The following is a 56,174-nucleotide window of genomic DNA, read 5'->3' on the forward strand; positions in this document are numbered from 1 at the left end:
AGCAGGATCAGGATCGAGGTCACCAGTATGTTCCAGGTGAAGATCGGTAGCCGGAACATCGTCATTCCCGGTGCGCGCAGGCACACCACGGTGGTGACCATGTTGACCCCGCCCAGGATGGTGCCCAGGCCCGCGATGAGCAGACCCACGATCCACAGGTCGGATCCGATACCGGGGGAGTAGACGGCGCTGCTCAACGGGGTATACGCGGTCCAGCCGAAGTCTGCGGCACCGCCGGGGCTGATGAACCCTGCGGTGGTGACCAGTGCACCGAACAGGTACAGCCAGTAGCTGAAGGCATTGAGCCGGGGGAAGGCGACATCGGGTGCGCCGATCTGCAGCGGCAGGATGTAGTTGCCGAAGCCGAAGACGATCGGGGTGGCGTAGAGCAGCAGCATGATCGTGCCGTGCATGGTGAAGAGCTGGTTGTACTGCTCGTTGGAGAGGAACTGCATTCCCGGGACCGCGAGCTCGGAGCGCATGATCAACGCCATCAGGCCACCGACGAGAAAGAACCCGAACGAGGTCACCAGGTACATCAGTCCGATGACCTTCGGATCGGTGGTGGTGACCATGGTGCGCAGGAATGATCCCTTGCGGGCCCCGCGGGGTGGATAGGGGCGGACCGCCGGCGCAGCCGGAGGAGATGTCAGCGCCGTCATGGAACCACCTTCGTGTCGCACGCGAATTACAGGACGCGTCCGTCAGCTTAGCCTAAATACTATGCAGCATAGTATTTAGGGGTGGTTCAAGTCAGCAGAACCGCGCACGCTGCGGCGGAGACCGCACTGAGGGTGAGGATTGCCATGGCGGCCGGCACCACGAGCGGCAGCACGGCGGCGGCAGCGTACGCGCCTGCCCCGGTTCGGCTCGGCGTGTGCGCGCTCGTGTCGAGGTGATGCAACCGCTCGGCGGTCGATTCCCCGATCAGGCCCAACGCCCACAGTGGACGCGCCGAATGCGCCTGCGAGACCGTCGACAAGGCCGAACGCACGGTGTCGGCGCTGGTGACCGCGGCCGCGGACCGGTCCGCGGCGACCTCGACCAGAACCCGCACCGCTGCAGGTGCTGCGGCGAACAGAGGAACGCGAGGAAGTGCTTTAGCCAGGATCTCGCAGATGTTGACGATGCGGTGGTGGTGCCCGCGCAAGTGGGCACGTTCGTGTGCGATCACTGCCCGCTGTTGATCGGGATCGAGATGGGCGAGCAGGCCTTCGGTGGCCACGACGTAACCCGGGCGACCGTCGATGCTGTAGGCCAGCGGGAGCGGGTGGTCGAGCCACATGATCGGTTCGGGTCCGGGGTCCGTGCGCGCCACGACGGCGATGACATCGCGGTGATAGTCGCGGACTTTGGACCGGGCTCGAAGCTGACGGCGAGTCGAGCGCAGGACGCGCGCCGACGCCGATACCGCGAGGACGACCGATGCTCCGGCGACCGCTTCGCCGATCCACGGCTGGGCCGCGTGTTGCAGCGATCCCAGGCAGCGGACGGCAAGTTCGACCATGCCCTCGGCGGGCGCATGGCCGGGCCAGAGCAACACGGTCACCGCGGATCCCACGAGGAACAGCACCCCGGCGATGCTGCCGATCCATGCGGTCAAGGCGAGAGTGGGGCTCACGGTGCGGGTGAGTGAGGTCAGCGGCTGCGGCAGGGCGACGGCCGCGATGATCGCCGCGAGGAGCAACACCAGCGCGACGATCACCGGTTCACGTCCGGCAGGTTCCCCCGCAGGGCGTCGAGTTCGTCGTCGGTGACGGTTTTCGCGAAATGCATCAGCACGGCGGCCGAGTCGGTGCTGGTGTCGAGGATTTCGCGCAGCGCTTGCGAGGTGGCCTCCGCGCGCGACTGCACCGGGGAGTAGAGGTACGCGCGTGACTGCTTGGTCCGCTCGACCCACCCTTTCTCGTGGAGATGGGTCACGACGGTCAGGATCGTGGTGTAGGCGGGGTTTCTGCCGGCCATGCGCTCGCGCAGGTCGTGGACCGACTGCGGTCGATCACATTCCCAGAGCACGTTCATCACCTCCGCTTCGAGATCACCGAGCCTTTTCATCGCCAGTTCTTCTTTCCTCGTCGTGTCAGGTGATATCGACTCCGCGTGCCGACAGCCACGCCGCCGGGTCGGACTTGGCACCGTCGGGTTGCCACACTTCGTAATGCAGGTGGGGTCCGGTGGATTGGCCTCGGTTGCCTACCGTAGCAATGAGCTCGCCGGCTTTCACGCGTTGACCGGCGGTGACGAGCGCCTGGTCTATGTGGCCGTACACCCCGATCGTGCCGTCGTCCTGACGAATACGAACCCACAGGCCGAACCCTTGCGCCGGCCCTGCTTCGATGACCTCACCGTCGGTCACCGATACGATCGGCGTCCCGATCGTATTGGCGATGTCGAGTCCGTAATGCGTTGTCCCCCAACGTGGCCCAGAACTGGAGGTCAATGTTCCCGACACCGGCACCACCGAGAGCGGGCGCCGCGCCTCGGCATCGCGTGCAGCGCGCTCCGCCGCCCGAACTCCCCCCTCGGCGAGTTGCTCGGTCATGCGCTGCGCGACCCGACCGACGTCGAGATCGGGCAACTGCAACACCTGCGGGGGTGAGGCAACGACCGGGCTCGGCGGCAGGACGCCGGCGGGAGGTCGATCGATACTCGCAGCGCTGAGTGCCACACTGTCCTGCGACCCGGTATTCGGAGACGTCGCTGCCGCGGAAAGAAAGGCACCGACCGCGACCGACGCAGCGATGGCGCGGCCACCCGGCTTCGGCACCCGGCGGCGATGAAGTCCGCGGCGAGCACTTCGAAGTCCGCGGCGAGCACTTCGCGACACGGGCTGGACTACATCGCGGTCACCCTCGCCGTGCGTCGTCTCGTCCGGACCGGCCACGTGCGCCGCCCACATCGACGCGGTAGTGTCCGCGCCCGCGGTGTCCCAGGCGGCGCTGACCGCGTGAGCAGGTCCATCCGGTGCGGGCGTCTGCGCCGAGGGCGTGCGCTCGTCCTCCGACCGGTTATCGGAGTACCCGGCATCGGCGGGCGACTCGGTCACGAAACGCGAGGGTGCGAACTCGGCCCGTCGATGACGGGGGCGATCGGTGAGCGCCAGCGTCCTGGTGCCGACGGGCATCGAGATCACGCCGCCGCGCGCCGGCGCTGCGCAGTCGTCGTCGATCGGATCGGGTGTGCGGTGTCGGGCCAAGATCACAATCCTTGGTGGCTACGAGGCCGAGGCCTCGCTCGAGATAACGAAATGGTGACGGTCAGGCCACAGGTTACTACTATCAAGCATAGTTTTTCCATCCCACTCGACCCGGATTCACCCATAACGCTGGTCACGGTCCTCGGAGGACATCCCGCGGGCAACGGCGACCCTGACCGAGAACGGATTCCTCGGGTATCAGGGGTGGTCCCGCCGAGAGGACAGGCCACCGAGCATGGTGTTGTACGCCTCGAGTTCGGTATCACCTTGATCGTCGACTCGGCGATCTCGTTGCCGTGCCGCGCTCTCGTCGGCCGTCGACCACCGGACCGCGGCGAGAACCGCGGCAGCGAGCAACGGCAACTCGCCGATACCCCACGCCAGAGTGCCGCCGCGCCGCTGGTCGGCCAGCAGGTCTGCGTTCCAGTCCAGACGCAGTCCGCTGTAGAAGCTCGCTCCGAGCGCGGTCTCGAGATCGATCGTCACGACGAGGAAGAATGCGAACCCGGCCAACGCGGTGATACTCGCGAGCAACTTCGTCAGTCCCGCGATCGGTCTCGGTACCGGGTCTTCGCCGACCGTGCCCCAGAACATCACCATCCCGACGGTCAGGAACCAGCCCTTCATCACCATGTGTGCCACATGCGAGTCGGCGACGGTGTCGAACACTCCGCCGGGGTAGAGCAGGTAGAAGCTGCTCAGGAACACCGTGGTGCTGACCCACGGGTGGATCGCGATCCGGGCTGCTCGGCTGTGCCATGCAGCCCGGAGCCATTCGCGCGAACCCGGTACCTCGGCTGCCGGCGCGGTCGGCAGGACCGAGGCGACCAAGGTGGCCGGTCGGCCGAGGACCAACAGCAGCGGCACGGCGATGGCGACCGCGGTCAGTCCCGCCATGTGCACGCTGAACATCGCCGGGCTGTAGAGCCCGACCCCGGACGAGGTCGCCACGAGCAGCACCGCAGTGCCCGTCAACCAGCTCGCTGTCCACCGCCTCCGCCATGGCAGGCCTGCTCGCCGGCGGCGCCGCACGGCCACCAGGTAGAGGACGGCCGCGATCACCGCCGCGGAGCCGAACACCAGGTCGAAACGCCACTCGAACGCCAACCGCGCAGCGGTGGGCGGGCCGTCCAACACGTAGCCCAAGGCCTCTTCGTGCGCCTGAGGTAGCGAGGCGTCCTGCGGCGGGGGCGGGGGAGTGCGGCCGAGTGCGACCGCCAGGCCCACTGTGGTGACGAGAACGAGGGTCTCGATCATCGACAACGTGATCAGGGATCTGCGGTTCTCGGGATCGTGAGCCAGAGCGCCGACCGTTCGTCGTCGCTGTATCCACCCGAGGGTCCCCACGATCGCCAGGGCTGCGATCTTCGCCAGTATCAGAGCGCCGTACGTCGAATCCCACAGCGACGTCACGGGTACTCGCACGGCAGCGTTGACCACTCCGGAGACCGCCATGATCACGAACGCAACCAGAGCGAGCGTCGAGTAGCGGCGGGTCGCGACGGCAAGGTGTCCACCCCCGCGCAGCGTATGAGCGAGAAGTGCGAGGAGTCCGCCCACCCACAGTGCGGCAGCGAGGATGTGCAGAATCAACGAGTTCGTCGCGATGTCGTGATTGCCGCCGGTCGAGGAGTGGCCGGTGACCGCGCGCGGGATCAACGCGAGCATCGACAGGGCGAACAAGGCGGGGGTCCACCGATGCCGCAACACCGCCGCGCATGCTGCGGCGGTGATCGCCGCGACCGCAGAGGTGATGGCCCATGCAGTGGAGGCTTCGACATCGCCGATCGCACCGAGGAACTGCACCGGTTGCGCCGCAACGGATCCGACAGGTTGACCCGACGCGTCCGAGAGCGTCAGCGGCACCAACGCCGCCGCGCACGCCGCCCACACTGCGGAGGCCTTCGCCGCGGTGCGGACGGCTACGTACCCGTCGATGTCGAGCACACCCGACCTCTGAGGCGGAACGAGAAATGCCGCGAGGAGCAGCGACCCCGCCGCCACGACGGCAGCCACCTCGCCGATCGCGGTCAGTGCCGGGATCCCGAACGTGGTGACCGGGCCGGGATCGGGCAGACCCAACAGGACGAGCGCTTGGGACGTCGACATCGCGGCGAGCAGTGCAGCGACCACCGCGGCAATCACCGCGCACAGCAACATCACCTGCGATCCGGAGCGTCGATCCACTGCGCCGCGGGTCGAGCGGGCCGCTTCGGTGGCCATGGTGTCCGCCTCTTCCCGGTGGATCGTGTTTCCGGCATGGGCGCGAGGCAGTCCGACCTGCGCCGACAATGAACTACTACGAATGATAGTTGTACGGGTCCGGGCAGCCGCCGCCGGACGATCCTTCAACACTTGCACATATGCGCATATCGCAATATGTTGTCGTTCTACGGACCGGACACGACGAAGGAGCAACGATGGGGCACGGACACGGCCATGGGATCGAGCCGGGTTCACCGGCCAGCGCGTCCGGAAAACACCTGGGCCGACTGTGGATCGCTGTCGGCCTGGGGGCGGTCACCCTCGTGACGCAGGTCGTGGTCGGCCTGTCCACCTCGTCGCTGGCCCTGCTCTCCGATTCCGCACACGTGTTCACCGACGTGTTCGGGATACTGATGGCGATCGTGGCGATCACACTCGCGCAGCGACAATCGACCAAGGCTGCCCGCACGTTCGGGCTCTACCGAGCCGAGGTGTTCGCCGCATTGTTCAATGCACTTCTGCTGTTCGGTGTGGCCGGTTGGATTCTTTACGAAGCAGCGCAACGCATCTCGAATCCGCCCGAGGTCCCCGGCGTCCCGGTGATGGCGGTGGCCACCCTCGGGCTCGTGATGAACCTCATCGCGTTCGTCCTGCTGCGCAGCGGTGCCAAGGACAGCCTCAACGTTCGGGGTGCGTATCTCGAGGTGATGGCGGACATGCTCGGCTCGATCGGCGTACTCGTCAGCGGGCTGGTCACCGTTCTGTTCGGATGGCGGTACGCCGATCCGGTCATCGCGGTCGCCATCGGAGTGTTCGTCCTGCCGCGCGCGTTCAACCTGGGCCGTCACGCCGTGCGGATACTGCTGCAGCACGCCCCGTCGGGCATCGACGTGGCAGCGGTCGAGAAGTCGTTGGCCGCCGTCGAGGGTGTCGAGGACGTGCACGACCTGCACATCTGGACCCTGACGTCCGGGATGGAGGTCGCGTCGGCGCATTTGACCGTGACCCCGGGTACCGCCTCACCGCCGGTGCTCGCTGCCGCTCAACAGGTCCTTCTCGATCAGTACAGTCTCGAACACGCCACGCTGCAGGTCGAACCTCGACGTGGTGAGGGTCGATGTCGGGAAGTGGCGTGGTGACAGGGAGCAGTCGAGGTCTTCGAAGTGGGTGAGGCGGGGTCGTGCGAACCCGCCGGCTCGGGTCACGCGGGGTCGTGAGATGGATCTGCGCGGCGCGGTCGGTGGTCCACAGGGACGTCCGTAGGGAGCACTGCACCGGCGACACGGCGAAGGAGCCGCAGACGGTGAGGTCCACGGTCAGGTGTGCGCGGCCGCCGAATCGGAACCGGGCTGCCTCTCGGCTGTATCCCGCACGAACACCGACGCACCGATCAGCACTACGACACCGCTGGTGATGTAGACATCGGCGAGGTTGAACGTCGGCCACCATCCAGTGTGGAAGTAGTCCGTGACCGCACCATCGACAAGCCGGTCGAGAACGTTGGACAGGGCACCGGCGAGGATCAGTGCCAGCGCTGCCGTTGTCCACTGCTCCCCGTGCCGAGCGCTGTGCCATCCGTAGGCCGCGACCCCGGCGGTGATCGTCGCCGTGACCGACACGATCACCCATAGAGGCAGCGAATCGCCCAGGCTGAAGGCCATTCCGCGGTTGAAGGCGAGTCGCAGTTCGATGACCGGTAGTGCGATCGGAGAGCCGGGCAACGCTTGTTGCGCCCAGTAGTCGACGGTCAGCGCGGTAGCGACCAATGTCAGCACGAGAGTCACTGTGTAAGCACGCACTCGCGTGGGAGACGTGGTGGGGGAGCGGTTCACGGATCCTCGTTCTCGGGTGTACCTCGGACGGGTGTTGCGCGTCGACGGCATGGGATCGGTCTCCACCGCAGAGTTGCCATAGCTTTAAATACTATGCAACATAGTAATTGATGAACGGCAGAGACTGCTCCGGTACCGGCTGCACGCGCGTGCCGTCATGAGGGCGGCTCCCGACATCGAACCCGGACCTCGACCTCTCGTCTACGACCCGAGCCGGGCGCGGTGGGTGACCGGCAGCAACGGAGTCCGCGCCTGGATCCGGCTCTTCGCCGCCGCGTGGTCCGGGCTGATGTTGTACGCCACGTTCCCTCCCATCGATCTGTGGTTTCTCGCTCCGGTAGCAATTGCAATGCTGCTGTTGGCTGTGCGTGGGCGAGGGACGCGTGCGGGGGCCGGCTTCGTCGCCGGCTCGGCGTTCTTCGTGCCTCTGCTGCCGTGGGTGGGGGAGTACGTCGGATCGGTGCCGTGGCTGGCGCTGGCCGTCGTTCAAGCCCTCTTCGTGGCGATGTTCGGCGCGGTAGCGGATCGGATGTCCCGACTGCCGTGGGCGCCGGTCTGGGTGGCGAGCGCCTGGGTGGCGATCGAAGCTGCGCGCTCACGTGTCCCGTTCGGCGGATTCCCCTGGGGCCGCATCGCATTCGGTCAATCCGACGGTCCGCTGCTGCCTCTGGCTGCGTTGATCGGCGCGCCGGGGTTGTCGTTCGTCGTGGTGCTGATCGGGTCCGCTCTGGCCGGTGCCATCGCTTCCGATCGCATCACCCGCAGAACTGCAGCAGCGTCGTGCATCGGTGCGGCCACTGCTGTAGGGGCGCTCACGGTGGTAGCTCCACTGTTCGCTCCGCCGCCGCAGGACACGGTCACCGTCGCCTTGGTGCAAGGCAACGTCCCGCGGCTCGGTCTCGACTTCAACGCCCAACGACGAGCAGTGCTCGACAATCACGTTCAGCGCACCATCGAGCTCGCCGACGACATCGACTCCGGCCGCGTGCGCGCACCCGATCTGGTCGTCTGGCCGGAGAACTCCTCCGACATCGATCCCCTGCGCAACCCCGATGCCGCCGCACGAATCGACGCCGCAGCCCGCGCCGTCGGAGTCCCCGTACTCGTCGGCACAGTACTGCGCCGAGACGATGGCACCACGAGCAACACCTCGATCGTGTGGGATCCTGTCACCGGCCCAGGGCAGATGCACGACAAACGTCGACTGGTGCCGTTCGGCGAATACCTGCCGATGCGCACGATCGTCACCGCACTCTCTCCCTACGCCGCCCAAGCAGGACGCTTCGTTCCGGGTCAGGGCAACGGCGTCCTCGACCTCGCCGGAGTGCCCGTCGCGGTGGCCACCTGCTACGAGGTCGCCTTCGATGCATTGCTCACCGACTCCGTTCGCGCCGGTGCCCAGCTGATCGCAGTGCCGACCAACAACGCCACCTTCGGACGCACGAACATGACCTACCAACAACTCGCCATGTCGCGGGTACGAGCGGTCGAACACGGGCGCAGCGTCGTCGTTTCGGCCACCAGCGGCGTCAGCGCCGTCATCGATGCACGCGGGGAGGTCGTCGAGCGCACGGAGCTGTTCACCCCCGCAGCTGTCGTCACCGAGGTGTCACTGAGCACCACGCTCACCCCGGCGACGATCACCGGCAGCGTTCCGGAATGGATTGCCGCCACCGGCGCTGTTGCGGCACTGGCGTTCTCGCTGCTGCGCCGACCACGCTCCACCACACCGAACCCATCAACTACTATGTCGCGTAGTATTTAGATGGTGGTCGGTGACGGGCGTGCGGAGATGACGATCGAGGAACACCCCGGTGTGCACTCGCCGGGACTGGTGCGCAGAACGGTGGCGATGCTGCGCAACCGGTGGCGACAACTGACGTCGATGCGTACAGCGCTGGTGCTGCTGTTTTTCCTCGCCGCCGCAGCAATCCCCGGCGCATTGCTGCCGCAGCGCAATCTCAATACCCAGGCCGTCGATGCCTACATCGCCGCGCGCCCGGCTCTCGGGCCGGTGATGGACACACTGGAATTGTTCGACGTGTTCGCAAGTTCCTGGTTCACCGCGATCTACGTCCTGCTGTTCGTGTCTCTGATCGGCTGTCTGACTCCCCGGTTGATCGAGCACGGCAAAGCTCTTCGCGCACAACCTGTTCGAGTACCCCGAAATCTCACTCGACTACCGTTGCATCATTCGGGCACCCTCGCCGGTGACCCCGAGAAGGTGCTTGCCGACATCGCGCCGCACTTGAAAGGGTGGCGTACCGTCGTTCGACCCGAGCCCGATGGGGCACTGACTCTCTCGGCCGAGAAGGGCTATACCCGCGAGGCCGGGAACTTGCTCTTCCACTTCTCGCTGATCGGTCTGCTCGCCGCTATCGCCATCGGCAAACTGTTCGGCTACGAAGGCTCGGTCATCGTCATCGCCGACAACGGACCCGGTTTCTGCAACACCTCTCCCGCCGTCTACGACTCCTTCCGCGCCGGCAACAGCACCGACGGCACCGGACTCGAGCCGTTCTGTATCCGGGTCAAGGACTTCACCGCCGATTATCTCGAGAACGGTCAGGCCGAGATGTTCACCTCGAACATCTCCTACCAGAGCGCCGACGACATCGCCGCCGACACCTGGCGCGATTATCAGCTCAAAGTCAACGAACCCCTCCGGCTCGGCGACGAACGCATCTACCTCACCGGACACGGCTATGCCCCCGAGTTCACCGTCACCTTCCCCGACGGCCAGACCCGCACCGAAGCCCTGCAGTTCCGCCCCGACGACGCCACCACGTTCCTCAGCAGCGGCGCGCTGCGATTCGACCCACCCGGGGGGACCTACCCCACCGCCGACGAACGCCGCCGCGGGCAGATCGCCATCGAAGGACTCTTCGCGCCCACCGCGCAATTCAACGGAAATCTGCTCTCCTCCCGCTTCCCGGAATTGGTCGATCCCGCTGTGGCAGTGGACATCTACAAGGGCGACACCGGTCTCGACACCGGCATCCCGCAGTCGATCTTCTCCCTGGACCAGGAGATGATCAACCAGGGCCGGCTGGTCAAGCAGGACCGGGTCAACCTGCGGCCCGGAGAATCGACAACCCTCTCCGACGGCACTCTCGTCCGGTTCGACGGTGCCAAGGAATTCGCGAACCTGCAGGTCGGATACGACCCCGCGCAGCGGTGGGTCCTCGTGTTCGCCATCACGATGATGACCGGACTACTGATCTCCCTGGTGATCACACGCCGCCGCGTCTGGTTCCGGGCCCACCTTGGCGAACACGGCCTCTCGCGAGTGGACATGGGCGGCCTGGCTCGCACCGATCACGCCGGCTGGGGACCCGAATTCCAGACCCTCCGGTCACAGATCTGGCCGCAGATAGCCCCGAGCGACTCCGAGACCCACGACAGAGAAACGGTGTAGCACCATGCCGATCGACGACACCCTCGCCCGTTGGAGCGACATCAGCTTCGAGACCGCCTTCGTGGTCTATCTCCTCGCCGCAATCGCATTCCTCGGTCAGCTCGCGACGACCCGTAGCGCGGCGCTGCACAATATGGAGCGACTGCGCACGCGGGTGATCGCAGCGACATCGACGACGCCCGGACGCATTCCCGACGCACCCCGGCGGGTTCCGTCCGAACGTCTGGGCCGTACCGGAGCCGGGCTGGTGATGGTGGCGCTGACGTTGCATGTCGGGTCGATCGTTCTTCGCGGGATCGCCGCCGGCAGGCCGCCGTGGGGCAACATGTACGAATTCGTCTCGGTCACCTGCGCGGCCGGTGTACTGGCTGCACTGGTGGTGCTGCGCTCCAAGCAGCTGCGCACCCTGTGGTTGTTCGTCCTGGTACCGACGTTGATCCTCCTGTTCGTCGCCGGCACCGTGCTGTACGCCGACGCAGCACCGGTGGTACCGGCACTGCAGTCGTACTGGCTGCCGGTGCACGTCTCGATCGTCTCGCTCGGCAGCGGGGTGTTCTTGATCTCCGGGGTTGCAAGCGCGCTGTTCCTGATCCGCATGAAGCATCCCGAGGCCTCGGGGAGCAGAATGAGCCGAATCGTCGCCCGTCTGCCCTCCGCGCAGACACTGGACATCCTGGCGTACAAGACCACGATCTTCGCATTTCCACTCTTCGGCGTCGGCGTCATCCTCGGCGCCATTTGGGCCGAAGCCGCATGGGGCCGATTCTGGGGCTGGGACCCGAAAGAAACGGTCTCCTTCATCACCTGGATCGTCTACGCCTCCTACCTGCACGCCCGCGCCACCAGCGGATGGCGCAACACCCGCGCAGCATGGATCAACATCGCCGGATTCGTGGCGATGCTGTTCAACCTGTTCATCATCAACATGGTCGTCTCAGGCCTACACTCCTACGCAGGCCTGAACTGATGACTCCCGCTACGTGCCCCCCAGCGCGTCCGCAAGGTCCCGCGGAATGGGCATCGGCGACATCAGTCCCGCCTCGACCCGGCCGGTGTTACCGGCCGGGTATCGCCCCGACCACGATCCTGGAGCAGCGACCACGATCCGAATCAACTGGCCCCAGGATTCGCGCCGATCGTGTTCTGTCACCGCAGCTTTCAACATCGCGCCGTGGTTGCGAGTATGCAACCACGGATAGGGCTGCGAGAGGATGTGTGCTCGTTCGAGGTGGTACCAGCGCACCTCTGTTGTCGATGCCCCAGCGGCTGCGGTCATGTCGATCCCGTAGAGCCTGCGTGCAGTTCGATCACCGCGCACAGGTCTCTACCTCTTTCCGCGGAAGAGTTCGCCGTACGCGGGAGTCGATGTGCAGCAGGTACATCCATCCGAGCACCCGGAGCTGCCATCGTCTGCTCCGATCGCCGACGGTGACGGTGCGGTGGTGGAGGCCAGTAGGTTCCCAGATGCGAGAGGTGAGATGTTCCTCGGCGTCGGAGCCGGAGCACAGCAGGCATCCTCGAAGGCCGCTGCGGGCGCGATCGTGACGTTGAGGGCACCGGACGCCGCGGGCGGGGGCACGAAACCGTCCAAGGGCGTGGTGCGGGCGGCGCGAATCGCATTGGCAATGACCAGGACTTCGGCGAGTTCGTGGACGAGCACCACAGTGGCCAAGCCCAGGACACCGGTAGCAGCCAGTGGGACGAGCACGCCGATGATGGCAATCGACAAGGCGATGTTCTCGATCATGATGCGCCGGGCGCGTCGAGCGTGGGCCAGCACCTGCGGTAGATGCCGGAGGTCTTCCCCCATGAGGGCAACATCGGCGGTCTCGATGGCAACGTCGGTTCCCATCGCGCCCATGGCGATACCGACATCTGCGGTCGCCAAGGCGGGAGCGTCGTTGATGCCGTCGCCGACCATCGCAATCTTGCGTCCGGCCGCGATGTCGGTCAGCAGGGCCGCTTTGTCCTCGGGCAGTAGTTCGGCGTGGACGGCGGTGATGCCCGCCTGGGTCGCCAGAGCCTGCGCAGTGAGCGCGTTGTCGCCGGTGAGCATCGCAGTGTCGATACCGAGCGCGGTGAGTTGCCGGACAGCCTCGGCGGCCTCGGGCCGCAGTTCGTCGCGGACGGCGATCGCAGCGATCAGAACTCCGGCGCGTTCGACGAGAACGACTGTGGCACCGCCGCTCTGCAGACGAGCGACGTCGGCGCGGAACTCCTCGGAGCTGGGGTGTGTGTCGAACCAGCTCGGTTTCCCGAGCCTGATCGCGGCTCCGTCGAGGGTGCCGGTCAGGCCGTGCCCGGCGATGGCAGTGACATCATCGGCTGCCGCGACGGTCGATACGGAGGCCAGTACGGCGCGGGCGAGTGGATGCTCGCTGCGCGCTTCGAGCGCAGCAGCAACGGCCAGCGCGGCGTCGCGGCTGATTCCCGCAGCGGTGACGACGTCGACGACCTCCGGTCGTCCTGCAGTGAGGGTGCCGGTCTTGTCCAAGGCGACGACGCGAATGCAGCCCAGCTCTTCCACTGCTGCACCGCCTTTGATCAATGCCCCGTTGCGGCTCGCAGCCCCGATCGCCGCCACCACCGACAGCGGCACCGAGATGGCCAACGCGCACGGTGATGCCGCGACCAGGACCACCAGTGCGCGTTCGAGCCACAACATGGGGTCACCGAGCACCGCACCGACGCCGGCGACGAGTACGGCGAGAATCATGATCGAGGGCACGAGCGGACGTGCGATACGGTCCGCCAGCCGTTGGCCGGCCCCTTTGCGGTCCTGGGCCTGTTCGACGATGCGGACGATGCGAGCAAGCGAACTCTCCGATGCCGGCGCGGTGACGGTGACCTCGATGGCCCCGCCGCCGTTGATGGCACCGGCATGCACCTCGTCACCGACACCGGCTTCGATGGGCACGGACTCGCCGGTGATCGCAGACACGTCCAGATTCGTCGAACCGCGAGCGATGGTGCCGTCCGTGGCAGCTCGCTCACCCGGCCGCAGCACCATGATGTCCCCGATCACGACATCGTCGGGGGACAGGGCCTGCTCGGTTCCACCGCGCAGGACAGATACCGTCGGCGGCACCAACGACAGGAGTGCGCGCAGTCCGCGGCGGGTCTTGGTGACCGCGTATTCCTCGAGCCCCTCGGCGACGGAGAACAAGATACCGAGCATCGCGGCCTCGGGGATCTGGCCCAATGCGATGGCACCGAGGAGCGCGATCGTCATCAGCGTGCCGACACCGATGCGTCCGTGTCGCAGATTTCTCACCGTCGCGGGAACGAAGGTGACGGCGGCGATCGCGGCAGCGATCAGAGCGCCGACGGTCGCAACCGCATCGGCACCCGTTCGACCGAGCAACCACGATGCGCCCAGGACGATCGCGGCGGCCGAGGCGAGTTGCAGCTCGCGGACCTGCCACAACCTCGGGAGTGCATCGGTCGGAGCCAGACCTCCCGTGCCCGCACCGTCAGCAGTGGATTCGGTGGTCGGCGCTGCCGGGGTAGGTCCGCAGCACGCGTCAGCCATGATCGACCCCGGTGACTTCAGCGGTGGCCGAGGCGGTGGGCAGTACCTCGGCCAGTGTCGCGAGCAGTCGGGTGCCGCGGTCGGTGAGCGAATACATGACCAACTTTCCGTCTCTGTTCGATGTGACCGCGTCCGCGGCTTTGAGTTTGCGGAGATGGTGGGAGACCAGCTTCTGGCTCTGTCCCACGATCCACGCGATGTCGCAGCCACACATCTGCCCGCCGGCGTTCAACGCGAGCGCGATGGTCAGTCGGGTGGGGTCGCCGAATGCTCGGGCAGCGTCGGCGACCGGTTCGATATCGCCGAGCGCGGGCAGAGTAGCGCGAACCCTCTCGGCGTGAGGGAGGTCCATACACAACAGATCGCACGAGTCCAGAGGTTCCAAGGCCATGCGCACAATCTAACAATCATGCGATCGTTAAGGAAGGCCTCTCGGTCAACGTTCGTACGATTGTTAGTGTCATAACGAGTCGAAACGCCCATATCGGACCCATTGATCAGTCCGAACGAATCGAGAAGGTAGTTGTATGAGCCGAGCGTTGAAGATTTCCTTGTCCCTGGTGATCGTGTTCGCCGCCGCGTTGGCTGTATTTCTGGTGATGGATCGATCGGGGTCTCCGGATGCTGCCGCCGCCGAGCAGGCCGCGACCGACCCTGCCTCGATTGCGGTGCGCGAGAACAGTCATCGGTTGAACTCGGTGCCCGACGGCCGGGTCACGTTCGTGGAGTTCCTCGACTTCGAGTGCGAGGCCTGCCGATCGGCCTACCCGGCGATCGAGCAATTGCGTGAAGAGTACGGCGACCGGGTGAGCTTCGTGGCCCGCTACTTTCCGATCGCCTCCCACTTCAATGCCGAACGAGCCGCACGCGCAGTCGAAGCCGCGGCCCAGCAGGGCGGATTCGAGGCCATGTATCAGCGCATGTACGAAACGCAGGCGCAGTGGGGCGAACAGCAGGTTCCGCAGGACGAGTTGTTCCGCAGCTTCGCCGTCGAGCAAGGGCTCGACATGAGCGCCTTCGATGCCGCCTACACCGACCCTGCGACGCTCGCGCGCATCGAGGCCGACGTCGCGGACGGGATCGCGCTCGGCGTGCAGGGCACCCCGACGTTCTTCCTCAACGGCACCAAGATCGAACCCACCACGTACGGAGACCTGGCCGATGCCCTCGACGCTGCACTCGGCTGACCTCCCAGCGGCCGAGACCCGACCCGGTGGATCGTTCGCCCGGGGCCTGCCCTGGCTGCTGTTGGTGGGCGGCCTGATCGGCCTGACCGCCGCGTTCGTGCTCACGGTGGAAAAGTTCGCTCTGGCGCTCGATCCCGCCTACGCCCCGACCTGCAGCATCAATCCGGTGCTCAACTGCGGATCGGTGATGGACACCCTGCAGGCGTCTGCGTTCGGATTTCCCAATTCCCTTCTCGGGATCGCAGGCTTCGCAGTGGTGGCGGCAGTGGGTGCCGCCCTTCTCGCCGGTGCGGTGTTCGCACAGTGGTTCTGGGGTGCGATGCAGGTCGGTGTCACTGCTGCCGCAGTCTTCGTGCACTGGCTGATCGCGCAGAGCCTGTACGAGATCGGCGCCCTGTGCCCGTACTGCATGGCGGTGTGGGCGGTCACCGTACCGATCTTCTGGTACGTCACGCTGCGCAACCTCGACCGCGCCAGGTCGAAATCCGCTCTTGGGCAATGGTTTCGGCTACGGCTTGACTCGCTGATTCGCAATCACTCGATTCCGCTGACCGTGTGGTTTCTCGTCCTCATCGCCCTGATCGCGCAGCGTTTCTGGTCGTACTGGTCCACGCTCCTATGATCCGCGACGTACCGTTCGCCCCTCTGCCGCTCTCTCGAGAAAGAAGGTCACGGCGATGACGCGCGGCTGGTCGATCGTCATGCTCGTCGTTGTCGTTGCATCGATCGTCGCACTGTGGCCCCGCTCCGGTGGCGTCGAGGGCGGCCCGTCCGAGGCCATTGCCAACAATGTCGCGCCGGTCGGACCCGAACTCACATTGTCCCGCCCGCCGGATGACGCGGCACGAGCAACAGCGCTACCGCTGTGTCCGCCGCCGGTACCGCGCGAAGGCGGTCCGCTGGCGGGAGTGATAGCACGCTGCATCGGCAGCGCCGACGATGTCGATCTCGCCGACGTTCTCGGAAGCGAGGTGACGCTGATCAACCTGTGGGCATCCTGGTGCGGCCCGTGCCGCACCGAGATGCCGGTACTCGATGCCTACGCCGGAGAACTCGACGCGATCCCAGTCATCGGAATCGACGTCGAGGACCGGCCCGCGGACGCGGCCGCGCTGCTCACGCAACTGGGCGTCCGCTATCCGAACTACATCGACGGCGGCAGCGTCCTGGACGCGCTCTCGGCACCGCCGGTCCTTCCCTTGAGCTTTCTCCTCCGCCCGGACGGAACGGTCGAGCGCGTCACCGACCCGACGGTGTTCGAGACGACAGACCAGATCCGCACTGCAGTAAAGGATTTCACCTCATGACACGTTTTCTCCCTGCGTGGGTCGGTGCGCGCCGTCAGGGCAGCACGCCCACCGCGGCAATGGGATCGATTCTTGCCCTCGTACTACTGATCTCCGGATGCTCCGACGGCGCACAGGCTGCGCCCCCGGGAGGCAGCTTCGACTTCGTCGCCCCCGGCGGTCGAACCGACATCGTCTACGATCCCCCCGAAACACGCGGAACCATAGGCGAACTCGCCGGCCCCGATCTGATGGAGGAGGGGAAGAACACGGCACTGTCGGACTACGACGGCGAGGTCGTCGTCATCAATCTCTGGGGCCAATGGTGCGGCCCCTGCCGCGGCGAAGCCGACGACCTCGAAGAGGTCTACGTAGCAACCCGCGAGCGCGGTGTGCAGTTCCTCGGTATCAACGTTCGAGATCCGCAGAAGGACAAAGCGCAGGACTTCGTTGTCGACAACAATGTCTCCTACCCCTCGATCTACGACCCCTCGATGCGGACGCTGATCGCCCTCGGCGGGAACTACCCGACCAGCGTGATTCCCTCGACGCTGGTACTCGATCGAGAGCACCGGGTGGCGGCAGTGTTCATGCGTGCCCTTCTCACCGAAGACCTCCTCCCTGTCGTCGAACGGATAGCAGACGAATGACTGTTCTTCTTGCCCAAGGCGGCGTTGGCTCGACGTTCCAAAATTTGGCATCGAGCGGACCTCTGGTGCTGGCGATCGCCGCATGCATGCTCGCCGGGCTGGTCTCGTTCGCATCACCGTGCGTGGTGCCCCTGGTGCCGGGCTACCTGTCGTACCTGGCGGGCATCGCAGGTGCCGACGCGCCGCCGATCGCCGCCGCCTCGACTGGTGAAGCACCGTCGAAGCTGGCAAGCCGCTGGCGCGTGGCAGGTGCAGCGGGGTTGTTCGTCGCCGGCTTCACCATCGTCTTCGTCCTCGCCACCGCCTCGATTTTCGGGGTCATCGGCACCCTGCGCATCAACGAACAGGTGCTTCAGCAGGTCGGCGGTGCCATCACGATCATCATGGGCTTGACGTTCATCGGGTTCATTCCCGCATTCCAACGCGACACTCGATTCGCGCCGCAAACCATCTCGTCTCTTGCTGGAGCGCCGCTGCTCGGTGGCGTGTTCGCGCTCGGCTGGACGCCGTGCCTTGGCCCCACGCTCGCCGGGGTGTTGTCCGTTGCCGCTGGCACTGAAGGCGCAACCGCAGCGCGCGGCGTCACTCTCATCGTCGCCTACTGTCTGGGACTCGGTCTACCGTTCGTGGTCCTTGCGTTCGGCTCGAGTTCGGCGATGCGCGGTGTCGGCTGGCTACGGCGGAACTCGCAGAGAATCAAAGTGGCAGGCGGAGTGATCATGATCGCCGTCGGTGTCGCCCTGCTGACGGGGGTGTGGGGTCTGTTCATTGCCTGGATACGCAATGAATTCGTCAGTTCGGTTGTGTTACCCATCTGAGAAGGAAGCCGAGCAGCCGCACGTGCAAGATCACGCCTCCCCAACTGCCCGTGCCGGTGGTATCGAACCCACTCTCTGTCGACGGCGCGCCCCCGCCGGGCCGCGATGACTCGATCCGAGAGCCCTGTTCCTCCCGCGGATCTGCGTGTCCCAAGGACCCCGCAGGCGGGTGCATCAGCAGGGGAGGGCATGTTTCCGGGGCCGTGTTGATCGGTGTGGCAGCTCGACGGGTCAGGGTCCTTCGAGTTGATAGTTCCCAGCGTTGAGAGTTACTGGGCGAGCAGGCTTTCCATTGTGGAGATTTCGCTCTGCTGCGCATCGATGATTGTGGAGGCAAGCTCCTTGGCATCAGCATTGGAGCCGTCGGCCAACTCGACCTGAGCCATCTCGATTGCCCCCTTGTGGTGCTCGATCATCATGGTGAGCCACATGGAGTCGAACTCCGCTCCGTTGGCGGCCGCCAACATGTCCATGTCTTCCTGGCTCATCATGCCGGTCATGCCGCCGCTCCCCATGTCCATTCCGCCCATGTCCATTCCGCCCATGTCGGCGGATGCTGCGGGCTGTCCCCATGCGGTGAGCAGAGCATTCATCTGCTCCATCTCCGGTGCTTGAGCTGCTTCGATGGCCTGGGCCAGCTCGATGACCTGAGCATTCTCGGTTCGGCCGTCGACAAGTGAGGCCATCTCCACCGCTTGTGCATGGTGGGGGTACATCCCTTCGACGAACGTGACATCGGCATCGTTGAATTCGGCCGATGCTTCGGCGGAATTCTGAGAGGACGACGAGGCCGGTGTATCGCTGCTCGACATGCCGGGCATGTTCATTTCGCCGTCGTTACTGCTGCAGCCAGCGAGAATTGCGGCGGCGACAGCGGAAGCCGCCGTTATCGCGATCGTGAAGCGGGTAGGTCGATTCGAACGCATAACAAACTCCTGAAATTATGGTGGGGTGGTTCGGATCGACAGGCGCACTGACCCGTCGATATCTGTGTCTCACACAACGGTGAGTCACCTGTCAGATCCGAAGCACAGACAACTCGGAGAGAGTGAAAATGGTCCAGGGCGGCGGGTGCCCGGTTCGATGACGAACTGCTGTCAGTCGCGCAGCGTGGACGAGAGAACCGGCGAAGCCCACAACGATTGCCCGTAAGACGGCCAACGCCGCGACAGCACCGATGATAGCCAGACACAGATGCATGACCGAGCTGTGATCGCCACAGCCGTTCCCGCAGTGTGCTGCGGAACCACTCTCCGATGCTGTCGCAGATGATGCTCCCGAATGCTCGTCGACGGCAGGTGGAGCGCTCACCGCCGAGGTCATCGAGTGTTCGCCGATACCCGTCGCCGTTGCGAACGACATCGGCGCAGAATGCATGAGAAGGACCCCGAACAGCACTACCGAAGCGCAAACAGCACCTAGGAGCCACTTCTGGTTCATAGGTTCCGTGGCTGAAGTCCTCACCGGTTCGATCTTACCGGTCCGCCACACGGGGCATCCGGCCTCCTCGCGGTCGCGGCGTCCGGACCGTGGACATCGAATCAGGTGGCGATGGGCCGGTTGATTGCCGTCACTTCATCCCAGGGAACGGGCGCGACTTTGACGACGTCGCCGCCGGTGGGGGCGTTGACGTATTTCCCGTCGCCGATGTAGATCCCGATGTGTCCGATCGGTGAGTAGAGAGAGATGAAGTCACCCGGTTGCACTGATTCGCGGGAGACAGGTGTGCCCGCTCGTGCTTGGTCTGCGGCCACGCGTGGAACGGTCAGTCCCAGTTGTTTGTAGGCGAAGTAGATCAGTCCGGAGCAATCGAAGGACCCCGGCCCGGTAGCTCCCCAGGAATAGGGTTTGCCGAGTTGGTCGAGGGCGATGCGCATCGCCTCCGCTGATGTTCCACTCGCAGCCGAGACGGCGGCGGGTAGCTCGGAAGGATTCGTGGTGCCGGGGCTGACGATGGCAGCTCGATCCGCATCGGTGAGGGCGGCGAATCGGTCGGTGATTTTGGCGATCTGATCGGCCAGGTCGGTCTGGCGTTGCTCGAGGTCGCGTTGTGTACGTGCGGCGTCCGCCTCGGCTACCGCAGCGGACGCCTGTGCTTGCCGGGCTTGTTCGAGCTGGTCTCGCGCTTCGTCGTCGATCTGTGTCGAGTCGGCGAGTGCAGCGGCTCGATCGGCGAGGATCCGGTCCAACAACACCATCTGATCGAGTAGTTGCTGTGGGCTGTCCGCGACCAGAACGGCCCCGAGAGGGGATTGCGGTACACCTTTGTACGCGGCGTCGACAGCTGTGGCCAGTGCTCGACGGTTGGCAGATGCGGCCACTTCGGCTTCCCGAGCCGCCGCCGAGGTCTCGTGGGCGAATCGAACTGCGGTACTCAGTTCGCCGCGGCGACGATCGAGGGTGTCCTGCGCGGCGTACATGCTCTCGGTGAGAGTGAAGGCGGTCGCATTGAGTTCAGCGAGTTGTCGTACGGCTTCGGATGCGTTCACCGGGGGTGCAGCAGGGTCCGCCGAAGCTGGAGCATTTGCCGAAAATGCCGCGGCAACAACGATGATCGAGGCGATCAGGGTAGCGCGGACACGCCGCGTCGGGCCTGAAAAAGAATGCACAGAAGAAATCCTCTGGGGTCGGTGTGGGTTCCCTGCGTCACCAGCGAAGGAAACGGAGCGCGGCGAGAGCCGCATGGGACTGTGTCCGGCCTCGCCGGTCACCATTGTCGGGTATCGGCAGTCGTAGACGGTTCCTCACGGTCGACTGAGGCTCGCGTCGACGCTCGACGCCTGTGCCGTATGGGCGGCGAGTCGGCGTCGATTGACGCCGACTCACCGCACCTGCAAACTACTATCATTCATAGTAGATGGTGGGGTGGTATCCGCTGACCGGGAGAGGGATGACGACTGTGACGATGCGTGACTGGCCGGCGCGCCGTTGGGTGGCCGCGTTACTGGGCGCGACGGTGGCCGCGCTGGTCGTGGCGATCCCCACCGGGATCATCCACACTGCGTTCTACGTTCGAATGACCCCGGTGTTGTGGTGGAACTATCCGGTGTGGATTGCCACCGCAGTTCTCAGTGGCCTCATTCTTGCGACATACGTGAGCACTGGGCTGGCGTCGTCGGTTTCTTCCCGTGTAGGGGTCAGTGCGAATGCGTTGTCGTTGTTGGCGGTCGGATGTCCGATATGCAACAAACTGGTAGTGGTGGCGGTCGGGGTGAGCGGTGCTCTGGATCTATGGGCACCCGTGCAGCCCGTGATCGGAGTGATGTCGGTGGGGGTGATGGTGTGGGCTCTTCGACTGCGAATCCACGGGGAACGCGCGTGCCCTACTTCTCGCGTAGGTCAGGAGTTCGGCAACTCCGCTGGCTTTGGCGGTGCAGGCGCAGCAAAATTGTAGGATTTCTCGCCACGTCCTATCCGCGGTCCGGCAGCAACAGACGACGAAGGCGACCGCTTCTCGATGCACCATCTGCGGTGTTGGGCTGTGCCTGCGACACCGGCAGGCGGGCGTCGGCCAGCAATCCTGCCACCCCGGCGGCCACGCAGACCGACGTCACCACTATCAATGCCGGACTCGTTCGCCCGGTCAAAGCGTCCCCGAACAGCACCGCGGCGATCGTACCGGGCAGAATCCCCACGACAGTGGCCGTCGTGTAGGGCAGCAGGCGCACCGCGGAGAGTCCGGAGCAGTAGTTGACCAGGGCGAACGGTGCCGGGGCAATGAGCCGCAAGGACCCGACGGCCAGCCACCCCCGCCGAGCCAACCGGGCATCGATGGACTTGACCGCAGGATTCGTCAGCCGCTCCTGCACCGCGGTGCGCCCGAGCGCGCGCACCAGCAGCAACGCCAGCACAGCGCTGACAGTTGTGGCGGCGATCGTGACGGCGACCCCGGTGGCGGGACCGAACAACAGTCCGGCGCTGAGGGTGAACACCGTGCGCGGTACCGGGGCAATCGTCAACACCGCCTGGGTCAGAAAGAACACCACCACGAACGACGGGCCCATCGACTCCGCCCACTCGCGCACCACAATGATCGACGGGCGGGGTACGAGGGCGGCAGCCACTGCCAGTATTGCCAGCGCTGCCACGGTGGCGAGGACTCGGCGATCGCGCAGAATCGCCGATACGGTTTCGGTCATGACGGTCTCTGCCTGCGCCGCCTCGCCGAGGTTTCCGACAAGCACGCGGGAGTGGACGGCGAGGAATGGCTTCGCACTGCCGGTGCTCAGGAGCGGACGAGCCGTGAGATCGCGTCGGTGGCCTCTTTGATCTTCGCGTCGGCTTGGGGACCGCCGGCGATGGCGGCGTCGACCACGCAGTGGCTGATGTGAGCCTCGAGCAGGCCCATGGCCACCGCCTGCAAGGCTTTGGTCATCGCCGAGACCTGGGTGAGGATGTCGATGCAGTACTTGTCTTCCTCGACCATGCGCTGCAGTCCTCGGGCCTGGCCTTCGATGCGCTTGAGGCGTTTGAGGTAGGCGTCCTTTTCGGTGATGTAGCCATGCGCGGCGTGATCATGGCCGTCGGTCTCGGCGGGTGCCTGCGCGGCCGCGGGAGTGGCCATGGTGTCCTCCTGGAATCCGAGTGTCATGCCGAGCATCCTCGATTATGCCCGCCCGGGGTATGGCGCGAGAGGGTCGGTCCGTCGAGTCGTCGCTGGGCCGCCGCCGCAGCGCACATCACCGCGCAGCGGGCCACCGCTCGGGTCGCCGGGTGCCGGGTGATCTGCACCAAGGTCGTTGTCACGAAGGACATGGCCCTCTCCTTTCGTAGGCTGCATCGGGGTTGTAGCGGTGGGGTGGGGTGGCGCGCCTGCATGCCACGCCCACCCCAGCCTTTTGGGTGCTTGTTCTACCCGCGCGGTTATCCGGTGAGGGACTTGAACCGGCGCAACCGCAAGCTGTTGCTGACCACGAACACCGACGAGAACGCCATCGCTGCACCGGCCAGCATCGGATTGAGCAGCCCGGCCGCAGCCAAGGGGAGGGCAGCCACGTTGTAGGCGAACGCCCAGAACAAGTTGCCCTTGATGGTGCCCAACGTTCGGCGGGACAGGCGGATAGCATCCGCTGCTGCGCGCAGATCACCGCGCACCAACGTCAGATCGCTGGCTTCGATCGCAACGTCGGTACCGGTGCCCATCGCCAGACCGAGGTCGGCCTGCGCCAACGCGGCGGCGTCGTTCACGCCGTCGCCGACCATCGCCACTACCTTGCCCTGCTCCTGCAGCCTTTTGACGACGTCCACCTTGTCTGCGGGCAGCACCTCCGCGATCACTTCGTGGATGCCGACCTGGTCGGCGATGGCACGCGCGGCGGCTGCGTTGTCGCCGGTGAGCATGATCGGCGTCAAACCCAGGCCCCGCAGCTGCTCGATCGCCTCGGCGGAGGTGGGTTTGACCGCGTCGGCGACGACCAGTACTCCGCGAGCCCGACCGTCCCAACCGACTGCGACGGCGGTCTTGCCCTCGGATTCGGCTGCACGCATCGCACTTGCGAGTTCGTCCGGCAGCTGCTGCGCCCGGTCGGCGAGGAGGCGGGCCCGTCCGACGATCATTGCGTGGTCGTCGACTATGCCCTGCACCCCGAGGCCTTCGATATTTATAAACTGCTCCACCGGTGGCAGGGCTCCGACCTTCTCGCGGGCACCTTTGGCGATGGCCTGGGCGATGGGGTGCTCGGACGAATCTTCGAGTGCACCGGCCAGGCGCAGCACCTGCGCGGTGTCCTCGCCGTCGGCGGTGATCACGTCGAGCAGAGTCATCTTGCCGGTGGTGACGGTGCCGGTCTTGTCGAGTACCACGGTGTCGACACGGCGGGTCGATTCGAGCACTTCGGGACCCTTGATCAGGATGCCGAGCTGAGCGCCGCGGCCGGTGCCGACCATCAGCGCGGTCGGGGTGGCCAGGCCGAGGGCACACGGGCAGGCGATGATCAGGACGGCGACGGCTGCGGTGAACGCGGCCGCGATCCCACCGCCGGTGCCGATCCAGAAGCCGAGTGTCGCCGCGGCAAGGGCGATCACGATCGGGACGAAGACTCCGGAGATCTTGTCGGCCAGACGCTGAGCTTGGGCTTTACCGGTCTGAGCGTCTTCGACGAGTTTCGCCATCTGTGCGAGCTGGGTGTCCGAGCCGATGCGGGTCGCCCGGACCACGATTCGGCCACCGACGTTGACCGTCGCGCCGACGACCAGATCATCGGGTCCTACCTCGACGGGCACGGATTCGCCGGTCAACATCGAATTGTCGACCGCGGAAGAGCCGTCGGCGACCACGCCGTCGGTGGCGATCTTCTCCCCGGGGCGGACGACGAACTCGTCACCGACGATGAGTTGATCGGTGGGGATGCGCTGTTCGACACCCTCGCGCAGGACGGAGACTTCCTTGGCACCGAGCTCGAGCAGGGCACGCAGGGCGGCACCGGCGCGTCGCTTGGAGCGTGCTTCGAAGTAGCGGCCGGCGAGGATGAAGGTGGTGACTCCGGCTGCGGCCTCGAGGTAGATGTTGCCGGCCCCGTCGGAGCGGGAGATGGTCAGCTCGAACGGGTGTGTCATGCCGGCCGTTCCGGCGGTGCCCCAGAACAGGGCATACAACGACCACCCCAGTGCTGCGATGGTGCCCATCGAGATCAGGGTGTCCATCGTTGAGGTGGCGTGCCGCAGATTGGTGAAGGCGGCCTTGTGGAACGGCCATGCCCCCCACACCACCACGGGTGCGGCGAGGGTCAAGGAAAGCCACTGCCAGTTGGTGAACTGCAGTGCCGGAACCATGGCCATCGCGATCACCGGCACGCTGAGCACCAGCGATATGAGCAGGCGTTGGCGCAGCGAGGCGGTGGGGTCGATCTCGGCTGGCCCGGCCGCGTCGGGGTCGGTGGAGGAGGCGGCGGGCGCGGGGACCGTGGCGGTGTAACCGGCTTGTTCGACGGTGGCCACGAGATCCTCGGTCGAGACATCACCGACGTAGTCGACGCGTGCCTTTTCGGTGGCGTAGTTCACCGTCGCGGTGACACCGTCGAGCTTGTTGAGCTTTTTCTCGATCCTGTTCGCGCAGGAGGCGCAGGTCATACCACCGATGTCGAGTTCGACCCGGCCGTCGGCGGTGGGGTGATGCGTGACGGGATTCATCGTTGCTCCTCTCGGGACGTGATGGTGTGTCCGTGTCCGTGCCCGGCGGGCATCGGCTCCGAGGCGGCGGGCACGCCCGCAGTGGACGCCGGGGCGGCGTCGTGAGTCGAGGTGTCGTGTGTGTCGGGTGGTGCGGCACCTTCGGGGCTGAAGGCGTCCCCGGCCCCGAAGGCGAGCCCGAAGACCGCGGCCAGGGCGATGGTGAATCCGACGAACTTCGATGATGCGTTCATCGTGCGAATCTCCTGTCCGGGTCTGGTGTCGATCAGGAGGCGAGCTGGTAGCCGGCCTCGTCGACTGCGTGGGCGATGGCCGTCTGCTCGATCGTGGTGTCCGAGTCGATATCGACTCGGCCGCTCGCGAGGTCGACATTCACGGCGGTCACACCGGGGATGCCGCTGATCTCCTCGCGGACCGAGGAGACGCAGTGCCCGCAGGTCATTCCGGTGACGGTGACGGTGGTGTTCATCGATGCCCTTCTTTCTTCGATTCGGAATGTGATCGAGGTCGTCGCGACCCACCTATAGATTTACCATACCCCCCTACGGTATGCAATGAGATGTGCCGCACCGGTGCTACGGCATGACCCTGGGCACTGACCGGAACACCGCCCTCGGATGCGGGAGCGGCACCCAGAATCGAACGTCGCACCAGAGCCTGCGTCGGCGGGCGTCCTCGACTCCGGCTACTACGAACGCGGATTGCGCGCGCGCAGAGACGCCCACGATCTTCTCGATGATGTCGCTTCCGTCCTTGCCGACGTCGAATCTCGTGCGGACAGAGTGTCGAAGGATCTTCTCGAGATCCTCGAATCGGAGACAGGCGGTGCGTCGACCGCGTCGTCATCGAGCAACCAGCAGCTTCCGCGGCGGTTCTAGCTCGACGAAAAAGAATGCGCGGTAGCCGACGGGCACATGACGAGCATCGAGGACACCCCTGCGGCGGTACACCGTCGCCAGGAATGCGCATCCCCGACCTACGACGCCCAGTAGTACCCATCGGTGTAGCAGGGCCGGTAGCGCTACCCTCGACAGATGTCGGTGTCGACCAGCCTCACGCGGCGGGTGCTCGTGCTGTTGGTCGTCGTGGTCGTCACCGTGTGTGCACTGGCCTCCCAACGCTCACTGGGAACGTCGGCGGCCGCCGACACCGTGGCGGCCACTCCTGTGGAGATGCGCCAGATGGGCTCGACCGATGCGGTACTCACCCGGCCGACGGTCATGGACACCGAAGCGCGAACGGTTACCGGCGAGGTCCACGGGGGCATGGACTGCGGCGGGATCGTCGGTGGCTCCGCGCACGCGTGCGTGGAGGCGGTGACGGCACTCGGTGCGTCGACGGCTCTTGCCCTCGGGGTGCGCATGGATGGTAAGTACCAGCAGAGGGGGCGGCACCCCACGCGTGGGCACCTTGTGTCGTATGAGTGGAGTTCGCCGCCGTGGACAGTGCTGTCGTTGGCGAAGCTCTCGGTGAGCAGGGTCTGACAGGTCGCTCGGGACACAATCCTGAGCCCCTGTCCTTCGGTGGGCTCGCGCCGCACGGATGGCCGTTTCGGTCGCTGTCATGCGGGCCCCGTGCACCACTCATCGCTCCATCACCCCGACTACTCCGCGCGCAGTGGCGGGGCCTCCCCTCCCGACGAAAAGGCACAGCATGAACATGGACATGACGATGGGCTCGACCCTGCCCACCTGGTTGACCCCACTGGCGTGGGTAGTGGTTACCTTCGCCCTCATCTCGTCGGCGGTGATAGCCGACGATATCTACCGCCGTGGGCACCGCCACCGCACCGTCGCCACCGAGGTGGTGTGGATCGGCTCCGGCCTCTATCTCGGCCCCTTCGCCCTGCTCGCCTACCGCCGTCACGGCCGCAGCAGCGTCACCCCCGTTTCGAGTACGACCGTGCAGGCCTCGCCCCATGGTGTCGCCTCAGGACTGCCGGGAGGTACAGCCTCTGCCGCCGCGCACCTCATCGGGGTGCCGCTGGTGATCGCCTCCGGACTCACCATCGCCGGCATAGACCTCTGGGTGATGATCATCGTCATCGCGATATTGGCCACGATCATGCTCTTCGTATACGAGCGCTCGGCCATCACACCGGTAGTCGGTACGCAGGCAATCCATCGGCGTTCTGTCGTGGCTGCGCTCGGCGTCGCCGCGTTGACCGTCCTGGCTTTCGACCTCGGGATGGGTGGCTGGATGCTGCTGCTGCACTACACCGAGACCATGCCACCGGCCACCGACGCTGCGTTCTGGATGCTCATGCAAATCGGTATCGTCCTCGGGGTGGTCACGGGTTACCCCGTCGTCCGTCGCCTCCAACGTCACCGCAGTACCCCCGACTGAGGCGTGGGTGGCCCGCATTCGTGTGAATGCGGGCCGCCGGTCGGTCGATAGTCGTGAACGGTGCCGCGTCGACACCTTCGTGTTCGGCAATCATCGTCGAGGTCTTGGGTGTGGGCAATGCAGGCCATTTCTCGGCGTGCACTGCCGCTAGCTGGTGGCCGGTACCTCGCCGCTTTCGGTCACCGTGGTCTCGGTGGGGGGTGGGGTGAGCCGGTCGGATCGATCGAGCGCATAGAGAGCGGCCACAGATGCCGCCCCGACCAGGGTCAGTATCGCCCAGATCAGTGCACCCAGATGCGCGTCGCTGAGAAGCCCGAAGACGGCACCGGTGCCCAGATTACCGAGCAAGATGCCGACCCCGACGATGGTGTTGTAGAACCCGTAATGGGTGGCCACGAGCTTCCCGCCCGACAGGGTCACCACCGTGTCCATCTCGAACGGAAACACCGCGGCGGTGCCGACCGCCAGCAGTGCGGCGGTGAGCACCAGGGCGCCGGCGGCGGCCCACCCGCCCAGCGCGGCCGGGCTCGGCAGCACGATCAGCGGGAGGAACGCCAGCGCCATGATTGCCATACCGACCACCACGCTTCGCCCCGAACCCCACCTGCGGGACAACCAGGACGTGATCCGGAACTGCCCGGCGATCGCGACCACGCCGGAGACCACGAACAACGAGGTCACCAGAGCGGTGTCGGACCTGCCGTCACCGACTACTACCGCCGCCTGCAGCGGCAGCGCAAGATAGATCTGGAACGAAAGCACGTAGGACCCGATCATCGCCAGCGCGAACAGCACGAAAGGCCGGTTGGCCATCACCACCCGCCAGTCCTCGAGTACCGATGTCTTGGCGACGGCCGTTTCGGCCCGGTGCGCGGGGAGCGTCCAGATCTGCACGATCGTCAGAACAGCAAAAATCGCGGCCGCGGCCAGTGAGGTGACTCGGAAGTCGAGGGTGGTCAGAGCGAGACCGATCAACGGGCCCAGCAGAATCCCGGCCTGATAGAACACGTTGAACACCGCGAACGCCTCGACCCGCCGTGGCCCTGCGTCGGCGGCCAGGTACGCCCGTACGGCCGGGTTGAACAGCGCACCGGCGAACCCGGTCGCGGCCGAGGCGAGCAGGATCGCCGGCAGCGATTCCGCGGCCGCGAGCAGTACGAAACCGGCGACCCGCAGCAGGCAGCCGGCGATGATCAAGGGTTTGTATCCGAGGCGGTCGGCGAGGGTGCCGCCGAGCAGGAACATCCCTTGCTGGGAGAAGTTGCGCATACCCAGCACCAGCCCGACCGCCCACGCCGCCAGGCCCAGGGGACCGGCCAGATACCCGGCCAGGTACGGCATCAGCATGTAGAAACCGACGTTGATGGAGAACTGGTTGACCATCAACACCTGGCTGGGCCGGTCGAAGCTACGGAACTGAGTCAGAAGGGTTTTCATCGAACGCTTTCGGTGGGATCGACGACGGTGGGATCGACGACGGTGGGATCGACGACGGTGGGATCGACGACGGTGGGATCGACGACGGTGGCGCACCGCGTCCACGACGTCACGGTCTCATCGGTGGGGTGGGCGATGGTCGTCGGCTCGGTCGGCGGGTCAACGTCGAGCAGGCCATGTTCGGTGCAGTAGTCGTCGTTGTAGATGGTGTCGAAGTAGCGCTGCGGTCCGTCGGGGAAGACCGCCGCGACCCGGGTCTCCGGCGGGCTGGTGCGAGCGATCCAGCCGGCCGCGAGGGCCACGGCCCCGACGCTCCAGCCGCCGCTGGCGTGGTGCGTCGCCGCCAGGGTGCGGCACGACCACACCGCTTCGTGCGGGGCCACCCAGTGCACCTCGTCGAAGGCGGGATAGTCGATATTGTCGGGATAGATGCTCGAACCCAGTCCGCGCATGAGCCGAGCGCTTGCGGGTTGCCCGAAGATCGTCGATCCGATGGTGTCGACACCGACCAGTTTCAGGTCGGGGCAGAACTGCCGGAGCACCCGGGCCACCCCGGCGGAGTGCCCTCCGGTACCCACCGAGCAGACCAAGGTGTCGACGCGTCCGAGCTGGGCGATGAGTTCGTGAGCGAGCGACTCGTACGCCTCGACGTTGTCCGGGTTGGTGTACTGATCCGGGCACCACGACCCTGGATGTGCGTCGAGGAGCTCACGGACCTTCTCACGCCGGGCCTGCTGCCAGCCGCCGTCGGGGTGCGGTGTGGTGACCAGTTCGACGCGGGCGCCGTACGCGGCGAGCATCCGGTGCACGATCGGTTCCAGTCCCGGGTCGGCGACGAGGGTGACGGGGTGGTGATGGGTGATCCCGGCCAGGGCCAGACCCAGGCCGAGGGTTCCGCTGGTGGATTCGATGATCATCGCGCCGGGAGCGAGGTCGCCGCGGGCCTTGGCTTTTTCGACCATGTGCAGCGCGGGGCGGTCTTTCATCCCACCGGGATTGCTGCCTTCGAGTTTCGCCCAGAAGCCGCGGCCGGAGTCCGCGAACGGTTCACCGATCCACAGAACGGGCGTGTTGCCGACCATTGTGCTCGGTTCCGGGCAGTTCTTGGCGGTCGCCAACATGTGGCCGGCGGAGGACGGTGGCACGAGTGTGGAGCGAACAGCACTGTTCATGATGAGTAGTCCCTGTATGTGATCTGCGAGGAGCGCAGTAAGTGAGTGATGGGCAGCACGAACTGGGCCATGAGAGGAGAAGTCCTCGGATGGCCCGCGGGCTGCTGATCAGCACCTGTTGATACAGAGTTCGTTCAAGACGGTTCGGCCGTGCCGGATCGGAATGGGTAGATCCGGTGGGGCTCGCGAAATGCGCGGGGCAGACATCGCCACCAACACCACAGCGAAGGCCATCGCTGCGACCGCGGCGATGGTCGATGGGCGGGGCGGGTTGTCGGATCGGGGCATTGCGATGACGGTGTTCGTATCGTGCGCCATGTGGGGCGATCCGTCGTCGATGTGCGCGTGGTTGGGGGAGAGTTCCGCGGCGGCCTGAGACGAGGACGAAACGATGTGTACGCCGTCGCTGTGATGGTCCTGTTCCCAGGCGATGCCGCATTGAGCGATGGTGTGAGCCAACGAATACAGGACAGCGGCGACTGCGATAACCGTCCGCAGGCGCGGCGGGCCCAGCGCAGAGATTCTCACAACGCCACGACGGTAGCAGCCGGAAACTGGGTTGGCCCAAACCCATTCAGGGTGCCCCTGATGTGGCGCCGCCGAATCGGGCGGTCACACCGCCCGCCCGCAGGCACCACATGTTTCTGGTCACGTCGAACACGGCCAGGGCGATCGGGGCGGTGATCATGATGGCCGCCAGAGCAGATGCACCCGCATATGTCGGCGTGCTGCGGCGCGGTAGAAGCCAGTCTCCATCCCGGGGTCCAGCACGCATCTTGTGAGCCGAGGGTGGTCCGTGCACCGGTCGATGCCCGGCCACGAAGGGCACAGCGAAAGTGCGCGGTCGATATTCCGGGCATGGCCCGGGGTATGCATCGACGTCGCAGAGCCGCGGTGTCGGCGGGGGAGCCGGTCCGGGCTCACCGCTGTTACTACTATCGTGCATAGTAGCAACCGAGGGTGGTCAGGTGGCGCTATGCCGTACACGAGAAAAGAGCCATGCAGGCATGCTCGAGATCGACTCCGCTGCAACAACAGTGAACCGTCACCGACGAACCCGGCGTCGCCGTGTGTTCACCGCGATAGCAGGCAGGTCATCGTGTGCGGTATCTGCTGGTGTGCTGTTGTACGCGGGCTTCCCACCTCGGTCACTGTGGTTCCTCGCGCCGTTGGGTGTCGGGGTTCTTGTTCTCGTCATCCGCGGCCGTTCCATCCGGGCGGCGTTCTTCTACGGGTATCTGTCGGGATTGGCGTTCTTTCTGCCTCTGCTGCCCTGGGTGGGTGTCTACGTCGGTGCCCCGCCGTGGCTGGCGCTCGCGGCGATCCAAGCGATAGCAGTGGCACTGTTCTCCGCTGCAGCGGCCGCAGTGTCCGGGTTGCGCTTCGAACCGCTGTGGATCGCCGCGATCTGGACCGCCACCGAAGGTCTGCGCGCACGGATTCCGTTCGGGGGATTTCCGTGGGGGAAACTAGCTTTCGCCCAAGCAGACGGCCCTCTGCTCTCGCTTGCCGCGTTCGCCGGTGCGCCCGGTGTATCTTTTGCAGTCGCAGTGATCGGCGCGGCACTGGCCAGTGTGGTCCGCCAGGTACGCCCGCCGACGCCGCGATTCGCAGTCGGGTCGGTGGCCACTGTGGTGATCGTGCCGGCTCTGGCTTTCGCGCTCACTCCCGCTGACGATGCAGGCGCAGCGCGTGCGACGGTCGCCGTTGTTCAAGGCAACGTTCCGCGGTCGGGTCTGGACTTCAACTCGCAACGTCGAGCAGTTCTCGACAATCACATCGAGCGAACAATGCAGCTCGGGGACGACATCACCGCCGGCAGGGTGCCCGCTCCCGACCTGGTGATCTGGCCGGAGAATGCATCCGATATCGACCCACTGCGCAACGCCGACGCCACTGCCGGGATCGACGCTGCAGCGCGGTCGGTCGGGGTGCCGATTCTGGTCGGAGCTGTGCTCGGTAACGACGACGGCACCTCGATGAATACCTCGATCGTGTGGGATCCGGTACTCGGACCGGGGGAGCGGCACGACAAACGCAGACTTGTTCCTTTCGGAGAGTATCTCCCGATGCGATCTGTGATGACGAGGTTGTCCTCCTACGCCTCGCAGGCCGGTAACTTCGTTCCCGGCTCGGGCGACGGTGTCGTCGACCTCGCCGGAATCCCGACGGCCGTCGCCACCTGTTACGAGGTCGCATTCGACGAGCTGGTCACCGACTCCGTGCGGTCGGGAGCGCAACTGATCACGGTCCCCACCAACAATGCGACGTTCGGGCGCACCGATATGACCTACCAGCAGTTGGCGATGTCGCGGCTGCGGGCGGTCGAGCACAACAGGACTGTTCTCGTTGCGGCGACCAGTGGGGTCAGTGCCGTCATCGACCCACAGGGGAAGGTCGCAGATCGTTCGGGCTTGTTCACTGCGCAGACGTTGGTGGCTGATGTTGCGCTGGAAACGGAATCGACGTGGGCGACAAGGCTGGGAGTGCTTCCGGAGTACGCCGCGGTCGTTCTTGCTGTCGTGGGGTGTGCTCTGGCGTGGAGAAGGCAGCGGTCGCCGGCCGATGGTCTCCGACCGTCGACGTCCGGTGCTACCGCGCCGTGAGGTACGAAACCACTGCGGGGGACATCGAACTACTAACCATGATAGTAATTACCCCACTCGTCGTGTATCTTTTCGTTATCGCGTCGTGATCCGTTCGATACATCAGTGAGGTGCGCACGTCGATGATTACGCCTCGCTCCATTCGATTACCGAGGACTCTGCTGTGGCACAACACCGTATGACCCGCATGACCGACCGACGTCGACAGTTGTCGGACTGTGACGTGCCGGGAGTGGCGGTGACGCCGAGAGGGCGGCATCGCGCTCGATCGCGCGCCACCGAGCGCCGCGGCAGCGTCGCTGTCGGTATTGCGGTGGCGGCGGGTGCCCTGGTCACGGCGGGTGCCCAATATGCGAGTCCCGCCCAGGCGCAGGCAGTCCCCGTGCACGAAGCGACACCGATGCAGGACCCGGTGGCCGAATACTTGCCTCAGATCCTCGCCATACCGGAGATCTCCAATATCAACGATGCGATCGAGCAGTTGGCGAAGGGGCAACGAAGGGCAGAGGAGAGCGCTGCGCGTGATGCAGCGGCGCTGCGACCACTGTTCGTTCGTCCGGTCGCCGGGACCCTGACCTCGGATTTCGGTCCACGATGGGGGACTACGCACACCGGACTCGACATCGCCAACGCCATCGGAACTCCCGTCTACGCGGCAGCGGAGGGCACGGTGCTCGATTCCGGCCCCGCGGACGGTTTCGGCCTCTGGGTACGTCTTCAGCATGACGATGGAACGACAACGGTCTACGGGCACATCGACCAAACCTTGGTGACCGTGGGGCAACGAGTGCAAGCCGGTGAGCAGATCGCCACTGTCGGCAATCGCGGCCAATCGACCGGACCTCACCTGCATTTCGAGGTCGTCGACGCGGCGGGGAGCAAGGTCGATCCCCAGGAGTGGCTCGCCTCTCGGGGTGTCGCGCTGTCCGACGCGGCCGTTCGGTCGTAGTAGGCCCCCGCTTCACCTCTCGGGCTCGCAGTAGGTACGGCGAACTTACCGGAATGCGGGCGATCGCACTGCGCGCCCGCCGAACATGTCGAGGCACTTAGCGTTCAGGTCCGATGGTGAAAACGAGACCACTGAGACGCATCCGAAGCCGGTGCAACAGTGCGGAATTCGTTCCCATCGGCGGGCCGGTGCGGTCGATCCTGGGCTACGAGTCACGATCGGAACCGGTGATGGTGGCTCCGCGTTCCGCGAGCCAAAGTCTGGGGTCGACCTTGTTGCCGGCGGGTGTGTCGACCTCGAAGTGCAGATGTGGACCGTTGGAGACACCCCGGTTTCCTACCGTCGCAATTTCTTCGCCCGCCGCGACGCGTTGACCTACGGTCACGAGGTTGTCGTTGTTGTGCCCGTAGGTCGTTACGGTGCCGTCATCGTGGCGTATGCGCACCCAGAGTCCGAAGCCCTGGGCCGGTCCTGCGCTGATCACGTCGCCGTCCGCGACGGCGACGATCGGTGTACCGGTGGAGTTGGCGATGTCGATGCCTTGATGGGCGCGGCCGTCGCCGAAGGTCGAGGTCAACGTTCCTGTTGTCGGCGCACGATACTTTCCGGTGCTCGACCCTGTTGTGTCGGTGGGGGATTGCGGGGCGGCCGACGAATGATCGCCCGTCTCGGGTGTCGTGGTTTCGGGTGTCGTTGTTTCAGATGACGTGCCGGGTGCCGACGTTTCGGGCACAGTGGCGTCGGGTTCGAGCGCGGGCAGTTCGGGCGTCGATGGGTCGGCGGCCGACTCGGGGTCCTGGGTGTCCTGGGTGCCTTGGGCGGTCGGTTGTTCGGTCGAGGGCTCGGCGTTCGACCTGCCGGGTGGGACCGCCGCATGTGCGCGCGACGAGGTGTGCGGGGTGGCCGGATCGTGGGGAGTCTCGGCGGCCGCGAGTGTGGATGCAAGTGTGGCGACGTCCATCGACGACACCAGTCGGGGGAGAACTGTGGGGTCGATGTCGTCGATCGGCGCGAGACAGGGGATCAGTCGCGAAAGGGCTCCCGTTGGTCCGTCAGCTGTATCGGTGGCTCCGATCGTGCCCACGAGGCAGGAGACGATGCGGCTCTGTGGGCCGGCCAGGTCGTCGAGAGCACCGTTGGCGCGAATCTCGCGTAGTGCGCCGACGACGAGATCGAGGACCTCCTGTTGGACGTGCGGGTCCGATTGGGCCTGCGCGGGGAAGGCAGGCGGCGGCGCAGCCGGATCGGCGTCCGGGGCTGCAGACGCCGTGGGTGCCAGCGCGAGGATGCCTCCCACGAACGCGGTACCGACGAGGATGCGAGTACCCCACCGAGTTCGGTGCGCCATGTACGAGGACGAGGGCAGAGGTCTCATGTCGGTGGTCCTCCTGGACGGCAACTGCATACCTGGCAGTAATTCAGGTCGCCTTCGAGTCAAGGCGACACGCCGCATCACTATTACACCCTTTCCGCACAAGCACCATCAGTCACAGTGAATTACATCGGTAACATTCGCACCCTGCGACCCATTTCGATCGTCGGGTTGTTTCTCGGGAGCCGAAGTTCATGTACGTAATATCTTCTGCGCCAGAAGGACTCGGCGTCGCTGGACGGCCTTCATCGTGCGCCTCGATGGGGACGGTCGTCTTCGGCGAACGGCCGGAGAGCTGTGTGCTGGCACTGTGAGGCCCGAGGGTGAAGGGGCCGCGAAAGCGTTGACGGCGTGCAGGATCCACGTTGCTACTATCGAAGATAGTAGATCGTGTAGTATGACGCTGACAGACCGGAAGACATCGTCGAGGTGAACGAGACAGAGGTGCAGGGTGCAGCGGGTGACGACACGCTGGTCCCTACTTGCGATCATCGTCATCGTGACAGTTGTTGGAGCGCTGGCATTGTGGTCTCGAGATCCCTCGACCCAGTCGGTGGGGTCCGCAGGATCGGCACCTCACGTCGAGGACGAGGATCTCCCGTCGGCAGTGATCGCTACCCGTGCTGCCCTCGAGCCGTGCCCGACCTCGTCGCCGGTTCCGTCCCCCGTAACTGGCGAGCTCGTCGGTACGTCCGCACGATGCTTGGGAACGTCGGACTTATCCGATCTGGGGACCTCCCTGGCTGGGCAACCCACATTGCTCAATGTCTGGGCGTCGTGGTGCGGTCCGTGTAGACAGGAGATTCCGGTTCTGGCCCAGTACGCCGCAGAACCGGATGCGGTTCGGGTCGTCGGTCTCAACGTCCAAGACGATGCCGATGCGGCATTGAGCCTGCTCACCGAGCTGGGAGTGCACTATCCCTCGTTCGATCAGGCCGACGCGGCGTTGCAGACACTTGACGCGCCCCCTGTCCTGCCCCTGAGTTTCTTGGTCCAGAGCGATGGAACGATCGAGCGCATCACCTCGACGCCGGTGTTCTACGACCCGAGTCAGGTGCGGGAGGCGGTAACAGCGCTTGTGCGCTGATCTCAGCACGAGCACGAGCACGAGCACCAGCACCAGCAACGCGGCGAGGATCGAACGCCCGCCGGCGGACGGACTTCTACAGAATTGGGAGATGTGTATGACCGGGCAGCGGGCAGGTGCGTTCTCGCTCACGCGCCGCAACTTTCTCGCGCTGAGCGCGGCCGGAACGAGTGCCGTCGTGTTGGGGGCATGCGGCAATGGCTCGTCCGCAACAGCAGTCGTCGGACCGGACTCCGATGTGGTGGGACAGGCCGAGGACGCGCGCCGCTCGGCTACCGGCAGACAAGTCGATATTTCCTTGAGTGCTCAGCCCAGCACGGTCGACCTCGGCGGAGTGCAGGTACAGACCTGGACTTTCGGCGACAGACTCCCCGGTGCCGAGATTCGCCTGAGCCGAGGTGATGTGTTGCGCGCACAGCTCGACAACCGCCTCGAGCAGGAGACGACGATCCATTGGCACGGAATCGCCTTGCGCAACGACATGGACGGAGTGCCGGGCCTGACTCAGCCGGCTGTGGCTTCCGGTGACTCGTTCGGCTACGACTTCACCGTGCCCGACGCGGGCACGTACTTCTTTCACCCTCACGTCGGTACCCAACTCGACAGAGGACTGTATGCACCGCTGATCGTCGAGGACCCCGCCGACGGCTCGGACTACGACCTCGAAGCCGTCCTGGTCCTCGACGACTGGCTCGACGGGGTAGCCGGCGACCCCGATCGAGAACTCGAACGGCTGCGCAGCGAGGGCATGTCGATGGGCGGCATGTCGATGAGCGCGCCCACCGCCCAGTCGCCTCTCGGTGGCGACACCGGCGACGTGAGCTACCCGTACTACCTGATCAATGGCAAGATCGGGGCCGATCCCATCGTGCTCGGCGGACGGCCGGGCCAGCGGCTGCGCCTGCGCATCATCAACGCAGCTGCCGACACGGCCTTCCGTTTCGCAGTGGGGGGGCATCCTCTCACTGTTACTCACAGCGACGGATTTCCGGTTCAGCCCGAGCAGGCGCAATGCTTGTTGATAGGGATGGGAGAGCGTTACGACGCAATCATCACCTTGCAGGACGGGGCGTTTCCGATTGTCGCCGCCGCGGAAGGTAAGGACGGGAGCGGGTTCGCTGTGTTGCGTACCGGGCCAGGCGCCGCGCCGCAGTCCTCAGTCCGGCCTGCCGAACTCTCTGCAGCCCCGGTGATGGCTGATCGACTGAGGTCGCTCGATACGGTCCGCTTGTCCGCACGCGAGCCGGATCGCACGTACGACATCGCTCTCGGGATGGAGATGGGCGGGTACACCTGGACGCTCAACGGTGAGACGTACGAGCAGCACACCCCCCTCGACGTTCGCGAAGGCGAAAGAGTACGACTTCGCTTCGTCAACGCCACCACGATGTTTCATCCCATGCATCTGCACGGACACACCTTCGAGGTTGTCAACGGTGCCGGATCAGGCCCCCGGAAGGACACCTCGCTGGTCTTGCCGAACCAAACTGTCGAAGTCGACTTCGACACCGACAATCCCGGCCAGTGGCTTCTGCACTGCCACAACCTCTATCACGGGGAAGCGGGAATGATGACATCGGTGTCCTACCTGGCGTGAGCCTACGGCCGCATTCGTATTCGAGGCATGCAAACCTCTCGGACCAGGGTGCTCGCTACCGAAGGATCACGTAGCTGGCTCGTTCGACGGGATAGAGTGAACACGCGCCTAGGAGGCACTCATGCAGGGTTTGGGAGAGCTCGAAGCTCTGGTGATGGACGTGGTGTGGAATACCAGCGCCGCAGTCCGGGTTCGTGATGTCATCGATCAACTCGAGGACGGTCGAGAACCGGCGTACACCACGATTCAGACGGTGCTCGACAATTTGCACCGTAAAGGCTGGGTACACCGACAACGCAACGGACGGGCATATTGGTACGAAGCCACCCGAAGCAGGGAAGAAGCCGCCTCCGACGCCTTGCGAATACTTCTCGAATCGACCGGCGACCCGACGAGCGTGCTGCTGCACTTCGCCCGCGGCGCTTCCGATGACGAATCGAAGGTGCTCACCCGCGGTCTGAAAGAGCGTAAGAGGTGACTGCCGTACTCCTGTGGGCCCTCGGTGGGCTGTTGGTTGCGGCTGCCGCGCCATTGCTGATGAGGTCGATGATCGACAGAGGTATCGATGCGCACGTCACGCTCTTGACGTGGTCGGCGCTCGTTGTGGGCACCTTGGTCAGCATTGCGGTACCGGTCGTGCTCAGTGCGATCCCCAGTCATGGGGGCGTGACGACCCTGGTCGACATCGCACACCAATGCTGGCTCGCCCTTCAGGGCGACATACCTGCCCGCGTCGAGGCCATCGTCGGGGTTGTCGGGATTGCGATGTTGGGCTGCGGCGCAGTCCGCTGGATCATTCACCTGAGGCGCGCAGTGTGTGAGCGACGGCGAGTGTACGAGCGGCACATCGATCTGCTGCGCATCATCGCTGGAGGCGTCGGGTTTTCCGGTTCGAATCAACCCGCGTCGACCTTGTGGCTTCCGTTGGACAGTCCTCTCGCGTACAGCGTCGCGGGACGACCGGCGATGGTCGTGGCCAGCGAGGGGCTGCGTACGCAGTTGACGCCTGCTGAAGTCGAGGCGGTCCTCGCACACGAACGTGCACACATCGATGGCCGGCATCATCTGCTCGTAGGCATTGCCGAGTCGGTGGCCTATGCGTTTCCGTGGCTACCGATCATGCGAGCGTCACCTTCGCTCGTGCGCGCTCTGGTCGAACTCGACGCGGACGCCCGCGCAGCCCGCTCGCACGGACGAGACCCCGTGCGGCGCGCTCTGACTTCGCTGCGCCCGCACCCTGTTCCTCTGCCCGCCCTCGGTATGGTTTCCGATGCCACCGTTGTGCGGCTCGATCGTCTCGCCGTGGACCGAGTGATCCCGCATGCTCCCCTCCGGTGGGCGCGGGCGTTCGTAGCGTGCACCGCCGTTGCCCTGCCTGCGTTACCAGTAGTGGCCCTGCTGGGGGCCATGACGTTGGCATCCTGCGCGGTGGGATGAAATGCCCCGCGCGGCACTACAGATCACGGGAGCGAGTCCGCAATACTCGCCCCTCGGCTTTCGGGTGCGGGAAGCGATCATCATGAGACCGACGAGCGCGAGGACCATCGCCATCGGATAGCCGACCGCGAGATCCTGCCATCCGGCGCTCGGAAGAAACCGAAGCTGCCCGAGATGAATTACGACGTGGGTCGCACCGATCACGACACCCGCCATCAGGACCACCCAACCCCGACCTTGACGGCGGCGCTCACGCTTGTACGCCTCGGTGTAGAGCGCCCGCGTCCTCCGGCGGCCGCCGTCTCGTTTTTGGCCTGTCATCGCGCGCCTGCACGTCCACACGCTATTGCTCGTGAGCGAGTTGGCCGACGGAGCCGAAGCACCGCCGAGAAGGCATTCCGCAAGCGGCGGCATCCCTGCGCTGGTAGCGCTGAGCGGGACAGCATGCGCGAGAGGTTCTGATTCGGCGGTACGGGGAGGGGGCCCGTTCGACTCCGTTGCGCCCGGTGGCAAACCGATATCGACTACTTCCCGGCAGCAGCGGGAACCATCGGCGAATTGTCCGGTCCCGACCTGGTGAACCCCGAACAAGACGATCTCGGCATCCGATTTCATCGGACACGTTCTGGTGATCAACCTCCGGGGTCGGCACTGCGGAAGGTGATTGATCATTCTTCGATGGTTCGTCCGGTGTGTCGCCACGCGAGCATGCCGCCTTGTAGTTCGACGACATCGGTATAGCCGAGAGCGGCCAGGTCTTTCGCCGCGGTGGCGCTCATTGTCCCGGTACGGCAGTAGATCGCCAGCGGTGTGGTCCGGTCGGGCGGCAACGTCGCGGCCTGTTGTCGGATCTGGTCGAAGGGAAGACTCGAATCGGTTCCAGGGAGCTGGCCCTCGTTGGGGGTATGGACGTTGATCGTGACTCGGCCGGGATCGGCAATCGCGGCGGCGAAGTCAGCGGGATCGAGCAGTTCTGCCCGCGTAGCGACGGGCATCGACGCACTGGGCTCAGTGGCCTCGCCGCCGGTACATCCAGCGAGTGCAAGGACGAGGACAGTCAGTATCGATGCCGGACTACGGAGCGTCGATCGGGACACCGAATGCGGTGCCATCGCATCGAGGTGATCACCGAAAGGCACACGCATAAAAATACGTTCGGTGATCACGAGAGCACCTGCGACGCTGCGAGGACGCCGATGAGGACCGCGCAGCAGATGAGCGAGACAGTGAGTCGGCCTCGACGAGTGTGCGCGTCCACTCGAAACAGAAACAGGCCTTGCCGGACCAATGTGTATGCGGCAATACTCCCCAGGAAGACCAGCCCTCCGACGGGAAGGTCGACCTGAAGTACCGCGGCGAGCGCAACTCCCGCGATCAACAGGGCTGCAGCGGCCTCGTAGAGCTGAACCGGAATCCTCCTCGTCGCCAGGGTGCGATCGGACGAAAACAGGCCCCACCGAGATCGAGTCGGACGCCCCGAACAGCAGCCCGCCAAGAAGCATCCCGGACGACCGATCGCCATGCCGAGAAACAATCCCGGGGTGGTTGCATCCAGGACTGCGCCGACGTCCATACCCCCGAGTGCTCCGCCGATGACCAAGGTGCCGAGCGAAACGAGGAGGAAGCCTTGTATGCACGCTCCTGCGCGGATGAAAGTAGATATCGGTCGACGGTGCAAGATCAAGTACCAAACCTTGGCACCGATATATCCCAGAATGCAACTCAGAGCTGAAATTGCAACAGCAGCAGCAACATTGGCATCCATGCGTGAGAGCAGGAATCCCTGAACAATCAATGCAACCACCGCTCCCGCGGCTACCAACGCCGGCCAACTCCACACCCGCACAGCGGGACCGTATGTCAGTAGCGCAGTGCGCGCGGTGAGCACAGAGTTCTGCTGCCGTTCGCTACTGTCTGCGCCCCCGTCGATGCGTCGCGCACTCACCTCCCACTCCCCGCTGGCAATGCCCTGAATACGGGTGGTCGCGGCGAACCGGCCTCCAGCGGCTGGACGTGATTTCACGACCAGAGTCCGATCGAAACCGACCTTCTCGGTCGATGCATGGCCCTCGACTTCCACCCGCGATCCAGTGAAGCGAATCGCCACGTCGTGGCTGGGCTCGGCATCGGCCCCGCCGACACCCCAGTACGTCACCGCAAGCCCCAGCGGCTCGACCTGGGAAATCTCATCGGTACAACTGGTGGCTGGTGAGCGCTTGGGTGCGTAACTCTGCGGTGCGGGCGCAACAGCTTCAGGCGTGCGGGCACGTGGGCGCTCCGGCGGCGCTGCAGTATCGATCGTCGGATCTGCGGCCTGGGCCGACGCTCGCGGTGGGGTAGTGGAGGCCGGCGCGAAAGCCCGGGCGACAGTGGGATGGAGTGCACCGCTGCCGGGCGAGTGGCCCCTGCTTCGAAGATAATCGGCGGCGGCGACGCTGACCGCAGAATGTGGGGCCACCGCTGAGAGGGGATGCCTTGGCTGGGGCTCAGTACGTATGGCACCGGGGTGGGGAGCCGGTGGGCCGCCCCCGGATCGTGTCGCCGTGGTTCGTCGTTTGTGCGCTTTCGATCGCGACTTGCTGGATTTCTTTCCCACAGGTTGCCTCCATCATCGCCTGTCCGGGCGACGGCGTCTCGACAGCAGTCAACTACTATGCTCGATAGTAGCTGAACTACTAAGCGTTATAGTAGGAGCTGCGGGATGACCACACTCCGCAGGTCAGCAGGTGGCTGGTGCGAGAGTGAGGAGCAGCAATGATGAATATGGGCACCATGAGTGGCGGATGGACGATGATGGCAGGAATGGCCGCGTTCTGGCTGGTCGTGATCGCTCTGTTGATCTGGGGTGCGGTTCGGCTGATGTCCGCTCGCCCGCAATCGGGGGAGGACGCGCAGGAAATCCTCGATCGTAGATTCGCGGCCGGGGAGATAGATCGAGATTTCTATCGCGCAGCGGTCGCAGAATTGGCGACCGCTGCGCTGCGCAAGCGTGCCGACACTCGGTAAAGAGCAACTGCGGTGTGACGGGCAGGCATTTTCACCGCATGTGACCGAGTTTGCGGACTGGATATGTCGGTGCGCGCCGGCTGGCCGGTAGGGCAGGGCTCGCCCGGGGCCGGTGAGCGGCAACTGTCGGCGCGTTCGAAGGCGCACCGAAACGATCAGATCGAAAGTGGAACCGAACGTGAGTGATACACCCATCTACGACTTACTCAACGCTACATCGGCGTCGCCGCAGCCCCATGGTGAACGAGACAGTATCGCTCCACCGTCCGATCTGCGGCGTCAGCGATCGACCGAACGAGCAGTTCCGCGATCTTCGAGAGTCGACACGCGGGCTCGCCATGCGCGCCGTGACACGGCGTAATTCGCCCTGCCCTGCCTCCAGTCGGTGAGAAGACTCGTAACGGAAATCGCAGCGAACGCCGATGATCCACGCGCGTGTGCAGGTACGCCCGTCGCTGTAAGGCTCAGCTGTGCCGCGGATGCATGCGCCCCTTGACCGAATCGGTATCGACATCCATGCCCGTCCGTGAGCATGACAGCGACCGCGGGTGCACCTGGTGGCCAGCCGACTGGCGCTCACGCGTTGACAACACCCTGACGGTTCTTCCCAATGAGATCAGGAAGGGGTATGGTTCGACTTGATCGACATATACCCCTATGGGGTATATGTTGTCCGAGATGTCGAAAGCTACGCATGATCATCACGCACTGTCAGTTACGCCGGTATCGATGTACGGCCACTGTGAGTCGTCGGTCCGCAACGACGTCAACGCCGTGATCGGAATGGACACTGTCGCGTTATCGGCGGCGGCAGGGACATTCACGGTCACCAGTACAGCCACGCTCGTCCAGGCGCAGATCATTGTCGCCCTCGACGCCGAATACACAGCCGAACCAGAACCCACGAGTTCATGGGATGAATGGATATCGAACTCGATGGATGAGAGGACAGCACGATGAACGATCACACACACTCCGACGTCGACTCCGCGCGGACGGATCCGCCGAACAGACTGCAGCACAGCGGGCATGAAGAAGGACCCGAAATGCACACGGACGTGGCAGAGAAGGCGACTCCGCAGTCGGACCACGACACCGGCGGGCACAACGCAGAGCACGGCGGGCACAACGCAGAGCACGGCGGGCACACCGGTCACGGTGGTCATGCCGGTCACGGGGATCACGTCGGTATGTTTCGTCGCCTGTTCTGGGTCATGCTGGTCCTCGCCGTTCCGGTGATCGTTGCCTCGAACATGTTCGCGATGCTCCTCGGATACTCACTGCCCGACTCATCGTGGATCGCCTGGGTCTCCCCGGTGCTGGGCACCGTGATGTACGCCTGGGGCGGGTCCCCGTTCCTCACCGGCGCAGTCAGCGAAATCCGTTCCCGTGCACCGGGAATGATGCTGCTCATCGCCCTCGCGATCACCGTCGCATTCATTGCGTCGATGGGAGCGAGCCTCGGCCTGCTCGATCATCAGCTCGACTTCTGGTGGGAACTGGCGCTGCTGATCGTGATCATGCTGCTCGGGCACTGGATCGAAATGCGATCCCTCGCGCAGACCACCTCCGCTCTGGACTCGTTGGCGGCGCTGCTCCCGGACACCGCCGAACGCGTCGACGGCGACGATGTGGTGCCGGTGTCCCCGGCCGAGCTGCAGCTCGGTGATGTCGTCGTCGTCCGCCCCGGCGGCCGAGTACCGGCGGACGGCACCATCGTCTCCGGATCGGCGAGCATGGACGAATCGATGATCACCGGCGAATCACGCACCGTCCGCCGCAGCGACGGCGACCACGTCGTCGCCGGCACGGTAGCCACCGACTCCGGTCTGCGCGTCCAGGTCACCGCAGTAGGGGAGGACACCGCCCTCGCCGGCATCGGCCGCTTGGTCGCCGACGCCCAGAACTCGACCTCGCGCGCTCAGCGCATCGCCGACACGGCCGCCGGTTGGCTGTTCTGGTTCGCTCTCGGTGCCGCGATCATCACCGCCGCTGTGTGGACTCTGGTCGGGATGCCCGACGACGCCGTCATCCGCACCATTACCGTGCTGGTCATCGCCTGCCCGCACGCACTCGGACTGGCGATTCCGCTGGTGGTCTCCATCGCCACCGAACGCGCCGCCCGCGGCGGTGTCCTGGTCAAGGACCGGCTCGCACTCGAAACCATGCGCACGGTGGACACCGTGCTCTTCGACAAGACCGGGACCCTCACCAAGGGTGAACCCACCGTCACCGCAATCGAGGTGACAGACGGGCGCACCGCCGACAACGTCCTCGCGCTGGCCGCTGCCGCAGAAGCCGACTCAGAACATCCCCTGGCTCGCGCCATCGTTGCGGCCGCACGCGCGCGGAACCTGACCGTCCCGGCTGCAGCAGACTTCCAGTCGTCTCCCGCCGTCGGGGTCTCTGCGGACGTCGACGGCACCCGGGTCCAGGTCGGCGGGCCCGCGCTGCTCGAGCAGGAGCGCGGATCCGAACTCGCTGTCGCCGACCGGTGGCGGGGCGACGGGGCGATCATCCTGCACGTCCTCGCCGACGGGGCCGTGATCGGTGCCCTCGCGCTGGCAGACGAGATCCGCCTCGAATCACGCACCGCAGTCGATGCGCTCCACGCTCGGGGTATCGCGGTGGTGATGATCACCGGTGATGCCGATGCCGTCGCGCAGTCCGTCGCGACCGAGCTCGGTGTGGACCGCTACTTCGCGGGGGTGAAACCGGAAGACAAGTCCCACAACGTTGCTGAACTTCAACAGGAAGGGCGCACGGTGGCGATGGTCGGTGACGGAGTCAACGACGCACCGGCTCTGGCGCAGGCCGATGTCGGTATCGCTATCGGCGCGGGTACCGACGTTGCTATCGCGTCGGCCGGAGTGATCCTCGCCAGCGACGACCCGAGGTCGGTGTTGTCGGTGATCGAACTCTCGCGCGCCTCGTACCGGAAGATGAAGCAAAACCTCTGGTGGGCAGCGGGATACAACCTCATCTCAGTTCCGCTCGCGGCAGGAGTGCTCGCGCCGGTCGGGTTCGTGCTGCCCATGTCGATCGGCGCGATCCTGATGTCGCTGTCGACGATCATCGTCGCCGCGAACGCGCAGCTGCTTCGGCGACTCGACCTCACGCCCGACACCATCACCGGAGCGGTGAACGAGGGGAGTTCCAATTCTCCGTCGCAGCGCACACCGTCACTGTGAGAGCTGATCTCGTACCGGAAACGCAGCCCTGACGACTGCGAAGCGCTGATGGCCGCACCCTCTCCGCCGGAGAGGATGCGGCCATCGTTGTGTATAGCGGACCAGGTCAGCCGAGCAGCCGCTGCATGGTCTCGATTTCCTGCTGCTGGGTGGCGACGATGGTGCGGGCCATCTCCAGGGCGTCAGGGTTGGAACCGTCTGCGATTTCGGTGTTCGCCATCTCGATGGCACCGGTGTGGTGGGCGATCATCATCGTCAACCACTGGCGGTCGAATTCGGGTCCCGACGCTGCCATCAACGCGTCCATGTCCTGAGCGGTCATCATGCCGCTGTCGGAGCTGTGGTCCATCCCGCCCATCTGACTCATGTCAGCCGAGGGCGCGGGCTTACCCCACTCGGTGAGCCAGGTGGTCATCTGGTCCATCTCGGGCTGCTGTGCGCCGGCGATCGCCGATGCCAGCGACAGCACGTCCGGGTTGTCGGTGCGGCCTTCGGCCATGTCGGCCATCTCGACTGCTTGGGCGTGGTGCGGGTACATCATCTGCGCGAACATCACGTCGGCATCGTTGAACTGCGCCGTCGAGCTCGCCGGCGCGGACGATGCCGAGGTAGAGGACATCGATCCCATCGAATGGCCATCCATCGACGAATCGGCCCCGTTGTCGCTACAGCCGACGACGAGGAACGCGCTCGCAGCAGCAGCAGCGATCGAGGCAATGACTTTGGTACGCATGAGGAAACTCCTTGCAAGAGTGAGTAGTACAGAGAATGGCCGTGTATCGATCCGCCGACAGACATGCGTCTGTCGGGCTCCCCGTCACACTCGCAAGGTCACCGATCTGTCCAACTCCCATAACGTCCACGGCGGCGCACGTTCGAGCGTGCAGTCAGTGCATCCGACGATCCGGTTCACCGACGTCGGCACCAGGTCGACGGCAGTGCTCAGCGCCGGGACCGTCAGCGCGGGCCACGACGCCGGCGTGCCCACACACGGATGCATCATCTGGTGTGCAGACGGGCAGTCGTGTTCCCCGGCCATCACCGGAATCGACACCGAGTCGTCCATGCGGGACGGTGCTGCGATCGAGGCATGGCCGCCGCTCATCGACCGAGACATCGAGGACATCGACATCGAGGAGACGGAATGCATCAGCAGCACACCGAACACCACCGTTGCAATCAGCAAGCCAGTCACCGAGGCGGTGCCCCGGTGACTGTGCCCGATCTCTGAATGCATGCCTTCGACCGTAGCAGGCATACCCCCTAAGGGTAGCGCCCGAACCGGGTGATCGCTTTACCTCCGCTACTGTCAGACGGAGGCATGATCTTGGGCAGATGCGACTGCATCCAGCAATCTGTGCACACGACTTCTGAACTAATGCAGCTCACTTCTGAAACTGACAATTCGATTGTCAATTTCAGAAGACGGCTGCACTCTTTGCAGGTGTTTCGAGGGTGAGTGCAGTGGTCTTCTGACATCCTGATGTCAGAAGTGCGGTGCACGGTCGCACGTTCGGCTCTCGGTGACAGGGAGGCTTGTGATGGACCCTGACAAGCTCGACGTCGTGGAGACCGGTGTGCTGACCGCGTCGGGGGAGCGGTGGTCCCAGGCCGAGACCCGTTTCGCTGTCCTGGCTCCCTTGCTGGAGATGCATCCGGTGCGTTTGGAAGCGGTCGACGATGCCGCGCAGCGGTTGGGGTTGTCCAGGCGGCAGGTCTACACGTTGGTCGGCAGGCTCAGGAACGGGACGGGGACAGTCACCGATCTTCTGACGAAGGTCTCGTCGGGTGGGCGTGGCCGCAGCCGAGTAACGGCCGAGGTCGAGGACGTGATCGGCGATCATCTCACCCGATATTTTCTTCACCGTCAGAAGCTCAGTGTCGCTGCGCTGCATCGACGTATCGCGTTGGCGTGCCACCGCGCGGGTCTGCCTGTGCCGGCCAGAAATACCGTCACCGCGCGTATCGCCGCGCTCCATCCGGCATCGGTGGCCAGGTCACGCGGAGGACCCGATGCCGCCCGCCCACGTCAGTCCGCCGGCGACAGTCCACCGACGGTGTCGGGGATTCTCGATCAGGTCCAGATCGACCACACCGTCGTCGATCTGATGGTCGTTGACGAGTACGAGCGGCAACCGATCGGCCGCCCCTACCTGACGATCGCCATCGATGTCTTCAGCCGTTCCGTACTTGGGTTCGTCGTCACTCTGGAGCCGCCGTCGTCGATATCGGTCGGGTTGTGCCTGGGCCGCGTGTGCTGCGAGAAACAGACATGGCTGGAGGCATGCGAGTTCGCGGAGCAGGTGCACTGGCCGATGGCAGGGAAGCCGAAACAGTTGTATCTCGACAACGCCTCCGAGTTCAAAAGCGAAGCGCTGCGTCGCGGATGCGCCCAGCACGCGATCACACTCGAATACCGTCCTCCGGGCCGACCGCACTACGGCGGGATCGTCGAACGCATCATCGGAACGGCGATGACGGCGGTGCACGAGCTGCCTGGGACCACCTTCTCGAACCCCGCGGACCGAGGAAGTTACGACTCGGACAAGCACGCGGCGTTGACATTGCGTGAGTTGGAGCGCTGGCTGGTCCTGGCCATAGCCTCGTATCACGCGAGCGTTCACACAGGGATCGGGAACACTCCGGCCGCCGTGTGGGCCGGCGCGGTCGCCGCAGTTGGTCATGCCCCTCGTGTGGTGCTCGGCGAAACCGCGTTCCTGGTGGACTTTCTTCCCGTCATCCGGCGACGTCTGACGCGCACGGGCTTCGTTCTCGATCACGTGCACTACTTCTCGAACGCGCTCAAACCGTGGGTTGCGCGGCGAGAGGATTTGGGGCGGTTCGTGATACGACGTGACCCACGCGATTTGAGCAGAATCTGGGTCCTCGAACCAGAGGGTGCCGGCTATGTCGAGGTGCCGTATCGGACGATGTCACATCCCGCGGTGACACTGTGGGAGCACAGAGCTGCTATCACTCGTCTCCGCGAACAAGGTCGGTCGAACGTCGATGAGAGCGCACTGTTTTCGATGATCGAGCAGATGCGCGAGGTCACCGACCGCTCGCAGAAAGCTACCCGCAAAGCCCGGCGCAACCGTGCCCGCCGTATGCATCTCACCGGCGTCGCGTCTGCACCGATCCCGGCGATTCACCCGCCGGAGGAGCCTCGAGCGGACGGCGGCACCGCAACGCCGGTCTTCAGCGACATCGAGGAATGGTGAGGCGATGACCGCATCGATGGGAAGCAGCGACGAACCCACCGAGTCGTCCGGCGAGGGTTTGGGGCACCTGCGGGAGTCGGTTCGACCGCTCACCGTACTCGACGATGCGGAGCGGATCCGGTTGATCCGGTCGGAGAGGTGGATCGGGTATCCGCAGGCTCGTACGGTCATCGACCATCTGGAGACGTTGCTGTCGTGGCCGGACCGGCAGCGTATGCCGAACCTACTGTTGCTCGGTCCGACGAACAACGGCAAGTCGATGATCATCGAAAAGTTCCGGCGCACTCATCCGCCGATCAGCTTGTCCGACCGCGAGCAGATACCGGTGTTGTGCATGCAGATGCCCCCGGACCCGTCACCTGGCCGGTTCTACCTCGCACTGCTCACAGCGTTGGGAACACCGACCCGACCACGCAATCGGGTCCACGAACTCGAACAGCAAGCATTGATGCTGCTCCGCGCCACCGGCGTACGGATGTTGATCATCGACGAGCTCCACAATGTTCTCGCCGGCCGCGACAACGTCCGCCGCGAATTCTTGAACGTGCTGCGATTCCTGGGCAACGAACTACGCATTCCTCTTGTCGCCGTCGGAACCCGCGACGCCTACCTCGCCATCCGGACCGATCCTCAGCTGGAGAACCGATTCCACCCCATGACTTTGCCGGTCTGGACCAACACGGCCGACGCCAGATCACTGCTGGCCAGCTTCACCACGAGCTTCCCCCTCCGCAAACCCTCGCACCTGACATCACCGGAGATGACCGACTACCTCCTCACTCGCTCCGAGGGCACCATCGGTGAACTGACAACGCTGCTCACTGCCGCAGCAGTGACCGCCGTCGACAGCGGAGAGGAAGCGATCACCTCATCGGTGCTCACGCGCACTCCGTACGTCGGCCCCACGGAGCGCCGCCGCCAGTTCGAGCGCCACCTCGCATGAACGCGCGGCTCGCACCTATGCCCGATGATGCGTACGTTCGCCCGTGGCCGCTGCACCCGCAGCCACTGCCAGGTGAGGCCCTCTCGTCCTGGTTGGCCCGGATATGCGAGCTGTATCCGCACATCAGGCCTTCTGACCTGCTCGCAGACGTCGATATCGATTGTGCTGTCGAGGATCTCGACCGCTACACACCGGAGCCGATACTTGCCGAGCTGGCTGTTCGCGGCGCAGTTCCGGTAGAGAGGGTACGGATGATGACGTTGGCGGGGTGGACACCGTGGCTGCTCGACAGCACCGACCCCGCCGACTGCGACTTCGACACCTACGTCCACCAATTTTCGATCCTGCTACCGGCCGACCTCGCGAGGGAGGATCGACGACGCCGCACACCCACGAGCGAGGCATGGTTGCCGTGGGCTAGCACTCCGCGCAGTCGGGCATGCCCGGCATGTGTCGACAGCCTCGAATCCACTGCTGATATCAACATGACTCTGCTGCGTCAATATCCGGTGCTGAGCAGCTGCCTCGACCACCGTTGTCGACTCGAACCCTGCTCTGCTTTCCCTGGTCATGCGATCTTCTGGGATCAGGTCCGGTTCGGTTCGGACGAACGGGTCTCGCCCGTTCCGGTTTCTTCAGCGGTCACGGACCTCGATCGGCGCAGCACCGAGGCTCTGACGACGGGATGGGTGGAACTCGGCTCAGGCCGGGTACATGCCGCAGTGTGGTTCCGGCTTCTGCGCACCGTCGTCGACGAAGTGTCCTCGCCACTGGTTCGCACCGGACGGTGGGCGACGAGACTCGTTGCGATATGGAGGGCCGCCGGTCGTTCTCGCCCGTTGCGGACCGCGTGGGTTCCGTTCGAGGACCTGCACTGGGACGAGCAGGCGAAAGTCCTCGAGGCCGCAGCGATCGGCATCGCGATGGTCGAGAGCGGTGAGATCAATGCCGGCGGTGCGCACGCATCTCTGCTGCGCCCACGACCCTATGAGCCGGTCGATCCCGGGACACCTCCGACGCGCTCGTCCTATCCCGCACCCGAGCGCGATTTATGGGCTGACGCGCACGCTGCAGCCGAGGCCGCCATCGAGGCAGCGCGCGTCGATCCCGCATCCGCCAGTTCGTTGTACAACTTCCTGCGCTGGGGGTGCCGCACCGCAGCGGAGCTGGATGAGACGGTGCGACTGTTCGTCGACCACGGGATCCCGCTGCAACATCCGCCGACGTAGTTCTCGCCCGATGGAGCGGGGTCGTCCGCGACGCACACGCGGCGATGGCCGACAAGGCCCGTTTTGGCGGCGGTGTCACAGTCACCAACGTTATTTGTGCGGTGACCGACGAGAATTTTCCTTCCCGCACCGTCTTCGTCTAAATCCCTGCTCAGCGCGTTTCAACTCGAAAGAGCTGTCGGGGGTGCTCGCTACAGTCCCTGTCATGGCAGATCGGCAGCTAGGTGAGGTCCTGGACACGGATTCAGTCGTCCCGGTGAGGAGTGCGGAGGTGTTTCCGGACCTGTCGGGCGAGGTCGCCGCTCGGATCGAACGGTCGATGGCGTCGGCACGGTCCGGTGCTACCCGCCGCGCCTACGATTCGGCGTGGCGACGCTTCGAGACCTGGTGCACCGTCGCCGGGCACCACGCGTTGCCGGCGCATCCCGCTACGGTGGCGGCCTATCTCGTTGCGGCTGCCGACACGCTCACCGTCGACGGGACGCGGGCGTATGCGCCGTCGACGTTCGGCAAATGGATCGCGGCGGTCGCGGACCGCCACCGCGCTACCGGCTACGACAACCCGTGCGGGCACGAGATGGTGCGCGCCACTCTCTCGGGTATTCGGCGGGATTACGCGTCTGCGGGGGAGCGGCCCCGTAACCCGCGCGCACCGCTGCTGACCTCCGACATCACTACGATCGTCGATTACGCGCGTCGAGGTGGGGCCGGGTGGGCGTCGGAGGTCCTCGAACGCCGCGACACTGCGCTGCTCCTGATGGGCTACACCGGCGCATTCCGCCGCAGCGAACTCGTAGCGCTCGAATGCCGCGATGTCCACCGCGACCGCCTCGACGGCGCGCACGTACGTATCCGCAAATCGAAGACCGACCAGGACGGCACCGGAACCGTGAAAGCACTCCCGTTCACCGACCGCCACGAGTCATGTCCGGTCTGCGCGTGGGTGCGATGGCTGCAGATCGTCGCAGCGTTCGACACCGGCGGCAGAGTTGCTGTCATCCGAATACTTTCCCGCGCAGTGGAATTCGACTCCCATATCTGCCGCGGCACCCTTCCTGTAGTCGAGAAACGGTCCCCTCTGTTTCGGTCCGTCCGCAAGAACGGCAACCTCTCCGACACAGCCCTGTCCGGAGCCGCGGTGCACGCGGCGATCCGCCGCCGCGCTACTCGAGCTGGATACGGCCCCGACACCGTCGCCCAGCTCGGCGGGCATTCCCTCCGTTCCGGCTTCGTCACGCAGGCCTTCCGCAACGGTGCCGACGCGCATGCGATCATGCGCCAAACCGGGCACACCACACCCGCAATGGTCGAAACATACGCTCACGAGAATGCGCCACTGGTCGGCAACGCCGTCACCGAGCTCGGCCTATGACCAGGCACCCGACCGAACCAGTGAGCGGCGACGGGACGACAGGGGTAGATGCTGACCACGACGACCGCCCTTGTCCGATACGTGCATCGGACATCACGAACACGTCGATACCGAGGCGGGATCGGCACACGTGGTCACTGTTCGAGGACTGGTGCACCGCCCATGGCGAACCCCCATTGGCGGCCTCTCCTGAGTCACTTGCTCGGTTCCTGTATGCGCACCCCGCCGCGCCGACGACCCAACGCCGCCGGATCGCGGTGATCGACTCCGCTCATCATCGGCATCTATTACCTCCTCCAGGGCGCGCTGAGACCGTCCGGGCTGCGCTGGATGGGGCCCGCACGTCGCGCCTGCAGGAGGTGGCAGCCGTGATCGGCGGAATCATCGCCCGACTCCCCGAATACGGTTGGCCGTCAGCGTTGTTCGCGCGCAGAGACGCGCTGATCCTCACGCTCGCTACGACAGGTCTGCCGTACACGCAGATCGCGGCCCTGCGGGCATGCGATGTCACCGCCGATGCGGGTCTCGACGCCCTTCGCATCGAGACAGGCCGCGGCGTTCATACCCTCACCTCCCTCGCGCTGGCGGGGACGGGCATTTCTCCGCGCACGGTGTACCAGCGCTGGTGTGAGGTGCTCGGCCATCAGGCCCGGTATCCGAGCACCCGAATGCTCGCCGACGCTTTCGATGCCGTGGACGGCACCGGGCTCGGCGGATACGACCGGTATTTCGACCCGGCCGGTCAACATCCGCTGTCGACTGCGATCGACCGGTGGGGCCACACCCCGTTGGCTGCGACCCCGCTGACCGCCCGTGCGGTAGCGGGCATCGTGCGAATGCACTGGGACGGAAGGGCACCCACCCACCTGCAGCCCACTGCGCGGTCACAACATCCGGAGCAGATCGCGGCACCGGATCCAGTACCGCGGGTTCTACTCGACCCCGGCTACTACGAACGCGGAACGCTTGCGCGTAGACACGCCCACGGTCTTCTCGACGACGTGGACTCTGTCCTGGCCGATGTCGAAACCCGCGCGGACAGCCTGTTGGAAGCTCTCGTCGACTTTCTCGAATCGGAGACCGCACGCGTGCCGGCCGACACCGTCGAGTGACTAGTGGTTGGTACTCGGGTTTGCACACACTCTTCTTCTCACGGCAGGGAGGCGGTGACGTCTCAGAAATCTCCGAGATGAAGATCGATCAGGCCGCGAACGAACGAGGCATCGATCTCGACCCCGTTCTGCGGGGTCTACGTCGAATCCGGGTCGTCTGAGAGTCGGGGATTTCGGAAATCTTTCGGAGAGCGTCCGGTCCAGCGTTTGAAGGCGTGAGAGAAGTTGGCGAGGTCGCTGTATCCGAGTTCGGTAGCGATCTCGCTGACCGAAACCGATCGGTCGAGGAGCCGTAGCATCGCGCGCTCGTACAGCAGCGAGTGGCGCACCTTGCTATAGGTGGTTCCTTCTTCGGCAAGCCGCCGTTTCAACGTGCTACTCGACATCGACAATGCTTGTGCAACATCATGGTTGGTTCGCTGTCCGAGGTCCTTTTCCAACTGTTGCCTCACCTTCTCGGCGGATGACATGGACCCACTCCGCTGGGCGAGTGTTCGCTGCAGATCAGCGATAGCGAGACGATATGCGAGGGGGTCCGAGAAGCGACAAGCCTTGTTGAGGGTCTCCTCGGGTACGTGGACGAAGGAAATCGGAGCGTCGAAGAACCGGCGATTCGCCCCCGGACCTTCGTCGTGGCTCACCTCGGCCGGCTCCGGCCAGCTCAGATGGAGTGTCACCGGCGATATGTCACCGGCGAGCATGTCCAGCAGTCGTAGTAACGCCGACCCACCGTAGGTGATGACCAAGCAGTCCAGTGCGGAATCGCCTGTGTGCGCAGTGAGCCCGACGATCAGACCGTAGTCGCCGGTGTGGAACTGCGACTTCAACGCCGTGGAGATCAATGGTAGGTATGTCAGGAGATCGACGATCTCGGCGACCGAACCAGCGCTGATCAAAGGTGAACTCAGAGGCCCGAACGATGTCAACTGGGCCTGCTCGGCAAACGCAAATCCGAGTCGAGTGGCCTGGGCGATATCGAGTTCGGGATAGACCTCCCGAAACCACCGTATCGGTGCCTGAACGTCATGCTGAATGAGCGTCGCTTCACTGGTTCCTTCGCGGTGCATGATCACACGAAGCCGCGCGGCGGCGTCAGGGTCGAGTGCGCGGCGTTCGAGCAACTGAACGAACGCAAGCGGTGGCACGCCCTCGTCGCTCAGCTTCACGGTGACCCCTTTGACCCGAATTCACAAGTTTATGACTCCACCGAACATAGCCGTCACCCGCGTTTGCGACGACACTTTCGTCAATCACGCCGGAAAACGAGGAGTTGACATGGCAGCTGTAATTTTCGTCGCCCACGATGGTGAGAAGCACGAGGCGGCTCTGGTCGAAGGTCGCTCGCTGATGCAGATTGCAACCGACAATGCTGTGCCGGGGATCGATGGAGACTGTGGGGGCGAAACGGCCTGTGGCACCTGCCATGTGATCGTCGACCCGCAGTGGTCAGGAGAGGTGGGTCTGTCCGGCGCCGACGAGGAGGAGATGCTGGCGATGAACCCCGAGCGTGAACCCACGTCTCGGTTGTCGTGCCAGATGGTGGCCTCGGAAGCGTGGGATGGCCTGATCGTTCGAACACCTGAATTCCAATTGTGATGTGCGAAAGGCAGGCACGACAGCATGAAAGTTTCTGAGTCGATCGCCGACAAGGTCCAGTCGACCATCCCGATAGGGCTGCAGATCCAGGGCGCTCATTTGTACGACAAGACCCGACGGTGGGTGACTGGCACGAATGGCAAGAAGATCTTCGTCGAAAGTCCCATCCCACCGGTCGAGGATGTCGAGCTCGCCGACATCGACCTCAGTAACCCCTTTCTTTACAGACAAGGGCGGTGGCAGTCGTACTTCGAGCGCGTGCGGAACGAGGCACCGGTGCACTACCAACCCAATAGTCCGTTCGGCCCGTTCTGGTCGGTCACGCGCCATGCCGATATCGTGGCCGTCGACAAGAATCACGCTGTGTTCTCGGCCGAACCGTTCATCGTCATCGGCGTTCCGCCCCGGTTTCTCGATATCGAGATGTTCATCGCGATGGACCCACCACACCACGACAAGCAGCGCGCTGCCGTCCAGGGGGTTGTCGCACCGAAGAACCTCCGGGAGATGGAGGGACTGATCCGATCGCGCGTACGGGAGGTATTGGACGACCTCCCCTTGAACGAGCCGTTCGACTGGGTGCAGAATGTCTCGATCGAGTTGACAGCTCGGATGCTCGCAACTCTTCTGGATTTCCCCTACGAACAACGCCGCAAACTCGTCTACTGGTCCGATTTGGCAACCTCGATGGAGCAAGCCAACGGTGGGCCCTCGGACAACGACGAGGTGTTCGAAGGCATGCGTGACATGGCCCGTGGCCTCAGCGCTCTCTGGCATGACAAAGCAGCCAGGAGGTCTGCAGGGGAAGAGTCCGGTTTCGATCTGATCACCATGTTGCAGAGCAACGAGGACACCAAGGATCTGATCGATCGTCCGATGGAATTTCTGGGCAACCTCGTCCTGCTGATCGTCGGTGGCAACGACACCACGCGAAACTCGATGAGCGGTGGCGTTCTTGCGTTGAACCAATTCCCCGACCAGTTCGAGAAATTGAAGGCCAATCCCGATTTGATCCCCAACATGAACTCGGAAATCATCCGATGGCAAACACCCTTGGCGTACATGCGCCGAATCGCCAAAGCCGACACCGTTCTGAACGGACAATTCATCCGCAAGGGTGACAAATTGGTGATGTGGTATGCCTCGGGTAACCGCGACGAACGCGTTTTCGAGAATCCTGATGATTTCATCATCGATCGTGCCAATGCGCGCAATCACATCGCGTTCGGATTCGGTGTGCACCGGTGTA

At 64.8% G+C, this 56,174-nt stretch carries 56 protein-coding genes (2 of these 56 cut by a window edge); 28 read left to right on the top strand and 28 right to left on the bottom strand.

Annotated features, from left to right (window positions below):
* The 5 genes from ctaD to CH286_RS25690 all read right to left on the bottom strand — a co-directional run.
* A protein-coding gene (ctaD, locus tag CH286_RS25670) for an aa3-type cytochrome oxidase subunit I (protein ID WP_094610758.1) crosses the window boundary here: on the bottom strand, positions 1-662 show its 5' portion. 1,111 nt of this gene lie to the left of the window's left edge; 662 of the gene's 1,773 nt are visible here — the first part of the coding sequence; it begins with the start codon at positions 660-662; its stop codon lies off the left edge, out of view.
* Between the two features lie 86 nt (positions 663-748).
* A complete protein-coding gene (locus tag CH286_RS25675) occupies positions 749-1,705 on the bottom strand; it encodes a M56 family metallopeptidase (RefSeq protein ID WP_094610759.1) in 957 nt (318 codons plus the stop codon).
* Positions 1,702-2,055, bottom strand: coding sequence for a BlaI/MecI/CopY family transcriptional regulator (locus CH286_RS25680; RefSeq protein ID WP_032370891.1), 354 nt, complete (start codon positions 2,053-2,055; stop codon positions 1,702-1,704). The genes CH286_RS25675 and CH286_RS25680 overlap by 4 nt, the downstream gene beginning before the upstream one ends.
* A 25-nt stretch (positions 2,056-2,080) precedes the next feature.
* Positions 2,081-2,743, bottom strand: a complete 663-nt coding sequence (locus tag CH286_RS28305) for a M23 family metallopeptidase (RefSeq protein WP_255139222.1) — start codon at positions 2,741-2,743, stop codon at positions 2,081-2,083.
* Positions 2,744-3,394: 651 nt separating this feature from the next.
* Complete coding sequence (locus tag CH286_RS25690; RefSeq protein WP_094610813.1) at positions 3,395-5,419, bottom strand: cytochrome c oxidase assembly protein; 2,025 nt, start codon at positions 5,417-5,419, stop codon at positions 3,395-3,397.
* 197 nt (positions 5,420-5,616) lie between these two features.
* Here CH286_RS25690 and CH286_RS25695 point away from each other — a divergent pair, with 197 nt between their 5' ends.
* A complete protein-coding gene (locus tag CH286_RS25695; protein ID WP_094610814.1) occupies positions 5,617-6,540 on the top strand; it encodes a cation diffusion facilitator family transporter in 924 nt (307 codons plus the stop codon).
* Between the two features lie 177 nt (positions 6,541-6,717).
* On the opposite strand, the gene lspA is transcribed toward CH286_RS25695, so the two are convergent.
* On the bottom strand, positions 6,718-7,284 hold the full coding sequence (gene lspA / locus CH286_RS25700) for a signal peptidase II (protein ID WP_255139164.1): 567 nt from the start codon (positions 7,282-7,284) through the stop codon (positions 6,718-6,720).
* Between the two features lie 238 nt (positions 7,285-7,522).
* Here lspA and lnt (CH286_RS25705) point away from each other — a divergent pair, with 238 nt between their 5' ends.
* Genes lnt (CH286_RS25705) through ccsB form a run of 3 tightly spaced genes read left to right on the top strand, consistent with a single transcriptional unit; the run spans position 7,523 to position 11,618 of the window.
* Positions 7,523-8,998, top strand: coding sequence for an apolipoprotein N-acyltransferase (gene lnt, locus CH286_RS25705; protein WP_255139220.1), 1,476 nt, complete (start codon positions 7,523-7,525; stop codon positions 8,996-8,998).
* Between the two features lie 27 nt (positions 8,999-9,025).
* A complete protein-coding gene (gene resB / locus CH286_RS25710; protein ID WP_051364853.1) occupies positions 9,026-10,651 on the top strand; it encodes a cytochrome c biogenesis protein ResB in 1,626 nt (541 codons plus the stop codon).
* 4 nt (positions 10,652-10,655) lie between these two features.
* Entirely contained in the window at positions 10,656-11,618 is a 963-nt protein-coding gene (ccsB, locus tag CH286_RS25715) for a c-type cytochrome biogenesis protein CcsB (RefSeq protein ID WP_094610761.1), read from the top strand.
* Positions 11,619-11,627: 9 nt separating this feature from the next.
* Here ccsB and CH286_RS25720 read toward each other — a convergent pair whose 3' ends face one another.
* The 3 genes from CH286_RS25720 to CH286_RS25730 are packed head-to-tail and all read right to left on the bottom strand — an operon-like array spanning position 11,628 to position 14,574.
* On the bottom strand, positions 11,628-11,927 hold the full coding sequence (locus CH286_RS25720; protein WP_094610762.1) for a DUF3703 domain-containing protein: 300 nt from the start codon (positions 11,925-11,927) through the stop codon (positions 11,628-11,630).
* A 48-nt stretch (positions 11,928-11,975) separates the two neighbouring features.
* The gene (locus CH286_RS25725) at positions 11,976-14,183 is read right to left on the bottom strand and encodes a heavy metal translocating P-type ATPase (RefSeq protein WP_094610763.1); all 2,208 of its coding nucleotides are present in this window, start codon (positions 14,181-14,183) and stop codon (positions 11,976-11,978) included.
* A complete protein-coding gene (locus tag CH286_RS25730) occupies positions 14,176-14,574 on the bottom strand; it encodes an ArsR/SmtB family transcription factor (RefSeq protein WP_094610764.1) in 399 nt (132 codons plus the stop codon). Before CH286_RS25730 ends, CH286_RS25725 begins: the two co-directional genes overlap by 8 nt.
* A 136-nt stretch (positions 14,575-14,710) precedes the next feature.
* Here CH286_RS25730 and CH286_RS25735 point away from each other — a divergent pair, with 136 nt between their 5' ends.
* Genes CH286_RS25735 through CH286_RS25755 form a run of 5 tightly spaced genes read left to right on the top strand, consistent with a single transcriptional unit; the run spans position 14,711 to position 18,124 of the window.
* The gene (locus CH286_RS25735) at positions 14,711-15,370 is read left to right on the top strand and encodes a DsbA family protein (RefSeq protein ID WP_094610765.1); all 660 of its coding nucleotides are present in this window, start codon (positions 14,711-14,713) and stop codon (positions 15,368-15,370) included.
* Positions 15,345-15,992 (top strand): vitamin K epoxide reductase family protein, encoded by a 648-nt coding sequence (locus CH286_RS25740; protein ID WP_094610766.1) that lies wholly within the window; start codon positions 15,345-15,347, stop codon positions 15,990-15,992. The genes CH286_RS25735 and CH286_RS25740 overlap by 26 nt, the downstream gene beginning before the upstream one ends.
* A gap of 55 nt (positions 15,993-16,047) precedes the next feature.
* Positions 16,048-16,677: a TlpA family protein disulfide reductase gene (locus tag CH286_RS25745; protein WP_094610767.1), complete on the top strand. Its 630-nt coding sequence runs from the start codon at positions 16,048-16,050 to the stop codon at positions 16,675-16,677.
* A gap of 59 nt (positions 16,678-16,736) precedes the next feature.
* Positions 16,737-17,306: a TlpA disulfide reductase family protein gene (locus tag CH286_RS25750; RefSeq protein WP_094610768.1), complete on the top strand. Its 570-nt coding sequence runs from the start codon at positions 16,737-16,739 to the stop codon at positions 17,304-17,306.
* The gene (locus tag CH286_RS25755) at positions 17,303-18,124 is read left to right on the top strand and encodes a cytochrome c biogenesis CcdA family protein (RefSeq protein ID WP_094610769.1); all 822 of its coding nucleotides are present in this window, start codon (positions 17,303-17,305) and stop codon (positions 18,122-18,124) included. The genes CH286_RS25750 and CH286_RS25755 overlap by 4 nt, the downstream gene beginning before the upstream one ends.
* 269 nt (positions 18,125-18,393) lie before the next feature.
* On the opposite strand, the gene CH286_RS25760 is transcribed toward CH286_RS25755, so the two are convergent.
* The 3 genes from CH286_RS25760 to CH286_RS25770 form a co-directional block, all read right to left on the bottom strand.
* Positions 18,394-19,050 (bottom strand): DUF305 domain-containing protein, encoded by a 657-nt coding sequence (locus CH286_RS25760; protein ID WP_094610770.1) that lies wholly within the window; start codon positions 19,048-19,050, stop codon positions 18,394-18,396.
* A 91-nt stretch (positions 19,051-19,141) separates the two neighbouring features.
* Entirely contained in the window at positions 19,142-19,564 is a 423-nt protein-coding gene (locus tag CH286_RS28460) for a DUF6153 family protein (protein ID WP_369597548.1), read from the bottom strand.
* 101 nt (positions 19,565-19,665) lie between these two features.
* Positions 19,666-20,733: an NlpC/P60 family protein gene (locus tag CH286_RS25770; protein WP_176458351.1), complete on the bottom strand. Its 1,068-nt coding sequence runs from the start codon at positions 20,731-20,733 to the stop codon at positions 19,666-19,668.
* Positions 20,734-21,014: 281 nt separating this feature from the next.
* Between CH286_RS25770 and CH286_RS25775 the strand changes: the two genes are divergently transcribed.
* Positions 21,015-21,518, top strand: a complete 504-nt coding sequence (locus tag CH286_RS25775; RefSeq protein WP_176458352.1) for a hypothetical protein — start codon at positions 21,015-21,017, stop codon at positions 21,516-21,518.
* 16 nt (positions 21,519-21,534) lie between these two features.
* On the opposite strand, the gene CH286_RS25780 is transcribed toward CH286_RS25775, so the two are convergent.
* The 6 genes from CH286_RS25780 to CH286_RS25800 all read right to left on the bottom strand — a co-directional run bounded on the left by CH286_RS25780 (position 21,535) and on the right by CH286_RS25800 (position 25,721).
* On the bottom strand, positions 21,535-22,263 hold the full coding sequence (locus tag CH286_RS25780) for a TVP38/TMEM64 family protein (protein ID WP_094610816.1): 729 nt from the start codon (positions 22,261-22,263) through the stop codon (positions 21,535-21,537).
* An 86-nt stretch (positions 22,264-22,349) separates the two neighbouring features.
* Positions 22,350-22,688: a metal-sensitive transcriptional regulator gene (locus CH286_RS25785; protein WP_032375786.1), complete on the bottom strand. Its 339-nt coding sequence runs from the start codon at positions 22,686-22,688 to the stop codon at positions 22,350-22,352.
* A gap of 23 nt (positions 22,689-22,711) precedes the next feature.
* Complete coding sequence (locus CH286_RS27965) at positions 22,712-22,879, bottom strand: hypothetical protein (protein WP_155288777.1); 168 nt, start codon at positions 22,877-22,879, stop codon at positions 22,712-22,714.
* Between the two features lie 108 nt (positions 22,880-22,987).
* Positions 22,988-25,252 (bottom strand): heavy metal translocating P-type ATPase, encoded by a 2,265-nt coding sequence (locus CH286_RS25790; protein ID WP_094610773.1) that lies wholly within the window; start codon positions 25,250-25,252, stop codon positions 22,988-22,990.
* Entirely contained in the window at positions 25,249-25,485 is a 237-nt protein-coding gene (locus CH286_RS25795; RefSeq protein ID WP_094610774.1) for a hypothetical protein, read from the bottom strand. The genes CH286_RS25790 and CH286_RS25795 overlap by 4 nt, the downstream gene beginning before the upstream one ends.
* A gap of 32 nt (positions 25,486-25,517) precedes the next feature.
* Complete coding sequence (locus CH286_RS25800; RefSeq protein ID WP_094610775.1) at positions 25,518-25,721, bottom strand: heavy-metal-associated domain-containing protein; 204 nt, start codon at positions 25,719-25,721, stop codon at positions 25,518-25,520.
* Between the two features lie 148 nt (positions 25,722-25,869).
* Here CH286_RS25800 and CH286_RS25805 point away from each other — a divergent pair, with 148 nt between their 5' ends.
* The 3 genes from CH286_RS25805 (at position 25,870) to CH286_RS25815 (ending at position 27,598) form a co-directional block, all read left to right on the top strand.
* Positions 25,870-26,130: a hypothetical protein gene (locus tag CH286_RS25805; RefSeq protein ID WP_094610776.1), complete on the top strand. Its 261-nt coding sequence runs from the start codon at positions 25,870-25,872 to the stop codon at positions 26,128-26,130.
* Positions 26,131-26,286: 156 nt separating this feature from the next.
* Positions 26,287-26,736 (top strand): hypothetical protein, encoded by a 450-nt coding sequence (locus CH286_RS25810; RefSeq protein WP_094610777.1) that lies wholly within the window; start codon positions 26,287-26,289, stop codon positions 26,734-26,736.
* Between the two features lie 169 nt (positions 26,737-26,905).
* The gene (locus CH286_RS25815; protein ID WP_176458353.1) at positions 26,906-27,598 is read left to right on the top strand and encodes a DUF4396 domain-containing protein; all 693 of its coding nucleotides are present in this window, start codon (positions 26,906-26,908) and stop codon (positions 27,596-27,598) included.
* A gap of 147 nt (positions 27,599-27,745) precedes the next feature.
* Here CH286_RS25815 and CH286_RS25820 read toward each other — a convergent pair whose 3' ends face one another.
* The 4 genes from CH286_RS25820 to CH286_RS25835 all read right to left on the bottom strand — a co-directional run bounded on the left by CH286_RS25820 (position 27,746) and on the right by CH286_RS25835 (position 30,982).
* Positions 27,746-29,035 (bottom strand): MFS transporter, encoded by a 1,290-nt coding sequence (locus CH286_RS25820; RefSeq protein WP_094610779.1) that lies wholly within the window; start codon positions 29,033-29,035, stop codon positions 27,746-27,748.
* Complete coding sequence (locus tag CH286_RS25825; RefSeq protein ID WP_441347082.1) at positions 29,032-30,207, bottom strand: PLP-dependent cysteine synthase family protein; 1,176 nt, start codon at positions 30,205-30,207, stop codon at positions 29,032-29,034. The genes CH286_RS25820 and CH286_RS25825 overlap by 4 nt, the downstream gene beginning before the upstream one ends.
* A gap of 108 nt (positions 30,208-30,315) precedes the next feature.
* A complete protein-coding gene (locus tag CH286_RS25830) occupies positions 30,316-30,735 on the bottom strand; it encodes a hypothetical protein (protein WP_255139215.1) in 420 nt (139 codons plus the stop codon).
* Positions 30,736-30,781: 46 nt separating this feature from the next.
* Positions 30,782-30,982, bottom strand: a complete 201-nt coding sequence (locus CH286_RS25835; RefSeq protein ID WP_141215894.1) for a hypothetical protein — start codon at positions 30,980-30,982, stop codon at positions 30,782-30,784.
* A gap of 232 nt (positions 30,983-31,214) precedes the next feature.
* Between CH286_RS25835 and lnt (CH286_RS25840) the strand changes: the two genes are divergently transcribed.
* The gene (lnt, locus tag CH286_RS25840) at positions 31,215-32,813 is read left to right on the top strand and encodes an apolipoprotein N-acyltransferase (protein WP_094610781.1); all 1,599 of its coding nucleotides are present in this window, start codon (positions 31,215-31,217) and stop codon (positions 32,811-32,813) included.
* Between the two features lie 187 nt (positions 32,814-33,000).
* Positions 33,001-33,762 carry a M23 family metallopeptidase gene (locus CH286_RS25845; protein ID WP_176458354.1) on the top strand — a complete coding sequence of 254 codons (762 nt, stop codon included), beginning with the start codon at positions 33,001-33,003 and terminating at the stop codon, positions 33,760-33,762.
* 205 nt (positions 33,763-33,967) lie between these two features.
* On the opposite strand, the gene CH286_RS28310 is transcribed toward CH286_RS25845, so the two are convergent.
* A complete protein-coding gene (locus tag CH286_RS28310; protein WP_255139211.1) occupies positions 33,968-35,137 on the bottom strand; it encodes a peptidoglycan DD-metalloendopeptidase family protein in 1,170 nt (389 codons plus the stop codon).
* 457 nt (positions 35,138-35,594) lie between these two features.
* On the opposite strand from CH286_RS28310, the gene CH286_RS25855 reads away from it, so the two are divergent.
* From CH286_RS25855 to CH286_RS25870, 4 genes are all read left to right on the top strand, one after another.
* Positions 35,595-36,221 (top strand): TlpA family protein disulfide reductase, encoded by a 627-nt coding sequence (locus CH286_RS25855; RefSeq protein WP_032375710.1) that lies wholly within the window; start codon positions 35,595-35,597, stop codon positions 36,219-36,221.
* A gap of 97 nt (positions 36,222-36,318) precedes the next feature.
* Positions 36,319-37,818 (top strand): multicopper oxidase family protein, encoded by a 1,500-nt coding sequence (locus CH286_RS25860; protein WP_094610819.1) that lies wholly within the window; start codon positions 36,319-36,321, stop codon positions 37,816-37,818.
* A 121-nt stretch (positions 37,819-37,939) separates the two neighbouring features.
* The gene (locus tag CH286_RS25865; protein ID WP_094610783.1) at positions 37,940-38,296 is read left to right on the top strand and encodes a BlaI/MecI/CopY family transcriptional regulator; all 357 of its coding nucleotides are present in this window, start codon (positions 37,940-37,942) and stop codon (positions 38,294-38,296) included.
* Complete coding sequence (locus CH286_RS25870; protein WP_094610784.1) at positions 38,293-39,255, top strand: M56 family metallopeptidase; 963 nt, start codon at positions 38,293-38,295, stop codon at positions 39,253-39,255. Before CH286_RS25865 ends, CH286_RS25870 begins: the two co-directional genes overlap by 4 nt.
* A 668-nt stretch (positions 39,256-39,923) precedes the next feature.
* Here the strand turns inward: CH286_RS25870 and CH286_RS25880 are convergent.
* A complete protein-coding gene (locus CH286_RS25880) occupies positions 39,924-40,421 on the bottom strand; it encodes a rhodanese-like domain-containing protein (protein WP_230593572.1) in 498 nt (165 codons plus the stop codon).
* On the bottom strand, positions 40,418-41,713 hold the full coding sequence (locus CH286_RS25885) for a prolipoprotein diacylglyceryl transferase family protein (RefSeq protein WP_230593573.1): 1,296 nt from the start codon (positions 41,711-41,713) through the stop codon (positions 40,418-40,420). The genes CH286_RS25880 and CH286_RS25885 overlap by 4 nt, the downstream gene beginning before the upstream one ends.
* Before the next feature lie 296 nt (positions 41,714-42,009).
* Between CH286_RS25885 and CH286_RS25890 the strand changes: the two genes are divergently transcribed.
* Positions 42,010-42,261 carry a hypothetical protein gene (locus CH286_RS25890; protein WP_032401334.1) on the top strand — a complete coding sequence of 84 codons (252 nt, stop codon included), beginning with the start codon at positions 42,010-42,012 and terminating at the stop codon, positions 42,259-42,261.
* A 956-nt stretch (positions 42,262-43,217) separates the two neighbouring features.
* A complete protein-coding gene (locus CH286_RS25900; RefSeq protein WP_176458355.1) occupies positions 43,218-45,452 on the top strand; it encodes a heavy metal translocating P-type ATPase in 2,235 nt (744 codons plus the stop codon).
* Positions 45,453-45,558: 106 nt separating this feature from the next.
* Here the strand turns inward: CH286_RS25900 and CH286_RS25905 are convergent, their stop codons facing one another.
* Both CH286_RS25905 and CH286_RS25910 read right to left on the bottom strand, forming a co-directional pair.
* Positions 45,559-46,185 carry a DUF305 domain-containing protein gene (locus tag CH286_RS25905; RefSeq protein ID WP_094610785.1) on the bottom strand — a complete coding sequence of 209 codons (627 nt, stop codon included), beginning with the start codon at positions 46,183-46,185 and terminating at the stop codon, positions 45,559-45,561.
* Positions 46,186-46,269: 84 nt separating this feature from the next.
* Entirely contained in the window at positions 46,270-46,689 is a 420-nt protein-coding gene (locus CH286_RS25910) for a hypothetical protein (RefSeq protein WP_094610786.1), read from the bottom strand.
* A 304-nt stretch (positions 46,690-46,993) separates the two neighbouring features.
* Here CH286_RS25910 and CH286_RS25915 point away from each other — a divergent pair, with 304 nt between their 5' ends.
* The 5 genes from CH286_RS25915 (at position 46,994) to CH286_RS25935 (ending at position 53,329) form a co-directional block, all read left to right on the top strand.
* Positions 46,994-48,673 carry a Mu transposase C-terminal domain-containing protein gene (locus CH286_RS25915; RefSeq protein WP_094610787.1) on the top strand — a complete coding sequence of 560 codons (1,680 nt, stop codon included), beginning with the start codon at positions 46,994-46,996 and terminating at the stop codon, positions 48,671-48,673.
* A gap of 4 nt (positions 48,674-48,677) precedes the next feature.
* Positions 48,678-49,616 carry a TniB family NTP-binding protein gene (locus tag CH286_RS25920; RefSeq protein ID WP_094610788.1) on the top strand — a complete coding sequence of 313 codons (939 nt, stop codon included), beginning with the start codon at positions 48,678-48,680 and terminating at the stop codon, positions 49,614-49,616.
* The gene (locus CH286_RS25925; protein ID WP_094610789.1) at positions 49,613-50,845 is read left to right on the top strand and encodes a TniQ family protein; all 1,233 of its coding nucleotides are present in this window, start codon (positions 49,613-49,615) and stop codon (positions 50,843-50,845) included. Before CH286_RS25920 ends, CH286_RS25925 begins: the two co-directional genes overlap by 4 nt.
* A 205-nt stretch (positions 50,846-51,050) precedes the next feature.
* Positions 51,051-52,217: a site-specific integrase gene (locus CH286_RS25930; protein WP_032364181.1), complete on the top strand. Its 1,167-nt coding sequence runs from the start codon at positions 51,051-51,053 to the stop codon at positions 52,215-52,217.
* A 368-nt stretch (positions 52,218-52,585) separates the two neighbouring features.
* A complete protein-coding gene (locus CH286_RS25935) occupies positions 52,586-53,329 on the top strand; it encodes a recombinase (protein ID WP_230591063.1) in 744 nt (247 codons plus the stop codon).
* A 137-nt stretch (positions 53,330-53,466) separates the two neighbouring features.
* Here the strand turns inward: CH286_RS25935 and CH286_RS25940 are convergent, their stop codons facing one another.
* Entirely contained in the window at positions 53,467-54,495 is a 1,029-nt protein-coding gene (locus tag CH286_RS25940; protein ID WP_052047647.1) for a helix-turn-helix domain-containing protein, read from the bottom strand.
* A gap of 109 nt (positions 54,496-54,604) precedes the next feature.
* On the opposite strand from CH286_RS25940, the gene CH286_RS25945 reads away from it, so the two are divergent.
* Both CH286_RS25945 and CH286_RS25950 read left to right on the top strand, forming a co-directional pair.
* Positions 54,605-54,925, top strand: coding sequence for a 2Fe-2S iron-sulfur cluster-binding protein (locus tag CH286_RS25945; protein ID WP_024793405.1), 321 nt, complete (start codon positions 54,605-54,607; stop codon positions 54,923-54,925).
* 24 nt (positions 54,926-54,949) lie between these two features.
* Positions 54,950-56,174: the 5' portion of a cytochrome P450 gene (locus tag CH286_RS25950; protein ID WP_032364182.1), read on the top strand. The gene runs 164 nt beyond the window's last position; 1,225 of the gene's 1,389 nt are visible here — the first part of the coding sequence; its start codon is at positions 54,950-54,952; the stop codon falls past the right edge of the window.

Source organism: Rhodococcus sp. WWJCD1, from assembly GCF_002258735.1.
Classification (GTDB): domain Bacteria; phylum Actinomycetota; class Actinomycetes; order Mycobacteriales; family Mycobacteriaceae; genus Rhodococcoides.

Coding starts and splice junctions, on each gene's coding strand:
- CH286_RS25805 (WP_094610776.1), top strand. CDS start 25,870: ATGCGGGAGCGGCACCCAGAATCGAACGTCGCACCAGAGCCTGCGTCG.
- CH286_RS25915 (WP_094610787.1), top strand. CDS start 46,994: ATGGACCCTGACAAGCTCGACGTCGTGGAGACCGGTGTGCTGACCGCG.
- CH286_RS25695 (WP_094610814.1), top strand. CDS start 5,617: ATGGGGCACGGACACGGCCATGGGATCGAGCCGGGTTCACCGGCCAGC.
- CH286_RS25800 (WP_094610775.1), bottom strand. CDS start 25,721: ATGAACACCACCGTCACCGTCACCGGAATGACCTGCGGGCACTGCGTC.
- CH286_RS28460 (WP_369597548.1), bottom strand. CDS start 19,564: ATGAACCAGAAGTGGCTCCTAGGTGCTGTTTGCGCTTCGGTAGTGCTG.
- lspA (WP_255139164.1), bottom strand. CDS start 7,284: ATGCCGTCGACGCGCAACACCCGTCCGAGGTACACCCGAGAACGAGGA.
- CH286_RS25755 (WP_094610769.1), top strand. CDS start 17,303: ATGACTGTTCTTCTTGCCCAAGGCGGCGTTGGCTCGACGTTCCAAAAT.
- CH286_RS25845 (WP_176458354.1), top strand. CDS start 33,001: ATGACCGACCGACGTCGACAGTTGTCGGACTGTGACGTGCCGGGAGTG.
- CH286_RS25890 (WP_032401334.1), top strand. CDS start 42,010: ATGATGAATATGGGCACCATGAGTGGCGGATGGACGATGATGGCAGGA.
- CH286_RS25725 (WP_094610763.1), bottom strand. CDS start 14,183: ATGGCTGACGCGTGCTGCGGACCTACCCCGGCAGCGCCGACCACCGAA.
- CH286_RS25740 (WP_094610766.1), top strand. CDS start 15,345: ATGCCCTCGACGCTGCACTCGGCTGACCTCCCAGCGGCCGAGACCCGA.
- CH286_RS25820 (WP_094610779.1), bottom strand. CDS start 29,035: ATGAAAACCCTTCTGACTCAGTTCCGTAGCTTCGACCGGCCCAGCCAG.
- CH286_RS25750 (WP_094610768.1), top strand. CDS start 16,737: ATGGGATCGATTCTTGCCCTCGTACTACTGATCTCCGGATGCTCCGAC.
- lnt (WP_094610781.1), top strand. CDS start 31,215: ATGCTCGAGATCGACTCCGCTGCAACAACAGTGAACCGTCACCGACGA.
- CH286_RS25815 (WP_176458353.1), top strand. CDS start 26,906: ATGAACATGGACATGACGATGGGCTCGACCCTGCCCACCTGGTTGACC.
- CH286_RS25810 (WP_094610777.1), top strand. CDS start 26,287: ATGTCGGTGTCGACCAGCCTCACGCGGCGGGTGCTCGTGCTGTTGGTC.
- CH286_RS25760 (WP_094610770.1), bottom strand. CDS start 19,050: ATGCGTTCGAATCGACCTACCCGCTTCACGATCGCGATAACGGCGGCT.
- CH286_RS25900 (WP_176458355.1), top strand. CDS start 43,218: ATGAACGATCACACACACTCCGACGTCGACTCCGCGCGGACGGATCCG.
- CH286_RS25835 (WP_141215894.1), bottom strand. CDS start 30,982: ATGCGTGCTGGACCCCGGGATGGAGACTGGCTTCTACCGCGCCGCAGC.
- CH286_RS25780 (WP_094610816.1), bottom strand. CDS start 22,263: ATGACCGAAACCGTATCGGCGATTCTGCGCGATCGCCGAGTCCTCGCC.
- CH286_RS25905 (WP_094610785.1), bottom strand. CDS start 46,185: ATGCGTACCAAAGTCATTGCCTCGATCGCTGCTGCTGCTGCGAGCGCG.
- resB (WP_051364853.1), top strand. CDS start 9,026: ATGACGATCGAGGAACACCCCGGTGTGCACTCGCCGGGACTGGTGCGC.
- CH286_RS25745 (WP_094610767.1), top strand. CDS start 16,048: ATGACGCGCGGCTGGTCGATCGTCATGCTCGTCGTTGTCGTTGCATCG.
- CH286_RS28310 (WP_255139211.1), bottom strand. CDS start 35,137: ATGAGACCTCTGCCCTCGTCCTCGTACATGGCGCACCGAACTCGGTGG.
- CH286_RS25925 (WP_094610789.1), top strand. CDS start 49,613: ATGAACGCGCGGCTCGCACCTATGCCCGATGATGCGTACGTTCGCCCG.
- CH286_RS25795 (WP_094610774.1), bottom strand. CDS start 25,485: ATGAACGCATCATCGAAGTTCGTCGGATTCACCATCGCCCTGGCCGCG.
- lnt (WP_255139220.1), top strand. CDS start 7,523: ATGTTGTACGCCACGTTCCCTCCCATCGATCTGTGGTTTCTCGCTCCG.
- ccsB (WP_094610761.1), top strand. CDS start 10,656: ATGCCGATCGACGACACCCTCGCCCGTTGGAGCGACATCAGCTTCGAG.
- CH286_RS25790 (WP_094610773.1), bottom strand. CDS start 25,252: ATGAATCCCGTCACGCATCACCCCACCGCCGACGGCCGGGTCGAACTC.
- CH286_RS25720 (WP_094610762.1), bottom strand. CDS start 11,927: ATGACCGCAGCCGCTGGGGCATCGACAACAGAGGTGCGCTGGTACCAC.
- CH286_RS25860 (WP_094610819.1), top strand. CDS start 36,319: ATGACCGGGCAGCGGGCAGGTGCGTTCTCGCTCACGCGCCGCAACTTT.
- CH286_RS25920 (WP_094610788.1), top strand. CDS start 48,678: ATGACCGCATCGATGGGAAGCAGCGACGAACCCACCGAGTCGTCCGGC.
- CH286_RS25825 (WP_441347082.1), bottom strand. CDS start 30,207: ATGAACAGTGCTGTTCGCTCCACACTCGTGCCACCGTCCTCCGCCGGC.
- CH286_RS25680 (WP_032370891.1), bottom strand. CDS start 2,055: ATGAAAAGGCTCGGTGATCTCGAAGCGGAGGTGATGAACGTGCTCTGG.
- CH286_RS25775 (WP_176458352.1), top strand. CDS start 21,015: ATGACGACTGTGACGATGCGTGACTGGCCGGCGCGCCGTTGGGTGGCC.
- CH286_RS25945 (WP_024793405.1), top strand. CDS start 54,605: ATGGCAGCTGTAATTTTCGTCGCCCACGATGGTGAGAAGCACGAGGCG.
- CH286_RS27965 (WP_155288777.1), bottom strand. CDS start 22,879: ATGTCCTTCGTGACAACGACCTTGGTGCAGATCACCCGGCACCCGGCG.
- CH286_RS25785 (WP_032375786.1), bottom strand. CDS start 22,688: ATGGCCACTCCCGCGGCCGCGCAGGCACCCGCCGAGACCGACGGCCAT.
- CH286_RS25930 (WP_032364181.1), top strand. CDS start 51,051: ATGGCAGATCGGCAGCTAGGTGAGGTCCTGGACACGGATTCAGTCGTC.
- CH286_RS25690 (WP_094610813.1), bottom strand. CDS start 5,419: ATGGCCACCGAAGCGGCCCGCTCGACCCGCGGCGCAGTGGATCGACGC.
- CH286_RS25735 (WP_094610765.1), top strand. CDS start 14,711: ATGAGCCGAGCGTTGAAGATTTCCTTGTCCCTGGTGATCGTGTTCGCC.
- CH286_RS25910 (WP_094610786.1), bottom strand. CDS start 46,689: ATGCATTCAGAGATCGGGCACAGTCACCGGGGCACCGCCTCGGTGACT.
- CH286_RS25865 (WP_094610783.1), top strand. CDS start 37,940: ATGCAGGGTTTGGGAGAGCTCGAAGCTCTGGTGATGGACGTGGTGTGG.
- CH286_RS25730 (WP_094610764.1), bottom strand. CDS start 14,574: ATGGCCTTGGAACCTCTGGACTCGTGCGATCTGTTGTGTATGGACCTC.